Genomic DNA, 56504 nt, shown 5'->3' on the forward strand with positions numbered 1-56504 from the left:
CCGCCGGCGGCGAGGATCGGCCCGGCCAGCGCGGCCGCCGCGGCGCCCGCGTAGTTCATGCCGGCGTCGGTGGCCCCCTGCAGCGGCACCCGTACGTGGTCCGGCGCTGCCCCGGTGAGCAGCGCCGACCCGGAGATCATCGACGCCGACCAGCCCATGCCGAGGACGGTCAGCGCGAGCGCGGTGAGTGCGCTGCCCTCGGGGGCCGACGCGGCCACGAAGCCGAGAACGACGGCCGCCACGAGCATCAGCATTCCCGCGCACGCGGTCCGGACCGCGCCGAGCCGGTCGGCCAGCCATCCGAAGACCGGGCTGAAGGCGTACATGCCGAGCACGTGCAGGCTGATCACGACGCCGACCAGCCGCAGCGACATGCCGTGATGCTGCATGTGGAGCGGCGTCATCACCATGACCATGACCATGGTCGCGTGCGCGACCGCGACGAGCACGACCGCGAACCGCGCCACGGGATGGGCCGCCGCCCACCGCAGCGCCGTCGCCGCCCCCGCCGTGCGGGAGCTGTCGGTGGCCGGGCCGGTGGCCGGCGCGGACGGCCGTACGGCGGGCCGGAGGAACAGCGCGACCACCGCGCCCGCCAGGGCGAAGGACACGACCGAGACCAGGTAGGGCCCGGCGAGGCCGGGCAGTCCGAGCCGTCTGCCGAGCCGGTCGGCCACCTCGCTGAGGTTGGGGCCGGCCACGGACCCGATCGTGGTGGCCCAGATGACGATCGACATCGTCCTGGCCCGGGCGCCGGGGGCCGCGCCGTCCGCGGCGGCGTACCGGGACTGCAGGTTCACCGCCTGGCCGACGCCGAACATGGCCAGCCCGGCCAGCAGTACGACGAGCTGGGAGACGACGGCGGCCGTGACGATCAGCATGCCGCCGAGCACGGCGATCGCGTACCCCAGGGTGAGCGAGCGGCGCCGCCCGTGCCGGGCCGCGACGCCGGCCAGCGGCACCGCGGCGACCGCCGCGCCGAGCACGCCCGCGGCCTGGCCCAGACCCGCGACTGCCGTGCCGCCGATCCGCTCCACGAGCAGCCCCCCGACCGCGAAGCCGGAGGCGACCGCGACCCCGCCGAGCAGGTTGCCGGTGACGAGGATCCCGATGCCGCGCGGGCCGGACTTTTGCCCGCCGGAGTGGTCGCGGCTCATCGTCCGGACCCGCCGGATGTCCTCGCCTGTCTCCCGGCGCACTCGCCGCCGTCTACGCCCACCACCCGGAACCACCTTTCCGCCGCGCCCTGTCCGGATGGCTCCGGAAAGCGGCATCTGATGATAAGTCCGGCGTGTGGTGATGCTCATCGGTTTATTCGCCCACTGGTGACCCAGGGGAAGTCACCGAACGAAGTGGTATCCGGAAAGGGCACCGCCCTCCTCGCCGTGACGGACGAGGAGGGCGGGCTTCGAGCGGTTTTTCGCCGTAACCACACCGGGCGGCTTTTCTGGCGATGAGCCGCGGGGTTGCGCCTGACATGGCAGGCGCTTGCCACGAAGCCTTTCATACCGAGGTCAAACGCTCGATGCGGCCCGGTGCAACAAACCGCCCTGATCACACAAAGGCCGCATGCGTCACCGCCGGACTCCCGTTCCGGTGAAACGCGTTTGGGCAAATTCTTCTTGAGGCTCCGCGTGAATGCGAATGACCTCGCGTACGCCGCCCTACGGTTGGGGCCATGCAGCGACAGCCCTACGTGAAACGGCGGCGGTCACGCCTCTCCTACCAGCTGACCTACGCTCTACGTCACCCCGGCAAGGTCTGGCCGCACCTGCGGCGGATGACCCGCGACGCGCGGCTGAGGGCGACGACCGCCGACCACGTGTCCTACTACCGCGAGGTCATGCGCGCCGACATCGCGGAGATGAGCGCCGACGGTGCGATCGGCAGCCACGGCAGGGAGAGCTGGCTGCGGATCGGCAAGATGCAGTTCGACTACCTGCGCGCACACGGCCTCGCGCCGCGCGACCGCGTCCTCGACATCGGCTGCGGCAACCTGCGCCTCGGCTGGCGGCTGATCGAGTATCTGGAACCGGGCCACTACTACGGCGTCGACATCTCGCCCGAGATCCTGCTCGCCGCCGCGGACACGGTCGCCCGGCGCGGGCTGCAGTCACGGCTGCCGCACCTGACCGTGGTGGACGACCTCACCTTCGCCTTCCTCCCCGACGAGCACTTCACCGTGATCCACGCGCACAGCGTGTTCTCCCACAGCCCGATCGAGGTGATCGACGAGTGCCTCCGGCACGTCGGCCGCATCCTGCACCCGGACGGGTTCTTCGACTTCACCTTCGACCGCACGGAGAAGGCCGAGCACCACGTGCTGCGTGAGGACTTCTACTACCGGACGGAGACGCTCGTGAACCTCGCCGAGCGGTACGGCCTCACGGCGAGGTTCATGGACGACTGGGAGCGGACCCGGCACAAGCAGTCCAAACTACGCGTCACACGCTGAGACCGGTGGCTACAGCGTCGAGCAGACCGTGCCGTTCAGGCGGAAGACCGTGGGGGAGGGGTAGGCCCCCTCGTTGGCGCCGACGAATCCGAGGGTGACGGATCCGCCCGCCGGAATCGTCCTGGTCTGCTCGTTGGGCACGACCCGCACGTCCTGACCCTCTGATGTCCACGTGCCGCCCTGCCCGCTGCTGACGCGTTCCCCGGCGGCCGGGAAGCGGAACGCCAGCGTCCAGTCGGACACGTCGTCCGCGCCGCGGTTGGTGACGGTGACCGTGGCGGTGAAGCCCCGTCCCCATCCCTGCGTCACCCGGTAGCGGACCGCGCAGGCGCTGTCCTGCGGCGTGGGTGCGGTGAAGGTCACCGGCGCGGACGGCCGCGACAGCCGTCCGGCCCGGTCCCTGGCCAGCACGTTGAGCGTGTAGGAGGCGCCGGGCTCCAGGCCGCGCAGCGTCAGCGAGGTGCCCCGGGTCGTGCCCAGCGGGACGCTGTCCGTGCCCGTCTGCCGGTACACCTCGTACCTGTCCGCGGCGGGACCGGCCGGAGGCCAGCTCACCGTGACGCCGCCGGGAACGGCGCGCGCCGTCGGCGTTCCCGGGGCCGGCGCGGGCTTGGGGCCCTTCGCCGCCCGCACCGTCATCGTCGTGATCGAGTACGGCGGAAGCGTCCGGGTGTACGCGTCGCCCTGCTCGGCCCGGACGAGCGCGGTGGCCCCCCGGGTAAAGGTGTGCGTCACCGGGCTCCGGCCGGAGGGGGTGAACCCGGTGTAGCGGAGCCGTACGGGATAGGCGGTGCCCGGATCCTTGTTGATCATCACGACGGCCAGGTCGCCGTCGGCCTGCCGTACGGCGTGCACGGCCACCTTCGGCCGGCTGGAGCCGGCCCTGACCAGGCTGTCTCCCGGTTCGGCGGCCGTCTGGAGGATCTCGATGCCGTGGTAGGCGGGGAACGGCGTGTTGAGCGGCGGCTCGCAGACGCCGTCGGCGCACTGGCCGAGCGACAGGAAGCCGATGTCCTGGTAGTCGGTCTCGCCGTCGATCGTGCTGACCTTCTCCAGTGTGTTGTGGGTGTCGAACCAGTCCACGGTGAAGACGCCGTTCTCCAGCGCGGTCAGGTAGGTGTCGGCGGCGAACAGCCCGGCCGCGTGGGTGTTGCGCCCGATGTTGGAGGCGACCTCGGTCAGCGCGAGCGGGACGTCGCGCCCGCCCAGGGCGGCGACGTCGGCCCGCACCTGGGCCAGCATCTCGGCGAGCCCCGGCGGAGAGGCCAGCAGCTTGACGACGTCGCCGGTGGTGTCCGGGATGCTCGTGCCCGGATACCAGTGGACGGTGAAGAAGTCGACCTCGGGTGCCACCACGGGGATGACCGTGTGGTTCCAGTTCGCCGAGTCGCCGGCGGCGACCACGCCGTCCGGCCAGCTCCCGGGGATCGTGAGCACCGCCCCGATCTTGATCGTGGGATCGACGGCCTTCATCGCGCGGACGAACTCCAGGGTGTTGCGGGCGTACGCCGCGGGGCTCTTGTCCGCGTGGTCGTCGGCCTCCCAGGTGGCGCCGTAGTGGCCGTTGCCGTAGAGCTCGTTGCCGATCTCCCAGTACTTCACGCCGTACTTCTTGGTGACGTTGGCGTACCGGACCCACCCGGCCGCCTCCTCCGGGGTGCCGGTGCCGTAGTTGGCGATCACGATGGCCTGCGCGCCGGCCTTCCTGACCGTGCCCATGAACGCGTCGAATTCCGTGTTCGGCGCCACGGTCCCGCCCGGCACCGTGTGGGTCTCCCAGTGGTAGAGGTCGCCGTACGACCCGCCGGGGTACCGCACCGCGGCGATGCGCGCCCGTTTGTACAGCCGCGCCACCTCCGGGTCGTTCATGTGGGAGTCCCAGACGGCGGCGTTCGCGCCGTACGCCGCCTCGTGGACGGTGCCGAGCCCGGCGTGCGCGTCGACCGAGACCTCGACGACGTCTCCCGGCGAGGGCGGCGGACTCTGGGCGGGGTCCGCCGCCGCGAGCAGGGAGGCGGCCAGGACCGCGGCGAGCGGGACGGCCAGTGCTCTTCGCATCGATCGCTCCGGGGTCGAAGGGGGACCGGTTCGTGAAGTCAGGTCCCGACGATCACCCGTGACGATCTCCCGGGTCAAGTGCGCGGCGCATCACCCCTGATCAGCGCGCATGGTTCTTTCATCGGCGGTCTCCCGTCGTGCCCTCGGTCAGTGTGTCGGCGAGATAGGCGCCGAGGTCGGGACGGCCGGGGGCGAGCACGTGCCGCACCCACGCGTCGCGTTCGTGCAGGATCGGCGGCAGCTCCCAGACACAGCCGATGAGCGGGCGGTCCGGCCGGATGAAGTGGGTGGGATCCCGATCGGGGCAGCCGAGCGCGGGCTGACCGGCCACCGCGTTGCCGTAGTGCAGGGCGTTGTCCCACGCCCAGGTGTAGGCGTTGATGTAGGCCCCGTCGTCCCCACCCCTGTGGAGGACGACGAAGGCGGCCGGGGGCGTGCCGTCCGGTTCGGGCAGCAGCTCGGGCAGGACGGCGTACGCCGCCTTCTCGACCTCGGGGGCGATGCCGGCCGGGTCGGCGGTGACGTGGTAGCGCTTGACGTGGTAGCCGCTCACCTGAATCGGGGGCGGCACGAACAGCAGTTTCTCCGCGAAAGCCATGCGGGGACGGTAGGGCCGCTTCACTGACACCTTGCGTCAGTGGAATCGTGGCGCCGTGCGCGCGTCCCGGTTGCTGTCGATCCTCCTGTTGCTGCAGTCGCGCGGCCGGCTGACTGCCCGGCAGCTCGCCGCCGAGCTGGAGGTCAGCGTCCGCACGATCTACCGGGACGTCGAGTCGCTGCACGCCGCCGGCATCCCCCTGTACGGCGAGGCCGGGCACGAGGGCGGCTATCGCCTGATGGACGGCTTCCGCACCCGGCTCACCGGCCTGACCGAGGGGGAGGCGGGCGCGCTGTTCCTGGCCGGGCTCCGGGGACCGGCCGCGGATCTCGGCCTCGGCGCTCTGCTGGCCGCGGCCGAGCTGAAGATCGAGGCCGCGCTCCCGGCCGGTCTGCGGGAGGAGACACGGCGCGTGCGGGAGCACTTCCACCTCGACGCGCCCGGCTGGTACTACGACGGCGACCGGCCGCCCCACCTGCCGGAGGTCGCCGAGGCCGTCTGGAACGCCCGGGTCGTCCGCGTCCGCTACCGCCGCTGGACGGAGCCCCGCGAGGTCGAGCGGAGGCTGGAGCCGTACGGGCTGGTCCTGAAGGCGGGGAAGTGGTATCTCGTGGCGCGGTGCGACGGCGCGTTGCGCACCTACCGCGTCGGCCAGATCCTCGCGCTCACGGTGACCGGCGAGACGTTCGAGCGCCCGGAGGGCTTCGACCTGGCGGGACACTGGCGCGAGCACCTGACCGGCTTCCGGTCGCGGCTGGTCCGCGGACACGCGGTGATCCGGCTGTCCGCGCGGGGCCGGGAGCGGCTCGGGGAGGTCATGAGCTCGGCCGTCGCCGGCGCCGTGGCCGAGACGGCGGGCCCGCCGGACGAGCGGGGCTGGATCACCGCCACCGTGCCCATCGAGTCGGTGACGCACGCGCGGACGGAGTTCCTCAAGCTCGGGGCCGAGGTGGAGGTCCTGGAACCGGTCGAGCTGCGGCGCGAGATGACGGCGACCGCACACGCGCTCGCGGGCCTCTATCTGCCGCCTTCGCGGCTTTGATGGTGAAAAGCGCACTTAAATCGAGGTGGGCCCCGATAAAAGCTGATACCAACTCGGCGAGCGCCCTGACAGGGGTGGGTTCGAGTTCTATCCTTGACGGCGTCACTGACAGACTTCTCGCGGATTGCGGGAGAAAAAGTGCCCAGAACCACGCGTACGCCGCGAAGGGAGAAAGCGCGAAGCGAGGGCGCGCGAGTGGACGGGCTTCGTGATCCGGATGTCGAGACCTTCGTCGGCGTGATGGGGACGCGCATCCGCGCGGACGCCGAGACGGTCGGAGTCGACCTCCGGACCCTGGAGATCCAGGTAAGACTGCACCTGCCCCGGTTGAGCAGGCCGGCCATCGCCGGCTGGTCTCCGGACAAGGTGTACGAGGAGATACGGCTGCAGGCCGTCGTCCGGGCGGCCCAGGTGCGCCAGTCCGCGGAGGACGCGGCGTACCAGGCGCATGCCTCCGTCCTCCTCAACGTGGACAAGGCGCACCGGGACCTGAGCCTGTCGTTCACCGACGGCTACCGCACCTGCCTGCGCTTCGCCGACGTCAGGCCCAGCGTGGGCCATCTCGTGCAGTCGAGGCTGCACTACCTGCACAGTGAGAGGGCCGACACCGTCGCGCAGTCCGGGCTCTTCCTGCCGGGCGCGACGATGCCGCTCACGTACGTCGCCTTCTCGCGCTGCGACCGCCAGTACGTCCTGGACGCGCTCACCGGGCACGGGCTGGAGGTGAACCCGGACCGGATAACGGTGCTGACGCGAATGCACGGGCTGGCGGGAATTCCGGCGAACCTGATGAGCCTGACGATCGCCCGCGCGGTCCGGCAGATCAGGGCGGAAAACGCCGGGGATTATGTCATCACCGCATACAACCCCATGCTCGGATTCGACGGAACCGCGTTCCTCGCGTCGGGATTCACGCCGATCGCTTTGTCACCCGTGGCTTATCGCTACGACGACAAAGGTCTTTTCCAGACGCGCCGGATATCTGGTGATTCGGTGCCGCAACTCCTGGACACCCCGGACAACGTGCTCATGGTCCTCGGCATCACCGCGGCGGCGAAGCGGTCCGTCGCCGGGATCGGGGACCTGATCAGGGTGTCGCACCGGACTCACTCCGGCGGCGACCACGTGAGACCCGTCAAGGCGGACTTCACCGCGCCGGAGTGGACGGACCGCCTGCTCGGATACCGCCGCATGCTGGAGCCCTGCTGGTCGGAGCGCACGGCCCATCCGCGGTATCAGGAGCCGCCGGGCACGGCGGGCGACCCCCGGGGGCAGTGCGGCGTCACCTCCGTCTGGCTCGCCCGCAGGCTCCGCGCCGACCTGCTGCTCGAACCGGTGTACTGCTACGGGCGGCTGCGGGTCGGCCGCGACGACGCCGAGGACGTGAGCCACCACTGCTGGGTCGAGATCGGGCCGCCGGACGACCCGCGGCGGTTCGTCATCGACCTCACCGGCGACCAGTCGGAGGGCGTCCGCGAGCCGATCGTCCTGGGTGAGCACCGGGTGCTCGCGGACCGGGGGCTGCGCTACGAGACCGCGGCGCGCCTGCGCCTCGACGAGCTGCCGAAGGACCGGGTGTGGCCGCGTTTCCTCGCGATGGAGGACCGCCTGCGGGAGGTGCCGCGATGAGGGCACGGGCAGCGGAGACGGCGCCCGACATGACCGGGGTCAGGCCCTCGGTGCTGCTGCTGTCGTCCGACAGCAGGAGGAGGTACGCGGAGGACGTCCTGACGGCGCTGGCCCTGCCCAGAGGGGCGATCATACAGTTCCGGTACGAGACCGACTACGTGGCGGGCGTGCTGCAACAGGCGATCGCGGACGGCTCGGCCGTCGGGCGGCGCTGCCTCGTGGCCTTCCTGACGGACCGGGAGTCGTCCGAAGCGAAGCCCTTCGTCGTGCCCGTACGCTTCGCCACGGTCGTGACGACCGCCTGCGTCGCCGACATGGCCGTGTTCCGGCTCAGGGTGGACGACTACGCGAACCTGGAGGAGTTCCCGCTGGCCGAGGCGGAGATCAGGGCCAAGGGCGGCTGGTTCGTGGACAGGCTCGCGGAGGCCAACGGCGGGCGCTGGTATCCGGCCACCACCCGATTCCCCGACCTCCACCTGCACGAGCGGCCGGGCGGCGACCCCGTCGCGTGGCTCGGGGTGGCCCGGCGGCTCGCGCGGCATCCCACCTTCCGCTCCTCCTACTTCGTCCGTACGGAGGAACCGCTGCTGAGCAGGGACAGGACGGGCGCGCTCGACGCCGAGGGCCGGCTGCGCCTGAGCGACGGCGACACGGTGAAGATGCGGGTCAGCTTCTACTCCGAGGGCTACACGCCGGCCGCCAAGCGCCTCGTCTGCGCGACCGACGGCACCTTCCTGAAGATCGCGTCCGACGACTCCTACGACGTGGCGTCGCGCTACGACACGGTGGAGTTCTGGCTGCGGCCCGAGACACTGGGCTTCGACGCGCTCGCGCGGGTGGGGATCAGCCTGGCCGTCGACACCCGGGCGGGCCCGGCTCCGGCGGGCGACTCACTGACGACGAGCGCCGGGTTTCCGGTGGTCGTGCGCCGCTCGCGGTCGCGCCTCCTCACGCGGGTGTCGGCCAGCGCCGCCGGGGCCTTCCTCGTCGCCCTGCCCGCCATACTCGGGCCGGGCGCCGGCCTGCCCTGGAGGGTGCTGTACGCCGTCTGCGGAGCGGCCCTGCTCGCCGTCGCGAACATCGTCATCTCCCACGGCAGGTGAGACCCCACCGGAGAACAGGTGCGGGCGCCGCGCGAACTCCCGGCACAGCTCGTCGAACAACGGCAGCAGTGCCGGGCAGCTCATGCGTATCTTCCGCCTGGCCGTGATCTCGGTGCGCTTGTACGCGGCCCAGGTCGGGCGCAGCGGGTGATGGTCGGCCAGCAGCACGTTGACGTGGGGGAGGAGCTTGTCCAGCGCGTAGACGAACCTGCTCTCCGGGTCGCGCTGCGCCTTGTAGCCGTACAGGTCCTCGACGAGCCAGGGAAACGTCCGGCCGAAGTCGCGGGTGATGATCTCCCGTGCCTCCTCCTCGCGGACGGCCTTCTTCTCCCGTTCCGCCGGGCCCGCGTAGACGGAGACGTCGCCCGCGTGGACCTCCGGCAGGTCGTGGACCAGCGCGTACCTGGCGATCCGCCCCGGATCCAGGGTCTCGTCGATCAGCGGGGCGAGGCAGACCGCGGCCAGGCCCAGGGCGAATGAGTGCTCCGCGTCGTTCTCGCGCCGGGTGACGTCCTGCGGCACGACCGAGGAGCGTTCGATCACGCACGGCGGGAAGACCAGTTCGCGCATGAGTGCCATCAACGTGCTCGCGCCGACCCGGGAGCCGGTGTTTTCCGCGTCGTCCCTCGCCATCGGGCCGCCTCGCATTGTTCGCCCGTACGCGGCCACGGCGTTTCGCGCACGGCCTTCTCGCCAGAGTAGCCGAGCATTCATCGACGGAGCGGAGAGTATTCCCTAATGAATAGTCACGGAAAGCCGAATGCGTGTTCGGTAATCGGCATTTCCGCATTTCAGGCCGCGTAATCCCGGAGCGTTATCGAGGTGGCCGCCTTGGTGCTCATCTTGTCGAGCACCCGCGCCAGCGGCCCGGCGGTGAGCATCCGGTAGGACAGATTGCGCCGCCGGATCGCGCCGCGTGTCGGCGGGGCGAGGAAGGAGCCGGCGTTGCCCGCGACCCGCTGGCACGCCTTGGCGAATCCTCTGATCAGCCGCTCGTACTCGGGGAACGCGGCGCGGTGGTCGCCGCGGGCGGCGGCGAGCTCGCCCGCCAGCACGTACGCCGCCACGACGGCCATGCCCGCACCCATGCCGCCGCAGGTGGCGCCGTAGCCCGCGTCGCCGAGCAGCGCGACCCGCCCGCGGGTGTAGTGGTCCATGTGGACGAGGCTGATCGAGTCGAAGTAGAAGTCGGACGCGTCGGGCACGGCCTGAAGCAGGCGGTCGGTCTCCCAGCCCCCTCCCGCGAACGCGTCCACGAGGATCTTCTTCTGCTGCGCCACGTCGCGGTGGTCGAACTCCAGCCCGTCGGCGCGGAAGACGCACATCACCCCGGCCGTGCCGGCGTCACGGGTGCTCGCGGCCGATATGCCCCGGCCGGGCTCGTTGAAGAGCAACGTCTCGTGGACGAGACCGAGGTGGTCCGGCGCGCTGTAGATCGCGACGTGGTAGCCGGACGGCCGCACGAACCGCGACTCGGGGCCGAAGGCCAGCCGCCGCACGTTCGAGTGCAGGCCGTCCGCGCCGATCACGAGGTCGAACGTCCGGGGCGCCCCGCGCTCGAAAGTGACCTCCACCCCGTCCGGGGTCTCGGTCATGGACTCGATCGAGTCGCCGAAGACGTACTCCACGTCGTCCCTGGTCCGGTCGTACAGCACGCGGGCGAGGTCGCCGCGCAGGATCTCCACCTCGCCGCCGGTGAACTCGGCGGGCAGCGCGACGACCTGCTCGCCGCGCCAGTCGACCACCCGCAGCGGGCCGGGATCGGTGCGCAGGCGGCGGATCTCGTCCAGGACGCCCATCCGCCGCAGCACGTTCATGTGGACCGCCCCCCGGAAGTCGACCGCCTGGCCGCCCTCGCGCAGGGCGGGGGCCCGCTCGACCACGGTGGGGGCGAAGCCGTGCCGGCGCAGCCAGTAGGCGACGGCGGGCCCGGCGATGCTCGCGCCGGAGATCAGAACCGATGGGGTCGTCATGTCGCGCTCCTGCTATCCGGGGCCGCGCGGTGTCGCGGCCATGGGAGGAGCGTCGCCCCCGGCGCTGACGGACCGCCCACCGGAGGCTGACCGGCCGCCACCGGCGCTGACCGGCTCACATGTTGATCATGTGTCCGGCCAGGCCGTGGATCGCCTCCTTCACCGCCTCGCCCAGGGTCGGGTGGGCGTGGACGTTGCGCGCCACCTCGTGCACGGTGAGGTCCCACTGCTGCGCCAGGGTCAGCTCCGGCAGCAGCTCGGTCACTTCGGGCCCGATGAGGTGGGCCCCGAGGATCTCGCCGTACTTCGCGTCGCTGAGGACCTTGACGAACCCGGTCGGGTCGCCCAGGCCGTGCGCCTTGCCGTTGGCCGTGAACGGGAACTTGACCACCTTCACGTCGAAGCCCTGCTCGCGCGCCTGGGCCTCGGTGTAGCCGAAGCTCGCGATCTGCGGCTGACAGTAGGTGGCCCGGGGGATCATGACGTAGTCGAGCTCCATCGTCTCCGCGCCCGCGATCGTCTCGGCGGCGATGACGCCCATCGACTCGGCGGCGTGGGCCAGCATGAGCTTCGCGGTGACGTCCCCGATGGCGAAGATGTGCGGCACGCTGGTGCGGCAGCGGCCGTCCACGGCGATGGCGCCCCGCTCGGTCAGCCGCACGCCGGTGTTCTCCAGGCCGTATCCCTCGACGCGCGGCTGGAAGCCGATGGCCTGCAGCACCTTGCCGGCCTCCAGCACGGAGGTCTCGCCGTTCCTGGAGACCGTGACCCGCACCTTGTCGCCGCTGTCGTCGATCGACTCCACCCGGGTGGAGGTCAGCACCTCGATTCCGAGCCGCCGGTAGCGCCGCGCCAGCTCCGCCGAGACCTCCTGGTCCTCCAGCGGGACCATCCGGTCGAGGAACTCGACGATCGTGACCTTCACGCCGTAGTTGTGCAGCACGTACGCGAACTCGACGCCGATGGCCCCGGCCCCCGCGATGATCACACTGTCCGGCAGGGCCTCGCTGAGGATCTGCTCCTCGTACGTCACCACGCGCTCGGACAGGGACGTGCCCGGCAGCAGGCGGGTCGTCGCCCCGGCCGCGATGATGCAGTGGTCGAACGTCACCGTGCGCACCGAGCCGTCCGCGCCGCGCACCTCCATGCTGTCCGGACCGGTGAAAGTGCCCCGGCCGTCGTACTCGGTGATGCCGTTCTTCTTCATCAGGTAGTGGACGCCCTTGACCCGCCCGTCCGCGACCTGCCGGCTGCGGCGGAAGGCCGCGCCGTAGTCGAGCGTGATCGGGCCGTCCGCCTGGATGCCGAACGTCTTGGTCTCGTTCGTCAGGATGTGGGCGAGTTCGGCGTTGCGCAGCAGCGCCTTGGAGGGGATGCAGCCCACGTTGAGGCAGACGCCGCCCCAGTAGCGCTCCTCGACGACCGCCGTGCTGAGCCCGAGCTGGGCCGAGCGGACCGCGGCGGTGTACCCGCCGGGCCCGGCGCCGAGGACCACGACATCGTAATGATCGGTCATGCACCGGACCCTACGCCGCCGCCACGGCCCGGCCCGCGCGGGGTCCGTTCTCCCCCCGCCGCCGGATGGAGCGGGCCGTCGCGGGTAGGGGCGATGTACGCCGACCAGAGGGAGGAGTGACGGATATGAGCGAGTTCGAGCGTTCGCGCAGGATGCCCGCGTCGGCCGACCAGGTGTTCAGCCAGGCGTCCGACGTCGGCAAACTCGATCTCTGGATGCCCCGCGACCTGCACGTACGCGCGGAGGAGCCGCCCGCGGTCACCGTCCACGAGGACGAGACGGGGCAGGACGAGCGCGCGCTGCTGCGGGCCGAGCGGGAGCAATTGCGGATGGAGTGGGGCACGCGTGACGTGGACCGGTACGCCGGATGGCTGCAGGTGGCCGGCATCGACGACGGCAGCAGCGACGTGACCGTCCACCTGTCCTTCTTCGACGAGGGGCACACGCCCCCGGCCGAGGCGGTGGAGCACGCGCTGGACGAGAGCCTCGAACGGCTGGCCCGGCAGGTGAGCCAGGCGGCGTGACCACCGGGCGATGCCTCGCCCTGCCCGGCGGCCCTGCCACCCGGCGCTCTACTCGCCCTGCCCCGCGGCGTCCGGGCCGTCGGTCTCCTCCTGGGATCCCCGTCCGGCGTCCGGGGCCGGAGGCGGAGGCGGGGCGAACGCCGAAGCCCGGGCGCCGGCCAGGCCGAGCACCTGGCGTATCCACGTCTCCAGGCCCGTCGGGTCGGGCGGCGCGAGAGGGTCCTGCCGGCCGTCCTTCCCGTGCCCCCGCCCGGGAGCCGCCGCGGTCACGTCGTCATCCCAGGAGGGCGGGGGCCAGCAGCCGCAGATGCTCGATCTGGACGTCGACCGAGTCCGCTAGCGGCTGGACGCACACGTGGTCCGCCCCCGCGTCGTGGTGGGCGCGTACCCGCTCGGCGATCGCCTCCGGCTCGCCCCGGACCACGATCGCGTCGACGAGCCGGTCGCTTCCCCCGTCCGCGAAGTCGTCGTCGGAGAAGCCCAGCTCGCGGAGGTTGTTCACGTAGTTGGGCAAGGCCAGATAGCCGGCGACGTGCTCGCGGGCGATCTCCCGTGCGCGGCCGGCGTCGGTCTCGAGCACCACCGCCTGTTCGGGTGCCAGCACCGGGGCGGGGCCCAGGATCTCGCGCGCCTTCGCGGTGTGCTCGGGCGGCGCGAAGTAGGGGAGCGCTCCCTGCGCGCGCTCGGCCGCCAGTTCGAGCATCCCGCGCCGCAGCGCCGCCAGCAGCCGGGGCGGCGTCTCGGCGAGCGGCGCCCCGAAGGACGTCCGGTCCATCGCGTCGAGGTAGTCCCGCATGTACGAGAGCGGCGCGGAGTAGTCGTGCCCGCGACCGGTCACCAGAGGCTTGTGACTGACGCCCAGCCCGAGCACGAACCGCCGGTCCCACGCCTCCGCGAGGGTCGCGGCGCCGTTGGCGGCGGCGACGGCGTCGCGGCCCCAGATGTTGGCGATGCCCGTGGCGACCCGCAGCCGCTCGGTCGCCGACAGCAACAGCGCGGCGTGCGTGAACGCCTCCCGTCCGGCGGGGGTCTCGCCGACCCACAGGGCCAGGTATCCGAGCTCCTCGATCTCCGCGGCGGCCTTCCTGACCCGGGCCGCCGGGGTCACCGCCAGAGAGGACAGCCAGACTCCCGTACGACCGAGGCGGCGCCTCAGCTCGGCCACGTCGACGATGGGCGGTTGCGTGTGCTCGGTCATCCGGACGGCTCCTTGTCTGTCGTGCGAACGGGGTTGTCGTGAGATCGGGCGGGGGCGGTTCGCCGGGGACGTTTCCACGCACCGGACGGCTTCGCCGGCGGGCGTCGCAGCCTCAGCATCGCACCGCACGCGCCGGGGATCTCGGCACCTCCCTCGCGATCGGTTCACGTGTCGGCACGCACCGCCGCAGCCGTACGGCTTACTCCGATTTCCCCGAGACCGGCGGTTCATCCGCAAAGCGTCGCGGGTGTGCCGTGCGGGAGTGGCGAGGTCGGTGAGGCGGAATTCACGAAACGGCAAAGCCCTGTCCCGGATCTTGGCGTCCGGCGGCGGGGCCGGCGTCACCGCGTGTCTCCTGGGAGCCGCATTGCTCACTTCCCAGGAGGCCGAACATGAGGAAACTGCTGTATGCCGGCGCGGTCGCGATCAGCCTGCTGGCCGCCGGATGCGGCGGTGCCGGCGACGAGGGCGCCAGCCGCGTCGCCAACGACCAGCTCAACGAGTCGCAGACGCCCGAGCCCTCCGAGAGCCCCTCGGGGACGACGCCGTCCGCCGGCGTCCCGGCGTCGCCGACCTCCCCCGTCCAGGCGTCCCCCACGGGGCCCGCGCGCATCGACGCGGCGCCCACGTCGCTCGGCAGCGTGCTGGTCGGCGTGGACGGCCGCACGGTGTACCTGTTCACCAAGGACAAGGGCGGCGCCACCACCTGCACCCAGGCCTGCGCCGCCGCGTGGCCGCCCGTGCTCACCGCGGGCGCGCCCCAGGCCGGCACGGGCGCGCGCGCCAACCTGCTCGGCACGATCCGGCGGGAGGACGGCAGCACGCAGGTGACCTACAACAAGCACCCGCTCTACTACTACGCCAAGGACCAGAAGGCCGGGGACGTGCTCGGCCAGGACCTGCACGACTTCGGCGGCGAGTGGTACGCCGTCACGCCCGAGGGCAAGAAGGCCAAGCGCTGACGCCTCGGGCGTCCCGGACCGCGGCCGCGCCGCGACCAGTACGAGGCCGGCGCCTTCCGGGGCCAATGACCTCACCTCCACTTCCTCTCGAACCGATCCGCCCTCCCGTACGGCTCCCCACCCGCCGTACGGGAGGGCGGATTCGTCTGCTCTTCAAATCGAGGAGCGCGTCAAAACCGCCCGGAGCCCACTAGGCTTAGCACCACTCCGCCCTGTGTCCGCGGCCGCTTCATCATTTGAAAGTGGGCTCGCGATGGCATTGGACGCGTCGTCCGTTCTCGAGAACGTCCTCACCGGCATGGCCGGTCTGTTCGGGGTCGACGGCGCCGCGCTGATGCTGCTCGACGGTCAGGACCGCCTCCGCGCGGTCGGGGCGACCGACGGCGACGGCGTACTGCTGGAGTCCGCCCAGGAGTCCGTGGGCGACGGTCCCGCCATCGAGAGCGCCGCCAGCGGCGGCCTCGTCGCGATCCACGACCTGCACGCCGCGAGCCCCATGGGGTTCCCGCACGTGGCCGTCCACGCCCCGCCGGTCCGGGCCGTCCTCTCCGTACCGCTCATCGAGGATCGCGAACTCATCGGCGTCCTGGACTTCTACGCCCGCGACGGGCGGGTCTGGGACCGCGCGGAGGCGCAGGCCGGTTCCCGTCTCGGCGAGCTGATGGTCATCGTTCTCCAGGTCCTGGCAGAGATCAGGACTGATCGAGCCCCCTTCGGGCAGTTGTGATGGCCGAATCGGCACCTCTCCCACAGGCCACGGCGGTGCGAGGTGAGGTTCACGAGAGGATACGGAATGACCCATATCGATCCTGAGGCTCTAGTCGCCAGCCTGAGACGTCTGCAGAAGGACAGGGCGGCGACCGGGATCGTGCACCACCTTGAGCGCATCGTCCAAGTGGTCGACCGGCTTTTCGGATACTCCGGGGCCGGGCTGATGTTCGCCGAGGAGGACCGCACACTCCGCTATCTCTTCGCCACTGACGAGCGTGGCCGCAGCCTCGAGCGCGCTCAGGCGGTGACGGCCCAGGGCCCGTGCGTGGCGGCGTACGTGGGTGACACCGCGGTGACGACCGTCGACGTGCGTGCCGACCGGCGATGGCCGGCCCTGCGTGAGCTGCTGCACCCCGAGGTGCGCGGGGTGGCGGGAGTGCCGATCCGGCTCGGCGGCGTGCCCGTGGGCACCCTGAACGTCTACCAGGACGCGCCGCATGAGTGGCAGGAGAGCGACACCCAGGCCCTCCACGCGTACGCCCACGTGATCGAGCAGGTCCTCGTGGCGTCGATGGAGGCGGACGAGAAGGCGGTGCTCGCCGACCAGCTCCAGTACGCGCTGGACTACCGCGTCGTGATCGAGCGTGCCGTCGGCTATCTCATGGGCAAGCACGACCTGACGGCCTCGCAGGCGTTCACCGGGCTGCGCAAGCAGGCCAGGGACAGCAGACGGAAGGTATCCGAGCTCGCGGCGGAGCTGCTGGGCGAGCAGAACCCGAGGAATGTTGCGAATCCAGACCACGTCGTCTGAAACCGGCATCCACCTGTCCGCGAGCGGCGACCTCGACGTGTCGGGGGTGCCGGAGTTCCGTGCCTGCCTGCGGCAGACGCTGGGGACGTACCGGCCCGGGCATGTCGAGGTCGACCTGGCCGGGGTCGGCTTCCTCGACTGCGCGGGCGCGCGGAGCCTCCTGTGGGCCGACGCGTGCGTGCGGGAGTGGGGCGGCGATGTGACCTTCGTCCGCCCCACCGGGCTCGTGCTGCGGCTGCTGCGGCTGCTGGGCTTCGACGCGATGCTGTCCGTCCGTACGGCGTCACACGTGCCGCTGCCCCAGCCCACGGCCGAGGCCCGGCCCCGGCACAACTGACCGGACGTACGGCCGGGGGCCCGGCGCGCCGAGGTGCGCCGTGACCGGGCGATAGTCTTGCCGTGATGTATCGACTCGTGTTCACGCAGGTCCTGAGCCGCCTCGACGCCGAGGCCGTCCACCACGTCACGATCAGGCTGCTCCGCCTGCTCGGGATGTTCCCGCCCCTCGTGCGGCTGCTGCACCGGCTGCTCGCGCCGAGGGCGGAGTCGCTGCGCGTGCAGGCGTTCGGCGTCCACTTCGCCTCGCCGTTCGGGCTCGCCGCCGGGTTCGACAAGGACGCCGGATGTGCCGAGCCGCTCTCGGCGCTCGGCTTCGGATACGTCGAGGTCGGCACGATCACCGCGCACGCCCAGCCCGGCAACCCGCGGCCGCGGCTGTTCCGCCTGCCGGAGAGCCGGGCGATCATCAACCGGATGGGCTTCAACAACGCCGGGGCGGCGGCCGCGGCCAAGCGCCTGCGCAGGGTGCGGCACATCCCGGCCGTGGTCGGCGTCAACATCGGCAAGACCAAGGTCGTGCCCGAGTCCGAGGCCGCGCGTGACTACGTGGACAGCGCCCGCAGGCTGGCGCCGCTCGCCGACTACCTCGTGGTCAACGTGAGCTCGCCCAACACCCCGGGCCTGCGCGACCTGCAGGCCGTGGACCGCCTGCGGCCGCTGCTCGCGGCGGTCAAGGAGGCGGCCGGGCGCACCCCGCTGCTCGTGAAGATCGCGCCGGACCTGGCGGACGAGGACGTGGACGCCGTGGCCGAGCTCGCCACCGAGCTCGGGCTGGCGGGCGTCATCGCGACCAACACCACGATCAGCCGCGAGGGCGTCGCGAGCACCGAGGCGGGCGGCCTGTCCGGACGGCCGCTCAAGGCCCGCTCTCTGGACGTGCTGCGCCGCCTGCGCCAGAAGGCCGGCGACCGGCTCACGCTGGTCTCCGTCGGCGGCGTGGAGGACGTCGACGACGTCTGGGAGCGGCTGCTGGCCGGCGCCACCCTCGTGCAGGGATACACCGGTCTGATCTACGAGGGCCCCCTGTGGCCGTCCCGGATCAACCGGCAGCTCGCCCGCCGGCTGCGGCGGCACGGTTACGGCTCGGTCCGCGAGATCGTCGGCCGGACCGCATGAGTTCCCCCACCCCGGATATGGAGATCGTCATGAGCGTGAAGACCTACACCGTGCGGGGCATGACCTGCGGCCACTGCGTGAGCTCGGTCAAGGAGGAGGTCGGTGAGATCCCCGGGGTCACCGGCGTCGAGGTCGACCTGGACAGCGGCCGCCTCGACGTCTCCGGCGACGTCGCCGACGACGCGGTGCGCAAGGCCGTCGAGGAGGCCGGCTACACCCTCGCCTGAGCCCCGGCCCGGCTCTCGTCGTGATCGATAAGGTGTCCGGCATGGGCGTTCTGGTCGACTACTTCATCGCCGATTCCGAGCGATCCGCCCGGCGTGCCCTGTCCGGTGGGCCTGGGGCCGCCGGCCTGCCGTACGTCGACTGCAAGGGGTGGCTCGACGAGCTCGACACGCTGGTCGCCGAGCTCAGCGGACGCGACCTCAGCGAGTTCGGCGACACCGAGACGGTCGTGGTGGACGAGGAAGAAGGGCCGGCCCTGGAACGCATGGCGGCCGGCACCGTCGAGGCGTTCGCCGCCGTCGACGACGCGCGGCTGCGCGAGTACGCCGATGAGGAGCTGCTCGACGAGTTCGAGGTCGAGCGGGTCACGGAGCTGCGCGACCTGGCCCGCACCGCCGTACGGCTCAACCAGGAGATGTACTGCTGGATGTGCCCCTGAGCGCCTCGAACAGCTCCTGGCGGAGGGCGGGCGGCAGCCTGCGGCCCATGTGCAGTGGGCTCACCACCGCGTGGTCGTCGTTGTCCTCCACGGCGCTGCGGGCGAGGAACTCCAGCTTGAGGCGGGCCTCCTCCCGGAGCCTGCCGTCCGGCCAGGTCTCCACGAGCGGCAGCACCGCCCGCACCCGTGCGCTCACGCGGTCGAGGAGCGCGTAGCCGGGCGGGCCGGGCCAGCGCTGCGCGTGCAGGTCGATGTGCTTGAAGGCCACGTAGTCCAGCTCGGCGGTGGTGAAGTCGTTGCCGGTGAACGCGTTGCGCTCCCTGCCCAGCGCGGCCTGGTCACCCGTGGGGCGGCCCCAGAAGTTGATCTCGCGGAGCCGCCCGGAGAACACGCAGTCGACGAACTCGGCCTCCATCGTGGACGTCTGCCGCCTCAGCCGGGACCGGTCGAACACGCATCTCTCGAACCGGACGTTGCCGAAGAACGTGAGCGGCGCGAAGCGCGTACGCCGGAACACGCAGTCGCGGAACACCGACTGCGGCCACCTTTCGCCTCTCCACGTCCGCCGGAGGCCGATGCCCATCGACAGCTGCTCGAACGCCGCGCCGGAGAAGTCGCATCCCTCGAACCGGGCGGCATGAGAGCCGAAGCCGGCGAACCGGATGCCGGAGAAGTCCACGTCGATCAGTCGTGCGCCGTCGAAGGTCGCGCTCGACACTCCGGCCGGCAGCTCGAACCGCTGGTCGCGCAGCTCGCCGCGGGCGATCCAGTCCTGCCGCCACTCTTCCGCGCTCGGGCGGAGGCTGAACCGGTCGGACATCCTCATGTCCGCCGCCCGTGACGGCCCGGGCCCGGAGGACACGCCGCGATCATGTCCTCGGAAAGTACGAGATCATGCATGGGCGGGAGTATCACAGCCCGCCCCGACAAACTGCCAAGCGAGCGGCCCCCCACGCATGAGCGCCATCTACGACCAGGCCGACGGCGAGCGGATCGCCGTGGCGGACAGCGGTGACTCGGTGAGCATCGTCAACCGCTCCGCGAGGATCGTCGTCGCCAAGAAGGACGCCCGCAGGCTCGCCGAGCGGATCCTCGCCGCGGCGGGCCGGATGGCCGTCGTCCTGTTCCCGCCCGCCCTGCGGAAGGACACCCTGTCGGTCTCCGGCACGTCCGGCCGGTGGCGGGTCCGCGTCTCGCCCAATAACGGCGCACGCGTCCTCGTGGAGACCGACCCCCAAGGTCTCGGCCCGGACGAGGCCTACGAGCTCGCGGCCGCCGTCGCGGTGGCCGCCCGCCACATCGGCGACGCCGCGCACGCCGACCAGCTCCTCACGACGAGGATTCGCGAGGTCATCGACGCCCACGAGGGCCTGGACGCGGAGAAGATCGCCGCCGCCATCGTTGCCGAGGTCCTCGACGGAACCTGACCCCCCGCCCCGCCGCGTCCCCGCCGCGCGCCGGAGCGCCTGCGCCGGCCGGCGCCGGGCAGAGGGTCACACCGGGGAAAGCCGGTTGCCCTGCGCGACGGAGCCCGCGGAGGATGTCGCCCATGGGGAACGGGCACGTGCGCGGACTGGAGCTGTCGCGGCGGTTCTACCTGGAAGCAGCGGCGCCGCTGCTGGCGCGGCGCTTTGGCTGCCTCATCCACACGGCGGCCCTCCTCGGCCCGGGCTCCGAGGTGCTCGGGTATGACAGCGATCGGTCCACCGACCACGACTGGGGCCCTCGGCTGCAGCTGTTCCTGAGCGGTGAGGACGCCGCCGCCCACGGCGAGGCGGTGGACGCCGCGCTCGCCGAGAACCTGCCGCCGCGGTTCCTCGGCTACCCCACGAACTTCGGCCCGATCGGGGCCGACGGCACCCGCCGGATGGAGACGACGGACGGACCGCTCCGGCACGGAGTGGTGGTGGCCGATCTGACCGCGTGGCTCACCGGGCACCTCGGGTTCGATCCGATCGCGGGCGTCGGCCTGTCCGACTGGCTGGCGACACCCACCCAGACGCTCGCGGAGATCACGGCGGGAGAGGTCTTCCACGACGGCCTGGGCCTGCTCCTGCCGGTCCGGCGGCGTCTCGCCTGGTATCCCGGCGACGTCTGGCGCTACGTCCTGGCCTGCCAGTGGCGGCGGATCGCCCAGGAGGAGGCGTTCGTGGGCCGCGCCGGCGAGGCCGGCGACGAACTGGGCTCCGCCGTCATCTGCGCCCGTCTGGTGCGGGATCTCATCCGGCTCGCCCTGCTCATGCACCGCCGCTACCCGCCGTACGGCAAGTGGCTGGGCAGCGCCTTCGCCGCCCTGCCGTGCGGCCCCGCTCTGGCGCCCGTGCTCAGGGCGGCCGTGTCGGCCACCGACCGGCGGGAGCGCGAGCGCCACCTCGCCACCGCCTACGAGGCACTCGCGGCCCTGCACAACGCCCTCGGTCTCACTGCGCCCGTCGATCCGCGCACCAGGCCCTACCACGAGCGGCCCTACCGGGTGCTGCGCGCCGAGCGCTTCACCGAGGCGCTGCTGGAGACCATCACCGATCCGGAGGTGCGGCGGCTGCCTCTCACGGGCGCGGTGGACCAGTACGTCGACAGCACCGACATGCTGTGCGACCGGCCCCGTGTGCGGCGGGTCGCCGAGGCGGCGCGGCATTGACGGCGCCGCGGCGTTGGAAGGCGGCGCGGTGTTGGAAGGCGGCGCGGTGTTGGAAGGCGGCGCGGTGTTGGAAGCGGCGCGGCATCACATGCTGGGCCGGGTGGAGTCGGCCGACAGGCTGAGCTCGTGCAGGTGGCGCATCACGTCGTGCACAGTGACGGCGCCCGGGCGGTGGCGGCGCCATCCGGTGCCGCCCCGCTGCCAGGGCCGGGGGCCGGAGAGCGGGCGGTATTCCACGCCGAACGCGTCAAGCCGCGCGAGGTGGGCGTCGAGGCGGCGGAAGAAGTCCTCGGTCCCGGCCGGGCCGCCGGTCCAGGCGATCTCGGCCGCCGCGCAGCCCCGGGGCCAGGCGCGGTAGTCGAGCGTCCGCCCGTCCGGGATGCGCTCGCTCCACAGCTGGAACTGGACGCCGATCACCCGGGCCCGGTCCTCCTCCGGCCACGCCGGCGGCACGGGGGCGAAGCCCGCCACGTCGGCCACGGTGATCGCGTCGCCCAGCCCGGCCGGTTCCTCGGGCGAGGCCGCCTCGGCGTAGTCGAAGTACATCGGGAAGACCGGCGTCGCCACCACGTCGTGCCCCGCCGCCGCGGCCCGGCGCCCGACGTGCTCGCCGCGCCACGGCATGACGATCGTGTCCGGCCGCAGCCTGCCGCTGACGAACGCCTCGTCCCACACCACCGTGCGGCTGCCGCGCTCGGCCAGCGCGTCGGCGAGCCGCCGCAGGAACCACGCGTGCAGGTCGCCCACGCTCTCCAGGCCGAGCGACGCCTGGTAGGCCGAGATCTCGGCCGACGCCGCCCAGTCGTCCAGCACGCACTCGTCGCCGCCGATGTGGAAGTACGGCACGTCGCCCAGCGCGCCGGCGATCTCGGCGAACACTGTGGTCAGGAAGTCGACGGTCGCCGGGAGCGGGGACAGGATCGCCGACGAGATGCCCCACCGGTCCAGCACCTCGTAGCGCTCCCGCGGCCGGGAGGCCAGCGTGGGGTAGGCGGCCAGCACGGCGGAGGCGTGCCCCGGCACGTCGATCTCCGGCACGACGGTGACCGCCCGTGCCCGGGCGTATGCCGCGATCTCCGCGAGGTCGGCCAGCGTGTAGTGGCCGCCGTGGGGGACGCCGTCGAAGGCGGGTTCCTCCCCCCTGTGGCTGGTGATCGTCCGCGGGCGGTGCGAACCCACCTCGTGCAGCAGCGGGAACGCCCTGCTCTCCACCCTCCAGCCCTGGTCGTCGGCCAGGTGGAGGTGCAGCCGGTTGAGCTTGTGCAGCGCCATCAGGTCGATCATGCGCAGCACCTCCCGCTTGGGCAGGAAGCTGCGCGCCACGTCGAGGTGGGCGCCGCGCCAGGAGAAGCCCGGCGCGTCCTCCACCCGTCCACAGGGGACCGTCCAGGACGTCCCGGGGGCGAGGGCCGACCGGAACGCCTCGGCCGGCAGGAGCTGCCGCAGCGTCTGCCCGGCGTAGAAGGCCCCCGCGTGGTCCCCGGCCGTGATGCGCACGCCGTCGCCCGCGATCGTCAACGCGTACGCCTCCGGCCCGAGCCGGGGGTCCTCAGCCACCCGTACGGCCGCCGTGGCGGCGTCGCCGGGCCTCAGGTCGAGCACGGGGAGCGCGAGCCGTACGGCGTCGGCGAGCGGGGCCGGGCCCGACACGGCGGAACCGGGTGCGATCTCGGCAGACCCGGAGCCGGTCTCGGTCAGCCTCGGCCGGGGAAGCAGGTGGTCCATGCCGCCGATGATGCCAAATCTCACGACAGCACCGGACAGCACCGTCACCCCGACCACAGCCCTCCTGGGATCCCCTGAGAGCCCTTCGGAAAGCCGCCGGCGCCCCATCGAAACCCGGCGCCACCCCCCCCGGGCGAGGGCGCGGTCAGCGGGCGGAGCTGAGGTACTTTTCCAGGCCCTGCGCCAGTGCCTCGGCCATCCGCTGGCGGAACTCCCGGTTCTTGAACTTGGCGGCGTCGGCCGCGTTCCGCATGTTGCCGCACTCGATGAAGATCTTCGGCACCTTCGACAGGTTCAGTCCGCCGAGGTCGCTGCGGTAGTTCAGCGCGTCCTTGCCGATGTAGTTCGAGTACGGCAGGCCGGTGCCGTCATGGAAGGCGTCTCGCACGTCCTTGCCGAGCCGCGCCGAGTCCTTCACGACCGCGTCGACCGGCCCGCCGATCTCCTTCGGCATGATGATGTGGAACCCGCGAAGGTTCGCCGCCGCGCCGTCGCCGTGGATGGAGATCGCCGCGTCCGCGTCGTTCTCGTTGCCGATGGCGGCCCGCTGGTCGATGCAGGGCCCCCATGGGGTCTTGCTCGACCGGGTGAGCGTGACCGTGGCCCCCCGGGCCTTCAGGAGCTTCGCGAGCTTGTTGGACACGTCCCAGGTGAAGGCCGCCTCGGTGTAGCCGTCGTTGGTCGACGTGCCGGTCGTGTCGCAGGCCTTCTTCTGGTTGGAGATGTCGACGAGCTTGTTGATCTCGCGGACGTGACGGAAGTTCCCGCCGTTGTGACCGGGATCGATCACCACGCGCTTTCCGGCCAGCGGCTTGGCGGCGGTCTCGGAGGCGGCGGCCGTACGGGTGTCGGGGACGGTCGTGATGTCCGTCTCGGACCCGGCGGGCTGGGACGCTCCCTGCCCCGCCGGGTCGGCCGCCCGGTTCTGGGTCGCGGCCGGCTGCCCGACCTGCGGCGTGACGGCGACGGGGGCGGAGGCCCTCGTGTCGGAGACCTCAGCGCCGCCGCAGGCGACGGCTCCGACCCCGCACAGGGCCAGTGCTGCGGCGGCGAGTGGTCGTCTGATCACGGTCGAAATCCCTTCCCGGAGGTGCAGTCTCCCCAACCTAACCGGAACAGAGTCGTGATCAGACCGTTATGCCGGAAACCTGCCCGCCCACGCCGGCTCGGGGACCTCCTGCCGGTGCAGGAGAGCGGCCAGCTCACGAGCGTCCTCGGCGTCGAGACCCAGCACCACGCGGGGCCGTCCCCAGGGGTGGTCGATCGAGTGGGCGACGTAGCTCGCCACCGACTCGGCGACGTCCTCGCTGCCGAGCCCCCGGCTCTCCCTCCAGTAGGCCCAGGCCCGCTCCAGCTCACCGGCGGCCCGCTGCGCGCACGAGACCAACTCAGGATCACGCATGTATCCCCCCGATTTCCGGTCGCCGGCCCGCGGGCAGCCCTTCCGCGACCCGCCGGGGGGCCGGCGCCACGGCTGAAGTCAACACCCGCCGCGAGGGGACACGTCGGTGATTGACCTAGCTTTGGTCACCGCTTGGGGCCGGCCCGGTGCTGCGCCGTACGACGAGCTGCGGGCTCACCTGCCGCAGCCGCGCGGTCTTGCCCGGCTCGGTGATGCGGTCGCTCAGCAACGCCGCCGCCGAGCGGCCCATGGCCCGCCGGGGCTGGTCCACGCTGGTCAGTGAGATGTGGGTGACGGACGCGAGGTGCGTGTTGTCGTACCCGACGACCGACAGGTCCTCGGGCACCCGCAGTCCCAGCTCGCTCGCCGCGGTCAGCACGCCCATGGCCACGATGTCGTTCGCCGCGAAGATCGCCGTCGGCCGGGGCTCGCGCTTCAGCAGCGCCAGCGCCGCGCGCCGGCCGCCCTCCTCGCTGAAGTCGCCGTGCTCCACCATGATGTACGGCGCGAGCGCGTGGCGGCGCATGGCCACCAGGTAGCCCTCGCAGCGGCACCGGGCGGCCGACGACGGCGCGCCCTCGATGTGGGCGATGCGCCGGTGCCCCAGCTCCACGAGGTGGTCGACGGCGAAGCGGGCGCCGAGCTGGTCGTCGTCGACGACGATGTCCACGCCCTCGAGTTCGACGTCGCGCTCGCCCACAACCACGGTCGGCGTGTAGGCGGACGCCTCGGCCAGCGTGTCGCTGGACGGCGCGACCCCGAGCAGGACCAGTCCGTCCACCCGCAGTTCCAGGAAGGCCTCGACGGCCTCGTCCTCGAACGCCGGGTCCCAGCGGCCGCTGCCGATGAGCAGCCGCAGCCCGTCGCCGTGCAGGCTCTCCTGCAGGCCGTCGAGGAACTCCGCGTAGAAGGGGTTGTGCAGGTCGGCCACGAGCGCGCCCACCAGGTGGGTCCGCCCCTCGACCAGACTGCGGGCGACCGCGTTGGGGCGGTAGCCGAGCTCCCGGGCGGCCTGGAGGACGGCCTCCCTGCGGTGCTCGCTCACATGCGGGGAGCCCCGCAGCACGAGAGACACGAGCGATTTGGAAACTCCTGCGCGCTCGGCCACGTTGCGGATGGTTGGGCGGGGCCGTGGGCTGAACCCATCGGACAGTCCGCCGGCAGGGATATCGACCCCGACGTCTTTCCGGGCAGTGGTCTGCATGGACGGTCCTGACATGGTTCTCCCCACGATGCGTGGACGTGCACCTGACACACCAAACGATCGAGTTGCCCAGAGGGTACGGGTTGATCGCGCTAAGACACGATCCTTCCTCTAATCGGGCGTTGGGAAGGTTAGCCGGACGGTGGGTAGGGAGGCGGAGCCGGGAGGGGGTTCGCGGGGAAACCCTTGATTCGGCCGGTCCCCCTCATTGAGGGACGATTCGCTAGGGTGCGGAGTGTGGGTGCCACTCGCCAAGCGGAAGACGGTGCACGGCCGGCGCGCCGCAGGCTCAGCGTCGACCGGCGGCGGGAAGAGCTCATCGCCGCCGCGCTCGAGCTGTTCAGCAGGCACGACGCCGAGGACGTCTCGATCGACGACGTGGCGGCTTCCGCGGGCGCGTCGCGGGCGCTCGTCTACCACTACTTCGGCGGCAAGCAGGAGCTCTACGTGGCGGCCCTGCGCAGCGCGGCGGCCGAACTGCGGGCACGGTTACAGCCGCAGGGCGAGGGCGGGCCGCTGGAGCAGCTCAGCTCGGGGCTGACGCGCTACTTCGACTTCGTCGAGGAGCACGCGGCCGGCTTCGCCGCGTTGCTCAGGGGAGGCCCGGCCAACCGGGCCGGAGAGATCGGCGAGATCGTCGACGGGGTGCGCCAGCGCATGCTGCGCATGATCGTTCATCAGATGGGGGTCGACGCGCCCGGTCCGGCGCTGCGCGTCACGCTGAGGTCGTGGGTCGCCTCCGTGGAGACGGCCGGCCTCGACTGGCTGGAGCACCGTGACATGAAGCGGGCCGAGCTGGAGCGTCTGCTCGTGGACCAGATGGTCGCGCTCCTGCGGACGGCGAGCGGGCACGATCCCGGGGTGCGGGCGCTGCTGGAGACCCTGCTCCCCGCCACGAACCGTGAGGCCGTTCCCTGAACCGTAAGGAAAGCCCCGGGGACGTCCGGAGAGCGCCCCGGCGTACGGCGTAAGGACGTACGCATGGGGAAAGGGGGGAACCGCCGGGAGAGGCGGAAGGACCGGGCGTTCACGCGGGGAGGCGCCGGGCGGGCGGCGCCGACCCCAGATTCCTCCCATGACGGGGTAGCGGTCATGGGAGCGTGACACCTCCGTCCCCGAGGGACGGCTTGCCGCCTCCGGCTGAGGCAGCCGGAAGCAGACGAGGACGACCGGGCCCTGACCCGCGCCCCCTGCGGGGCAGGTGCGGACAGTGCGTGCCGGTTGCGGCCGGCGGTCCCCTCGTTGTGTCCGATGGTGGACGCGCTCACATCCCCGACGCGAGCGCGCCGTTGTTCCCCCCTGGCGTGACGGTCACGTCCTACTCGGACCGCTGCTGCGGAATCCCCGCGAGCAGCGCCCGGACCTCGGTCTCCCGGTAGCGCCGGTGACCGCCGAGGGTGCGGATGGACGTCAACTTGCCCGCCTTCGCCCACCGCGTCACGGTCTTGGGGTCGACGCGGAACATCGTGGCGACCTCCGCCGGGGTGAGCAGTGGCTCGGCCTCGGGTGTACGAGCTGACATTTGTGCGGCCTCTCCTCCGTGTGGACCGCCGGCAGCGATCCTGCGACTTGTCTGGCGCAAGTGCCCCAGCCGGCAATCTCTGCCCGTCGCGTCGCTCAGAGCGGCGTCCGACGGCGGTGAGGCGGGCTCGTAGCTCTCCGCTACGGGCTCCTCCTCCGCCGCTGTGCGGTGCACCTCTCTGGACCGCTCCGATCGGGTAAATCTTGTCGGTCGTGGCACTGTCACGGATGTCCTTCAATGATCCAAAACGTGCGGTTTCTAGGACCATTTACGGCATCACCCGATGTGACCATACAGCCACGTAGCGCGATTGGCGAGCCCTTAGGGCACAACGTCTCGACCACGGGTTGATGTCACGCTGGGTGATTCTAGCGACACGTTTCGTGGTATCGCAGTGAAAACGGCAAACTACTCAGTTCGTAGATGTGAGATCGACTATGTCATGACCAGAATCGGCAGGTCGGGCCGTGTTCATGACCGTCAGTTTGCCGACTCGAGAGCCCGGATCGACCTCCAGCGGAGAATCACCCGCTGATACATCGCGAAGGCAAGTTCTTCCTGACCGTTGTCCAAACCCGCGAGGGCCGTCGCCACCTCGGCGACGGACTGGTCGCCCTGCAGGGTCCTGTCGTCCATCAGGTGGACGAGGCCGCCGTAGTCGAGTTCCACCAGCGAGTGGGGATGGAACTCCTCCAGCCAGCGGCCCACCTCCTCGACCTCGGTGAGGGCCGCCACCTGCCCGACGTGCCTGCGGATCACCACCAGCGCCCGGGCCACCCGGCGGCGGGCCTGCGCCATCGAGGTGACGTACAGCATGTTCCTGGGCGGGGCGGCGGTGGTCTGCGCGCCCGGCTCGGCCGGCTGCTCGGAGCCCAGCACGAGCCACCGCTCGGCCGAGTCGAACGGCACGAACCACGAGATCGGCACATGCCAGGCGCCCGTGCGGATGTGGGTGCGCAGGGACCGCTCTCCGCGTTTGAACCGGTCGAAGTCGTCGGCGGTCTGCTCCGCGATGGCCTGGGGGACGAACCGGGAGGCCAGCTTCACCGGCACGCTCCCGCGAAACGACGCGAACGCCAGCCACGACCGCAGCCTGCTCTGCCAGGGGCAGACGTACAGCGTCTCCTCGACCCGGCGCAGGTACGCGTTGGGGCTCTCCCGCTCGGGCGCCGGCAGGGGCGGGACCGACAGCAGGCGGCGGACCGCCTCGCCGTGTTCGACCTCGAGCGCCCCCGCCCGGCGCGGCCGGTCGCGTGATTCGGCGTACCGGGCCCACCGAGCTTGATCCTGAGGGGCGAAAGCGGTCAGCGGCTCGTACACACGGAGATAGGCGGCGTAGGGGAGCACACCAGAATCGTGCCACGTCGGCGGACGCATGTGCAGCACCATCCCGGCTTTTCATGATCGTTTCGCGGGTGTATCGGATAAGCTGAAGTCCGATCGCCGCAACGAGGCGGCGTACACGATCAGGAGTCACCACCGTGACCGACGTTTTCGGGCTGTCCCACAAGGACTCCGGCTCGGGCGACGACGCGAACCCCGTCCAGCCGGTGCGACACGAGCAGGTCGTCTTCTGCTCCGACGAGCGAAGCGGCCTCTACGCCATTATCGCGATCTACAGCACCGCCCTCGGACCGGGGCTCGGCGGCACCCGGTTCTATCCCTACGAGAGCGAGCAGGCCGCGCTCGCCGACGTTCTCAACCTCTCGCGGGCCATGGCCTACAAGAACGCGCTGGCCGGCCTCGACCACGGGGGCGCCAAGGCCGTCATCATCGGCGACCCCGCCACCGACAAGAGCGAGGCCCTGCTGCGGGCCTACGGCAGGTTCGTCCAGTCGCTGGGCGGGCGCTACTACACCGCCTGCGACGTGGGCACCTACAGCGAGGACATGGACGTGGTGGCGCGCGAGTGCTCCTACGTCACCGGCCGCACGCAGGCCCACGGCGGCGCCGGCGACTCCTCCATCCTCACCGCGTTCGGCGTGTTCCAGGGCATGCGGGCCGCCGCCGACCACGTGTACGGCGCCTCCTCCCTGAGCGGCAGGCGGGTCGGGGTCGAGGGGGTCGGCAAGGTCGGCCACCGCCTGGTCGACCACCTGATCGAGGACGGGGCCGAGGTCGTGATCTGCGACGTCGACGAGCAGGCCGTCGAGCGGGTGCGCCGGCGCCACCCCGCGGTCGAGGCCGTGCCCGACGCCGCCACGCTCGCGGCGTCCGACATCGACGTGTACGCGCCCTGCGCCCTCGGCGGCGCGCTGGACGACGAGACCGTCCCCCGGCTCAAGGCGAGGATCGTCTGCGGCGGAGCCAACAACCAGCTCGCCCATCCCGGCGTCGAGAAGCAGCTCGCCGAGCGGGGCATCCTGTACGCGCCGGACTACGTCGTGAACTCGGGCGGGGTCATCCAGGTGGCCGACGAGATCGAGGGCTTCGACATGGATCGGGCCCGCGCCCGGGCCGCGAGGATCTTCGACACGACCTTGAAGATCTTCCGCTCGGCCGAGGAGGAAGGCGTTCCTCCCGCGGTCGCAGCGGATAGGCTGGCAGAGCGGAGAATGTCAGAAATCGGTCGGCTAAGGGGTATTTGGCTCCGGCGCTGACCGCCGCCGCTCGTACGACGTACCGAGCGGCGCACAAACCAGGTACGGTAATAGGCGAACGAGAGACTGACGCCTGAAGTCAGGTGGCGTCGGTGCGCGGTGCGTTAGTGACGAGGGGTCGGGCACGACCCCGCATGAGGGGGTCGAGCCAATGGGGCGCGGCCGAGCCAAGGCCAAGCAGGTCAAGGTCGCCCGTCAGCTGAAGTACAACAGCGGCGGGACGGATCTTGAGCGCCTGCGCGCGGAGCTCGGAGTCGTGGACGCCGACGATTCCGGCCACAGTGACGAGCATGACCCTTACGAAGAGTTGGCTGATCGCTACGCCGATTACGGGGTCGTCGACGACGATGACGGCGAGGACGACCGCCGTGGGCGGCGTTGACCCGGTTCTGATCGCCAGGTGAGTGACCCGGCGGGGACGTTCCCGCCGGGTTGCTCTCTCATGTCCGGCGAGTAGTGCTCCCTCGAGCCTCACCGCTCGCATGGGAGTTTTCGTACGGTGCCACGGTCGCGGTCGTGCCGTGCCTTGTGGCGACGGGGTCGCGGTCGTCATGCCGTCGGCGTGTTTCCGCGTTCCCATGGGCGGCCGGTCCGTGCGACCACGTCCCCACGGGCCGATGACCCATGCACCAGGGGTGGACCTCCGGCGGGTCCGGCTCGCCGATCGACGCGCTTGCCGACTCGTCGTCGGGCTCCCGCCGTCGGTGCCCGCCGCCGTCGCGCCCTGCCCTGTCACGGCCGTGCGACGTCCGGCCGGCGAAGGCACAGCCGTCGTGGTTCCCAGTGGGCCGTTCTCCCGATGACGTGACCGAACGGCCGCCGCTGCCTGGCGACAGGCGACGGCCGTCACGCGCCGAGAGCCGGATGGGGCCGGGGAACCCCAGATCTCACCGGCGGAAACGGGCTTGCCCCTCCCCGGGGACGACCTCGCCCAGCACCCAGGCGGGCAGACCGCGCCCGGTCAGCAGCGCGAGTGCCTTGTCGGCCTCCGCCGCCGGGACGATCGCGCACATGCCCACGCCGAGGTTGAACGTCTTGTCCATCTCCTCCTGGGGCACGCCGCCGCGTCCGGCCAGCACCTCGAAGATCGCGGGCGGCGTCCAGGCGCCGCGGTCGAGCAGGGCGTCCACCGTGCCGGGCAGGGACCTGGCGAGGTTGGCCGCCAGCCCGCCGCCGGTGATGTGCGCCAGGGCGTGCACCTCGGTCTCGCGGATGAGCGCAAGGCAGTCGAGCGAGTAGATGCGGGTGGGCTCGAGCAGTTCCTCGCCGAGCGTACGGCCCAGCTCGGGCAGCTCCTGCTCCAGGCCCAGCCCGGCCGTCTTGATCACGTGCCTGACCAGCGAGTATCCGTTGGAGTGGACGCCGCTGGAGGCCAGCCCGAGCACCACGTCCCCCGGCGCGACCCGGTCGGGACCGAGCAGCTCGTCGGCCTCCACGACCCCGGTGCCCGCGCCCGCGAGGTCGTACTCGTCGGGGCCCATCGCGCCGGGGTGCTCGGCGGTCTCCCCCCCGACGAGCGCACAGCCCGCGAGCCGGCAGCCCTCGGCCACGCCGCCCACGATGTCGGCGATCCGCTCGGGCACGACCTTGCCGCACGCGATGTAGTCGGTCATGAACAGCGGCTCGGCCCCGCAGACCACGAGGTCGTCGACGACCATGCCGACGAGGTCGATGCCGATCGTGTCGTGCTTGCCGAGCTGCTGGGCCAGCATGACCTTGGTGCCCACGCCGTCGGTGGACGTGGCCAGCAGCGGCCGGCGGTAGCGCAGGAACGCCGAGGCGTCGAAGAGCCCGGCGAAGCCGCTGGCGTCGTCCACGACCTCCGGCCGCCGGGAGCGTGCCACCCGCGACTTCATCAGCTCGACCGCGCGGTCGCCGGCCTCGATGTCGACGCCGGCGGCGGCGTAACTGGTCATCGCTGGGCCTCCAGCACGAACTTGCCCACCCTGTCGTCCTCGATCGCGATGGGGTACTCACCGGTGAAGCACGCGCGGCAGAGCCGGTCGGCCGGCAGCGTCGTCGCCCGGGTGAGCCCGTCGAGGGAGATGTACCCCAGGGAGTCGGCGCCGAGCGAGGCGCGGATCTCCTCGACCGACAGCGACCCGGCGATCAGCTCCGCGCGGGTGGCGAAGTCGATGCCGTAGAAGCACGGCCAGGCGACCGGGGGTGAGGAGATCCGGACGTGGACCTCGGTCGCCCCGGCCTCGCGCAGCATCTTCACGATGGCCCGCTGGGTGTTGCCGCGGACGATCGAGTCGTCCACGACCACCAGGCGCTTGCCCTCGATGACCTCGCGCAGCGGGTTGAGCTTGAGGCGGATGCCGAGCTGCCGGATCGTCTGCGACGGCTGGATGAACGTCCGGCCGACGTAGGAGTTCTTCACCAGGCCCTGGCCGTACGGGATGCCGCTCTGCTCGGCGTAGCCGATGGCGGCGGGCGTGCCGGACTCGGGCGTGGGGATGACGAGGTCGGCTTCCACCGGGTGCTCGCGGGCCAGCACGCGGCCGACCTCGACCCGGGTGGACTGCACGCCGCGCCCGGCGATCGTGGTGTCGGGCCGGGCGAGGTAGACGTACTCGAACAGGCAGCCCTTGGGCTCGGCCGGTGCGAAGCGGCGCGAACGGACGCCGCGCTCGTCGATGGTGAGCAGTTCGCCGGGCTCGATCTCGCGGATGAACGACGCGCCGACGATGTCGAGGGCCGCGGTCTCGGAGGCGACCACCCAGCCGCGCTCCAGCCGGCCCAGCACCAGCGGGCGGATGCCCTGCGGGTCGCGGGCGGCGAACAGCGTCGTCTCGTTCATCCAGACGAGCGAGTAGGCGCCCTTGATTTCGGGAAGCAGCTCGGCCGCCACGTCCTCGACCGGACGCGAGGCATCCTGCGCCAGCAGCGCGGTGAGCACCTCGGTGTCGGTCGTCGCGCGCGTGGAGCCCGGCGCGAGCCGTTCGGCGAGGTGGGCGGTATTGATCAGGTTGCCGTTGTGGGCGAGCGCGAGCCCGCCGCCGTCGGTCGAGCTCAGCGTGGGCTGCGCGTTCTCCCAGACACTCGATCCGGTCGTGGAGTAACGGCAGTGCCCGATGGACAGGTGCCCGCGCAGGGTGCCGAGGATCGACTCGTCGAAGACCTGGGCCACCAGGCCCATGTCCTTGTAGACGAGGATGCGGCTGCCCTCGCTGACCGCGATGCCCGCGGACTCCTGTCCACGGTGCTGCAACGCGTAGAGGCCGTAGTAGGTGAGTTTGGAGACGTCCTCCCCGGGCGCCCATACGCCGAAGACGCCACAGGCGTCCTTCGGAGCGCGGTCCTGGGGGTCGAGGTCATGGCCCAGCCGGCCGTCGCCCTTCAACACGTACTTGAGTCTATTTGGGCATTGGCGCTGCTCAAACCGGGGCATGCCGGTGAGGCGCCGGAAGCATCACCCGCTCTTTGCCGTGTCGTCCCTGCTCACACGCGGATTTCGGGGGAGTCTGAGCGTTCGGGCAGGCCCCAGAATCGGTACGGGAGGGATCATCGTGGCGACACCCCACGACCCCGGGCAGCCGCGGGAGCCGTACGGTTCGGGACCTCCCCCCGGACAACCGCCTCACGGGCAGCCGCCGTACGGGGGGCCGCTGCCGCCGCCTCCGGCGCCGGGCGGACCTCCCGGTGCGCCCTGGGGGGCCCAGCCGGGCGGCGGGCTCGGGACCGCCGCGCTGGTGCTCGGGATCTGCTCGCTCGTCCTGCTGCTGGTCTGCGGCGTCGGCACGCTCGTGGCGGTCGTCGGACTCGTCCTCGGCATCGTGGCGATCGCGCGGAACTCCAACAGGCGCAGGGCGGTCGGCGGGCTGGTGCTGAGCGCGCTGACCCTGCTGCTCGCCCTGGTCATCGTCGTGATCTTCTACACCTGGTTCCAGACCAGGCATGTCGGCGAGTGTTTCGACCGCCGGCTCTATCCCACGCAGGAGGACGCGCAGCGCTGCGTGGAGGACAGGCTCACCGGCCCACGGTAGCCCGGGGCGGAGGTCACCAGAGAGGCAGCAGCGCGGACAGGTCGGCACGGGAGCCGCTGGCCGAGATCTTCCCGGCGTCGGTGGCGCCGGCCCAGGACAGCCGGCCCGTGGCCAGTTCGAGCCAGGTGCGGGGGTCGGTCTCGATGACGTTGGGCGGAGTGCCCCGGGTGTGCCGGGGCCCTTCCACGCACTGCACCGCGGCGTACGGCGGGACCCGCACCTCCACCGAGCGTCCCGGCGCCCGCGCGGCCAGCTCGTCCAGCAGGTGCCGTACGGCGGCGCGTGCCGCGGTCCTGACCGGCGTGCGCCCGGTCTCGTAGGCGTCGAGCACGGCCAGCACGCACGCGTTCCCCGCGGCGCTCTCGGGGCCGTCGAACGGCGGCCGTCCGAGATCGGCGAGCTGGGCGTCGAGCGCCTCTCTGATCTTTCCCGGGTCGAGTCTGCGTACCGGCACCGGCCCATTGTCCCGGATCCCGCCCCCGCTCGATCTGGCGGGAAATGATGGGCGGTCTCCGTACATGAAAGGAGTGTCCGTAGGAACACCCGACAAGGGGACGATCATGGGAACCGCCCGTGGATGACGAACCGGCGGCCAGGTTCGAGGCCGTCTATCGGGAGACGTACGGCCGGCTCACTGCGTACGCCGCGCGCCGCTGCGACTCGCCGCAGGACGCGGCCGACGTGGTGGCCGAGGTCTACACCGTCGCCTGGCGGCGGCTGGACGACTTACCCGAGGGAGACGAGGCCGTCCTGTGGCTGTACGGCGTGGCCCGCAACGTGGTGGCCAACCACCGCAGGGGGGAGGTCCGCCGCCAGGCGCGTAGCGCCGAGTTGGACGCCGACCTGGCCGACCTGTACGGCGACTCCCCCGAGAGCGGGATCGAGCTGGCCGCGATCGGCGAGGCGTTCCTGAGCCTGTCCGACGACGACCGCGAGTTGCTGGCGCTGGTCGCGTGGGAGGGACTGGGGCGCGAGGAGATCGCCATGGCGCTCGGCCTGTCGCGCAACGCCGTACGCATCCGGCTCCACCGTGCCCGGAGGCGCTTTTCCCGTGCGCTCGCCGAGGCGGGCGTCCATCTCACGTCAGGCAGCCGGCTGGCGCCGGTGGGGAGGTCGCTGTGAAGGACATCGAAGCGGTGATCGGGCCGCTGGCCCGGGTCGAACCCGGTGCCCCGGGCGGCCATCCGTCCGGGGCGGGGGCGCGGGCGTTGCTGGCCTCGATCACGGCCGAGCCGCCCGGCGGCGCGGCCGTACCCGGGCGTGCGAAGCGTCGCGGCCCACGCCGGCTGGTTCTGGGCCTGGCGGCCGCCGCCGTGGCCGCCGCGGGTGTCGTCGTCGGCCCGAGCCTGCTGCACGACGGGGCCCTCACCACACCCTCCTACGCCGTCACCAAGGACTCCCACGGAGTCGTGTGGGTCAGGGTCCGCGACTTCCGCGACGTCGCGGGGTTGGCGAAGCAGCTGCGTGACCTGGGCGTCCCCGCCGTCGTCGACTACGTGCCCGCCGGGAAGAAGTGCCGGGAGCCGAGGGCCACCCGTGTGGAGGACATACCCCGGGGCATCTACGATCCGCCCACCAATTTGCCGGGGGCGAAGTACGGCTGGCAGATGCGGATCGACACCCGGCTGTTCAAGCCCGGCCAGACCTTCGTCTGGACCCTCACGGCCCTGCCCGGCGGGATGAGCAGCACCAGCACGATCCTCATGGAGGACCCGGTGAAGCCGTGCGTGCTCGTGCCCGACGACACCGAGAAGATGAGGAGAACGCCGGAGATCCTCGCCTATCGTCTGGCGACCACGAAAGGCCGCTCGCTCGCCGGATATCGGGTGGACGGGAAGACGGTGGGCGAGGTCGTGCCGGAGATCGAGAAGCGCGGGTTGAAGGTCACGTATCTGGTCATGGATCCCAACCCCCGGAACCTCGGTGGCTACGCCACTGATCCGCATAAACAGGACATTCCCGTCGGAAAGGACTGGACCGTCTGGGAGGCGGAGGAGTCCACCCGGAAGCCCGGATTGATCCGCCTGCTCGTCACCAAGGAGCACCTGGGCTGGAACCCGGTCTACGACGGCGGTTCGCGCGACAACGTGATCAAGGAATAGAACCTCCCGTACGGCTCCGCGGGGTGCGGAGCCGTACGGGGATTCAGGCGACCGGCTCGGCCACGGCGGGCTCGGCGCGCTCGGCGGGCCCGGTGACGTCGGCCGAGGCCCGGTTGCGGCGCAGGGAGTACACGCTGACCGGGACGCCGACCAGCACGATCGCCGCCGCGATCAGCAGCGTGAACCGGTAGGCCTCCAGGAAGGCGTGCAGCGGGGCGCCGCCGACCGCGCTCTGCCTGGCGCTCAGGATCGCGCCCAGGATCGTGATGCCGAGCAGGCCGAAGACCTCGCGGGAGACGTTGAGCACGCCCGAGGCCACGCCGGCCCGCGCGGGGGGCATCGCGTTCAGCACCACGTTGGTAAGCGGGACGAGCAGACCGGCGCCCGCGCCGTACAGCAGGAACCAGGGGAGCAGGTCGCCGTAGTGGGAGCCCTCGCCCGCGCTCGACAGCCCGCCGATGGCCACCGCCATCAGGCCGAGGCCGACGGCCACCGTGCCCGCGCTGCCGAAGCGCTCGGCGATCCTCGGTGAGACGCTCGCGATCACCGCCATGAGCAGGGCCATCGGCACGAAACCCGCGCCCGCCTCGGTCGGCGAGAACCCGAGCGCGCTCTGCAGGTAGAGCGCGGTGAAGAAGTAGATGCCGAAGACGCCGAACGACCACAGGCCCATCGACAGCAGGCCGCCGCTGAAGACCCGCTCACGGAACAGGCTGAGGTCGATCATCGGCTGCGCCGTACGGGACTCGACGACCAGGAACGCGACGGCGGACACCGCGAAGGCCGCGAAAGCCCCGAGGATCGGCGCCGAGGTCCACCCACGCGACTCGCCCTCGATGAGCGCGTAGGTGAGGGCGAACAGTGCCACGGCGGAGGTGGCCAGGCCGGGCAGGTCGAGGGACATCCGCCCGGACGCGGCCCGCTCGACCCTGATCGAACGCAGAGCGATCGCCGCCGCGATCACGCCGATCGGCAGGTTGATCAGGAAGATCCAGCCCCAGTCGGCGTTCTCGCTGAGGAACCCGCCGGTGAGCGGGCCGATCGCGAGGGCCAGAGCGCCGACCGCGCTCCAGATGCCGACGGCCGTCGCCCGCTCGCGCGGATCGGGGAAGATCCGCGGCAGCAGGGCCAGCGTCGACGGCGTCACCAGCGCGGCGCCGAGCCCCTGCACCGCCCGCGCCGCGATCAGCGTCTCCTGGCTCCCGGCGAGGCCCGCCGCCACCGACGCGAGCGTGAAGACCGTCAGGCCCGTGAAGAACGCGGTCCTGGGGCCGAAGACGTCCGCCAGGCGTCCGCCCGCGAGTAGCAGGCCCGCGAACACCAGGATGTACGCGCTCACGATCCACTCCAGTCCGGAGATCGTCAGCGCCAGATCCCGCTGGATCGTCGGCAGGGCCACGTTGACCACGTTGTTGTCCAGGTAGGTCATGAAAGTCGCGAGCGACACCGCGACCAGCGCCCACCACCGTCCGGACATCCGTCCTCCTCTTGTACGAGGTACATGTACGGCGTACATGTACGGTGCATAGGAGACCTTGTACGGCGTATAGTTGTCAAGTGCCGATGAGGTAGGGAGGCTGCGGGCCATGGCGAACGCGGAGCGGCTGAGCCGCCGGAGTCTGGTCGAGAAGGCCGTCGAGCTGGCCGACGCCGAGAGCCTGGAGTCGGTCACGGTGCGGCGGCTCGCCCAGGAGCTCGGGGTCACCCCGATGGCCCTGTACTGGCACGTCAAGAACAAGGACCAGTTGTTCGTCTGCCTCGCCGACCATCTGCTCGCCGAGGTCACTCCCGAGTTCGACCCGGCCGCGCCGTGGAACCTGCGGCTGCGGGCGATGGTCGAGGCGCTGGTCGGGGTGATGCGGCGGCACCGGTACATGCCGGGGCTGTTCGCGATGGTCGAGAAGCAGGAACTGCCCAATTTCAGCCGGGCGACCGACACCGCGCTCGACCTGCTGTCCCAGGCGGGGTTCACGCTGAGCGAGGGCTACGCCGTCTCCACCTACCTGCTGCACGGCGCGATGGCGCTGGTGGACAACGAGCCCGGTTGCCCCGGGGCGTTCAGTGCCGCGGAGGCGGCCGAGTGGCGCCGGCAGAGGCGGCTGCGCCTGGAACAGTTCCCCGCCGGCGAGTTCCCCCGGATCGTCGAATACGCCAAGACGATGGAGGAGGAGCCCGACCTCGACGCCTACTACGCGTTCGGCCTGGATCTCCTGATGTCCGGGGTCGAGGCCATGGCCGCGAAGAGGACGCCGAGCAGCGCGACGCAGAACAACACCAGATAGGTGGTGTGGAACCCCGCCATGAGCTGTCGCAGCGCGTCGGGGGACACCCGTGACAGCGTCCCGGCGTAGACCTGGTTCCGCAGCGCCGGCGCGACCGAGGCGGTCAGCACGGTCAGCGTCGTCGCGACGCTGAGCACTACGCCGACGTTCATGACCATCAGCCGGAAGCCGTTCACCACCCCCCGGCTCGCCTCGGGCAGCGCGCCCATGACCTGCGTCGTGTTGCCGGTGAGGAAGGCGCCGCTGCCGCACCCGCACACGAAGAGCCCGGCGCCGATCACCCAGTACGGCGTGGCCGGGCCCGCCGCGAGCGTGAGGACGAGCAGCCCCGACGCCGAGAGCGCGCACCCTCCCACCGACAGCGCGTACGGGCTCACCCTGCGGCCCAGCGCGCCCGCCAGCGGAGAGGCGAGGGTCATGCCCACGGGGACCGGCAGCACGGCGACGCCGGCGGCCAGCGCGTCGGCCCCGCGCGCGGCCTGGAAGTAGAGCCCGGCGAGCAGGATCAGCGACGAGCGCGCCAGCGCGTTGGCGAACGACGCCAGGTTGGCGCACAGCAGCATGCGCCCGCCGAACAACGTGAGGTTGAGCACCGGGTTGCGTGCCCTGCGCTCCACCGCGAACAGCGCGGGGACGAGCGCGGCGGCGGCCACGCCGGGCAACGGCTCGCCCTGGCTGATCGCGACCAGTACGGCCGACAGGGCGGCGAACACGATCAGGTTGCCCAGCGCGTCCACGGACTGGCGGGGGCCGGCCGGGACCCTCCGCAGCACGGCCGCGCCCCAGGCGAGCGCGACCACCCCCGCCGGGACGTTGATCCAGAAGATCCACCGCCAGCCGAGCGTGTCCGCGATCAGACCGCCGAGGGTCGGCCCGGCGAGCTGGGCCACCGAGAGCGTGGCCATGTAGACGCCCATCCCCTGGCTGAGCCTGTCGGGCGGGAAGGCGGCGGTGACGATCACCGTGCCGTTGGCGAGGATCATGGCCGCACCGAGTCCCTGGACCGCCCGCAGGACGATGAGGACGCCGACGTCGGGCGCGATCCCGGCGAGCAGCGACGCGCCGGTGAAGAGGGCGAAGCCGACGAGATAGACCTCCCGCCTGCCGAGCAGGTCCGCGACGCGGCCGAAGAACACCAGCGTCGCGGTGCTGATCAGCAGGTGCGCGAGCAGGATCCAGCTCGACGCCAGCGGCCCGGCCTCGAAATGCCGTACGACCGAGGGGAGAGCGACGTTCAGTGTGCTGGAACTGAGCCCGATGAGCACGAGGCCGAGCCCGGTGACGGAGCAGACCCTCCAGGCGTATCGGAGGGCGTTCGCATGCTCGGCGGAGCCGGGTTCCGGGGGGTTGTCGGCCATGCCGTCGATTCTGGCGTACGCCGTACGTCTCAATTGTCCCCGCAACCACTCGCCGGACAGATGTGCCGCCGATGGCTGCGCTCCCCGTAGAAGGGAGCTTTTGACCATCCGTGCTTACTGATAGCGGAGATGCATATACGTGATGTTTAACGTGACAACCCCCATATGCAATAGCGCGTGTATCACATGCATCACTTCTGTTCTTCCGCGCACTTGGTGCGCTCCAGAAAGGGAAGTTTCGTGGCTATCAAGTTGCCGGGCGGACGCACCATCGGCCTGATGACGGCTGGTGCTCTGGCGGGGTCGGTCCTGGTTTTAGGTGGCGCCGCCACCGCTTCGTCGGCGAGTGACGCCGTGTTCTACGCGTGTGTGAACAAGAGCACGCGGTACATGCGCCTGGTGAACGCGACCACCACGTGCAAGACGACCGAGACCAAGGTGTCGTGGAACAAGACCGGTCCGCAGGGTCCGGTGGGTATCGGCGGCACCGGTCCGCAGGGCCCGGCGGGTCCGCAGGGTCTGCGTGGTCCCCAGGGCATGCGCGGTCCGCAGGGTGCGAAGGGAGCCACCGGCCCGCAGGGTCCCGCGGGTCCGCAGGGTCCCCAGGGTGCGAAGGGCGACACGGGCGCGAAGGGTGAGACCGGCCCGCAGGGCCCCGCCGGTCCGCAGGGCCCGAAGGGCGACTCGGGCGTGGGCGGCATCACCGTCAAGCAGGCCGACTTCAACTTCGGTATCACCGGTGGCACGACGAAGCTGAACTGCGACGGCGGCTACGCGACGGGCGGCGGCTACACCGGCACGAAGGTCATCGGGGAGATCACCACCAACGGTCCGATCGTCTCCGGAAACAAGCCCACCGGCTGGCAGGTCGGCGGCACCTCGACCAAGGGCACCGCGTACGTGATCTGCGCCACCGTCGGCGGTGGCGGCAACGCCGCCGCGCGCAGCGCCGGTGGCGATGACGAGAAGGCCGAGGACAAGACGCCGGCTCTCCAGACGAGGACTCCCAGCCCCACCGGCGGCAACTGAGGCGACGAGAGGTGGTGGAGTCCGTGGGGGCTCCACCATGCTCGCGCCCCGGCGCGATTTCCTGACCGCCCGGACTCACTGGTAGCGAAGATGCGCATACGTGATGTTTGGCATGACAACCGGCATAACACGTGGCGCGTGTACCACATGCATAACATGCGTGCTCTGCGCACTTGGTGCGCTTCAGAAAGGGAAGTTCCGTGGCTATCAAGTTGCCGGGCGGACGCACCATCGGCCTGATGACGGCTGGTGCTCTGGCGGGGTCGGTCCTGGTTTTAGGTGGCGCCGCCACCGCTTCGTCGGCGAGTGACGCCGTGTTCTACGCGTGTGTGAACAAGAGCACGCGGTACATGCGCCTGGTGAACGCGACCACCACGTGCAAGACGACCGAGACCAAGGTGTCGTGGAACAAGACCGGTCCGCAGGGTCCGGTGGGCATCGGTGGCACCGGTCCGCAGGGCCCGGCGGGTCCGCAGGGTCTGCGTGGTCCCCAGGGCATGCGCGGCCCGCAGGGCCCGAAGGGCGACACGGGCGCGAAGGGCGACAAGGGCGAGACCGGCCCGCAAGGCCCCGCCGGTCCGGCGGGTGCACGCGGACCGGAGGGACCCAAGGGCGACACCGGCGCTACCGGCCCCAAGGGGGACAAGGGCGACACCGGTCCCAAGGGCGCCGAGGGCGATCGCGGTCCCGCCGGTCCCAAGGGCGCCGAGGGCGATCGTGGCCCCGCGGGTCCGGCCGGTCCCGCGGGTGCCAAGGGTGACACCGGTCCTCGCGGCCTGCCCGGCGAGGACGGCAAGAGCGCCTGCGAGATCTGGAAGAAGGGCACCTGCGGTGCCAAGGACGAGGCCGACTTCCTGAAGTGGCTCAAGGGCCAGGGCGGTTCCGGCGGTGACGCCCCCACCCTGAGCTCGCGGATGGCGAGCCAGTTCATCTCGGGGAACGGCGGGTCCGTCTCCTGCGCGGCGGGTGAGACGGTCACCGGCGGCGGCTACAAGGTCGGCTCGAGCAAGACCGTCACGGGCAGCTACATGAGCGGCAACGGCTGGAGGGTCGAGCTGACGGGCAACGGTGGCGGTGGCGGCGAAAACGGCATCGTGTACGCCATCTGCACCAAGATCTCCTAAGGGCGTGCCGGCGGAGTCCGTGGGGCTCCGCCGCCGCGCCGCCCATGCTTGCCGTACGCGACGAGGCGTTGGTGTACGGCGACTGCGAAGGCCCTTCCGGAGGGGTTACCGGGAGGGCCTTCGTCGTTCTCCGGGACCTTCCTCCCAGTGCCACCACGTAGGAACGCATCTCCGCCAGTTGAGCCCGCGCAACTCGGCCCGTAGTTGCTCGCGGCCGGCCTCCCGGGCGGCGGTTCGTTCCGGCGAGTCCCAGTCAGCTTTCGGTATCGATGAGAAGGGGAGAGGGGCGGTAGCGGCCGGAGAGGCGGGCGAGTTTGAGGCTGAGATGCAGGCTCAGCCGTTCTCCGCCGTCCCTGAGGTCGGTCTCCGCCAGTTCCTCCACCCGCCGCAGCCGGTAGTAGAGCGACGTGCGGTGCAGGCGGAGCCTGCGGGAGACGGCCTGGGCGTTGCCGGCGAGGTCGAGGTAGATCTCCAGAGTCTCCAGCAGCGGCCGGTGCTGGGCCTCGTCCAGCAGCCGTGCCAGCCCCGGGTGGAGGTTGCCGTGCGGCATGCCGGCCAGCATGCGGTAGACGCCGAGACGGCCCCACTCGGCCGAGCGCCCGAACTCCGGCACCTTCGCGGCGATCTCGGCGGCGTGCAGGGCCTCCTCGTACGACTCGGCCGCGAGGGAGAGCGAGGGGCGGGGCGAGCCGATCCCGACCAGGACGGGCGTCCCGAGGGCGGCGTGCATCTCCTCGGGGAAGGCGCCGGTGCCCGCGGTGAGCAGGACGGCGTGGTCGTAGCGCACCAGGTGGAGGGGATGGTGCCTGACCAGGCGCCGCCGCAGGGCCAGCAGCCCGCGCTCCAGCGTCAGCCGCAGGGTCTCGTCGGCCTCGCCGCCGGCGGGCCGGGCGACCGCCACGGTCACGGGCATGCCGTGCGGGAACGCGCCCGCCTCGATCAGTGTCCTGTCGGCGTCGGGCTCGCGGAGCAGCAGGCCGGTGACGGCCTCCAGTTCGCGGCGCGAGGCGAGTTCGGAGGCCAGGCTCTCGTGGAACAGGGTCATGGCCAGGGTGGGCGCCGTCTCCGCCGCGACCGCGATCTCCGGCTCGGTCATGGCCGGGGCCGCGTCGATGAACCAGAGGAAGCCGAGCGGCAGGCCGTCGTGCCGTACGGGAACGCAGACGCGCGGCAGCAGGCCCAGTTCCGGTGCGCCGGGGGTGCGCAGCGGTTCGGTCGCCTCGTGGATGCCCGCCGAACGCAGGAAGTCGCGCACGTCGGGAGTGGTGTGGCGGCGCAGGATCGACTGGCGGCGGACGTCGTCCATCGGCCCGTCCTGCTCGCTGTAGGCGACGACACGCTGGCGGCCGTCCTCGAGCAGCAGGGGTCTTTCCAGGCGAAGGGCGAGCTCGTCCACGATTCGCTGCAGATCCATCACTCGGCCTCCACCTGGACGCTTCGACATCTGTAGGGGAAGCGCCCGCTGGTCTTCCCTACAAGTGACCGATGATCTGCGTCAATAGTCGCGTTAGCGTCATAATTCGTGAAACTCTCAAAAACGCTGTTCCCGGGCATAGTGGCGGCCATCGCGCTCGCCCCGCTCGCGCTGACGGCGGCCCCCGCGTCCGCGGCCCCCGGCGAGGACCCCGACCTTCCCTGGCGTCGTGATCACTGGCCCCAGACCCAGCCCTGGCAGCGCGACCAGCCGGACGAGGCGCAGAACCTGCGCGGCCGCCCGTCCCGGGTCGTGGCGCCGATCGACCCGCAGAACTGGAAGAACCCCGACCACATGACGTGGGCGGACTACCGGAAGATCCCGGGCACCGACTGGGCGAACCCGGCGGTCAAGGGCTCCGCGCGCACCTTCAAGGGCGCACTCGTGCTGGTGGACTATCCCAACCAGCCGTTCGTGGTCACCCAGCCGCGGAACTCGACGGTCTTCGGCAACCCCAGCGCCGAGGCCCACGACATCCCCCGCGACCGGGTCGCCAAGTTCTACCAGGACTTCCTCAACACCCCCAACGAGCTGAACAAGGGCCACACGCTGCACGAGTACTGGATGGAGGACTCCGGCGGCCGTTACGGCGTCGATCTCACCGCGTTCGGCCCTTACACGATGCCGGGCAAGTCGCACGAGTACGGCATGGAGTATCAGCGGGACGCCTGCCCGGCGGGGGACGACTGCACCAGGAACCTGCGTACGGACGGCAACACGGCCTGGCTGAACGACGTCGGCCAGGAGGTGGCGGGCCGGTTCGACTTCGTCTTCTACCTGAGCGCCGGCCAGGACGAGTCGTCGACCTGGCAGGAGTTCGGCATGATGAAGTTCCCCACCAAGGAGGACGTCACCGACGAGTTCGGCCCGCCGGACCCGAACCTGCCCAACTGGTCCAGGACCCGCTACGTGGACTGGACGTCGTGGGCCGCGGGCTCGACGTTCTGGCCGAACGCGCGTTTCGGCGTCGACTCGGTCCAGACCGAGAGCTCCGGCATGGGGACGTTCGCCCACGAGTTCAGCCACATCATGGGCATCGCGGACAACTACAACAACCCGTACGGCACGCCGATGCGCCGGGCGTACACCGGCATCTGGGAGATGCTCAGCCGCGGCAGCTTCAACGGCCCGGGGGGCCCGCACAGCCGCTGGCTGATCCCGCCCACGGCGGGCGCGTCCATGGGCGCCCAGCACATGCTGCGCAACAAGATCAAGCTGAACATGGTGGACGAGCGGCACGTCCTCCGCCTGTCGCGTGACGCCCTCGCGCAGTCGGGCCTCGTCGTCGCCGACGTCACGGCCCGCGCCGTCCAGCCGGGCGAGAACGGCCTGACGGGCCTGAACATCGCCTTCGGCACCGGCGACAGGTCCACGGGTTCGTGTAACACCGCGACCGACCCGCTGTGCGACGGCGGCGGCTACGACAACTACACGGTCGAGGTCGTCGACCGGATGGGCAGCGACTCGTTCACCCCCGACGCCGGGGTGCTGCTGGCCAAGACCAAGGACCAGGACAGGGCGCCGTTCGAGTGGGTGATCGACGCCAACCCGCAGGACATCGGCATGACCGACTACGTGCTGCCCGACGGCACCAAGGTCCCGATCACGATCGGCGACTACCGGCAGCTCGCCGACGCCCTCTTCCACGCCGGCACCGACTCCGGCAGCCGGTACGAGTACGTGGACCAGGCCAACCGCCTGCACTTCTACGTCATCGACCCGCATCGCGGCCGCGACGGGACGCTGTCGTACACGGTCGCGGTCCGCTCGCTCGACGGGTCGGGCCCGCAGAAGCGGGGCGTGAAGCTGCTTCCCGGCGCCGGGATCCCCGCGGCCGCCAAGGGCGTGTCGACCTGCCGCTTCCCGCTGTTCAACACCGGAAAGGCGGCGCCCGCGCAGGGGCAGCACCCCGAGGACGCCGGCGAGTACCTGAACAGCGACGTCTACCGCCTGCAGGCGAAGGTCGAAGGAAAGGGCTGGTCGGTGATCACGCCGAACGCCCTCACCGCGATCGGCTTCGGCGAGCACGACGACGTCGCCGTCCACGCGCAACGTGCCGACGGCGGCAGCCGCCTGGCCACCGTCACGCTCACGGCCACCTCGGAGAGCGACCCCGCCAGGACCGCGACGGCGAGGTGCCACGTCATCGGTCTGTAGACCGGCCGCATGACAGGCGAAGGGCCCTTCCGGACCGGCCGGAAGGGCCCTCGTTCACAAGAACTCAGCCGAAGAAGCGCGGGAGCGCGGACGCGTGGACCTCGCGAAGCTCCTCGACCGGGACGTCGAGGACGCCCTCGACCGTGAGCGCGGAGCCGCCGGTGAGGCCGAGCCCGGAGCAGGGCACCTCGTGGCGGGCGCACAGGTCGGCGAGAGCGTCGAACGCCTCGGGCCGCACGCACACCAGCGCCCGCGCGGCCGACTCGCTGAACAACTCGACGAAGGCGTCCTCGCCCGGCAGGGTCACCGTGCAGCCGACGCCCTGGGCCAGGCACGCCTCGGCCAGGCCGACGGCGAGACCGCCGTCGGACAGGTCGTGCGAGCCCTCGATCAGCCCGCGGGCCGCCGCCTCGGTCAGCACCGCCGCAAGGCCGCGCTCGGCCTCCAGGTCCGCCTGCGGCGGCAGCCCGCCCAGGTGGCCGTGGACGACGTGCGCCCACTCCGACCCGCCGAACTCCTCGCGGGTCTCGCCCAGCAGCAGGACGCGCAGGCCGGGGGCGGTGAAGCCGGACCTGACCCGCTGGGCCACGTCGTCGATCACGCCGAGTACGCCGACCACCGGCGTCGGGTTGATCGCGGTCGAGCCCGTCTGGTTGTAGAACGACACGTTGCCGCCGGTCACCGGGACGCCGAGGGTCCGGCAGGCGTCGGCGAGCCCGCGTACGGCCTCGGAGAACTGCCACATGACCTCGGGGTCCTCCGGCGAGCCGAAGTTGAGGCAGTTGGTGACGGCGAGCGGCTTCGCGCCGGTCACCGCCACGTTGCGGTACGCCTCCGCCAGCGCGAGCTGGGCTCCCGTGTACGGATCGAGCTTCGCGTAGCGGCCGTTGCCGTCGGTGGCGAGCGCGATGCCCCGGGTGGTCTCCTGGGCGCCGGGCATGACCTCGGAGATCCGCAGCATGCCGGCGTCGGCGGGCTGGGCGAGGACCGTGTTGCCCCGGACGTACCGGTCGTACTGGGAGGTCACCCATTCCTTGGACCCGAGGTTGGGCGAGCCGAGCAGGGTGAGCAACGTCTCCCGCAGGTCCTCGGGCCGGGGCAGGCGCTCGGGGCCGTCGGCGTTGAGCGCCGCCTGCCCGGCGGGCTCGTGGAACGGACGCTCGTAGACCGGGCCCTCGTCGGCGGCCGTGCCCGGCGGGATGTCGACGATCACTTCGCCGTCCCACGTCATGACGAGCCTGCCGGTGTCGGTGACCTCACCGATCACGGTCGCCGGCACGTCCCACTTGTCGCAGATCGCCATGAAGGCGGGGATGTCGTCGGGCGTGACGACCGCCATCATGCGCTCCTGCGACTCGCTCATGAGGATCTCCTCGGGCCGCAGCGTGGGATCGCGCAGCGGGACGAGGTTGAGGTCGACCTCCATGCCGCCGGTGCCCTTGGCGGCCAGCTCGGTCGTGGCGCAGGACACCCCGGCCGCGCCGAGGTCCTGGATGCCGACGACCACGTCCGCCTGGTACAGCTCCAGGCAGCACTCGATCAGCAGCTTCTCCATGAACGGGTCGCCCACCTGCACGGCGGGCCGCTTGGCCTGCGACTCGTCCTCGAAGGTGGCCGACGCCAGCACCGACGCGCCGCCGATGCCGTCCGCGCCGGTCCGCGCGCCGAACAGCACGACCTTGTTGCCCGGCCCGGGGGCGGTGGCGAGCTTGATCTGGTCCTTGCGCAGCAGGCCGACGCACAGGGCGTTGACCAGCGGGTTGCCGATGTAGCAGGGGTCGAAGGCGACCTCGCCGCCGATGTTGGGCAGGCCGAGGCAGTTGCCGTAGTGGCTGATCCCCTCGACGACCCCGGGCAGCACCCGGCGCGTGTCGGGCTGGTCGGCCCCGCCGAAGCGCAGCGCGTCCATGACCGCGACGGGCCGGGCGCCCATCGACATGATGTCGCGCACGATGCCGCCGACGCCGGTCGCCGCGCCCTGGTGCGGCTCGACGTACGACGGATGGTTGTGCGACTCGATCTTGAAGGTGGCGGCCCAGCCGTCGCCGATGTCGACCACGCCGGCGTTCTCACCCATGCCGACGAGGAGGGCCTCCGACTCGGGCGCCTTGGTCCCGAACTGCCGCAGGTGCACCTTCGACGACTTGTAGGAGCAGTGCTCGCTCCACATCACCGAGTAGATGGCCAGCTCGGAGCTGGTCGGGCGGCGCCCGAGGATCTCGCGTACGCGCTGGTACTCGTCGTCCTTCATGCCCAGCTCGGCGTACGGCTGGCGCTCGTCCGGCGTCTCCAGCGCGCGCCTCACGGAGTCGGTGTTCATGGGTCGCTCACCGCTTCTCGTTCGCTCCGCGGCGTCCCTCGTTCCTCGGCCCGACACTCCGCTCGCTGCGGCGGGTTCGCTCCCGGTCATGCGTTCACCAGTCTCTTCAGGATCGAAGTGAAGAAGTGGCGGCCGTCCACGCTGGGCGCGCCGGTCAGGTCCTCGACCGCGTGCTCCGGGTGGGGCATGAGGCCGACGATGTTCCCGGCCTCGTTGGTGATGCCCGCGATGTCGTTGAGCGAGCCGTTCGGGTTGCCGCCGGCGTAGCGGAAGACCACCCGGCCCTCGCTCTCCAGCGCCGAGAGCGTGTCGGTGTCGGCGACGTATCGGCCCTCGCCGTGCTTGATCGGCAGCACGATCTCCTGGCCGTCGGTGAAGTCCGCCGTCCATGCCGTACGCGTGCTCTCCACGCGGATGCGCTGGTCGCGGCAGATGTAGTGGAGGCCCTCGTTACGGGTGAGCGCGCCCGGCAGCAGGTGCGCCTCGCAGAGGATCTGGAAGCCGTTGCAGGTGCCGAGCACGGGCAGCCCGGCCTGGGCGGCCGGGATCAGCTCGGTCATGAGAGGGGAGAACCGGGAGATCGCTCCGCAGCGAAGATAGTCGCCGTAGGAGAACCCGCCGGGCAGGAAGACGGCGTCGACTCCCTTGAGGTCGTGGTCGGCGTGCCACAGCGGCACGGCCTCCGCTCCGGCCAGCCGTACGGCTCGCGCGGCGTCCTGGTCGTCGAGTGTTCCGGGAAAGGTGACGACGCCCACCCGGGCAGCGCTCATGACAGTATTCCCTCCAAGGCGCACGCCACCGTCTCATGTGCCGGACGGCGGTCAGTAGCGGTACACCTCAGGGTATCGGAGCCGCCAAATCGGCTCCCTCGCGGAGGCCATTCCCGATCACCCGTCACACCGGGGGTCCCGAGCGCCCGGCGCGGGGTGTCGCCCGGGATCCTCAGACCCCGGCGAGGTGCCGATCGAGGGTGAGGTGATGGGCGATGGCGTCCTCGTCCCAGTCGAGCTCCTTGCACAGGCGCACAGTGGTGCCGCGCCCGGGCGTGATGTCGAACGAGAGATCGTCCACGACGGCGCGCATGATCAGGATGCCCCGTCCGTTCTCGGTCTCCGCCGGCGGATATTGCCGGGGAATCATGTGCAGCCCCTCGCCTTCGTCGGCGACGCGCAACTCGCAGCGGCCGTTGCCAATGGTGGCCATGACCTCGTAACGGTTGGCAGGGCCACCGTGCCGTACCGCGTTGGCGCACGCCTCGGACGTCGCCAGGAGTATGTCGGACACGCACTCCTCGGTCACTCCGAGAGACCGGAGCGCGTCTCCCACCACCCGGCGGACCATCGGGATGCCGATCGCATCCCGTGGCATCGCCAGTGAGAACTCAATATCCACCGGACCCCTCCCCGGTGTCGAAGGTCACCAAGGTAGGTTTCCCCGATGAATCAGGGCTAACCGCAAAATCACGTCCCTGTTAATCAGGGCGTGCCGTATAGGTGGGTTCGAGAGGGACCGAAGCCCGATTAGGGGTTGATAAGCAGCGGGAATAGTGGTGTGAAATGCGCCACTTCACTGCGCGACGTGGATCGTGAAGTCCTCGATGACCGTGTTGGCGAGCAGGGTTTCGGCCATCTTTCGGACTTCCGAAAGTGCGGCCTCGTCGGCCGGGCCGTCCAGCTCCAGCTCGAACCGCTTGCCCTGCCGCACCCCGGCGACCCCGGAGAAGCCGAGTCGCGGCAGCGCCCGGGCGATCGCCTGGCCCTGCGGGTCGAGGATCTCCGGCTTGAGCATGACGTCGACGATGACGCGCGCCACGATGTTCCTCCAGTTCGAATAGGCCCGCCGGTTTCGGGGGTCCGCCTGGGTCAAGCCTAGTGCCGCCCCGCCGCCGCGCCCCCTGTGGCCCCGGCACCGGCGGGTGTGGCGTCTCACGGTCCGGGAATCGGAGAAGTGTGGACAGACGGGCGAGGTCTTGCGCTAAGGGGTGTGACTTCTGCCACGATGTCCACATATGCGCCCGGTCGCCCACCCCAGCGGCCGTACGCCAGACGACCCGGCCTTCCTGCGGGGGTGACCCCACCCGCGAGGGCCCGACACGCACAGGAGTGGCACGTGACAGCCGACGCCCCTCGCGGTGTAGACGCACCCCCGGAGCTCGTCCAACTGCTCACCCCGGAGGGGGAGCGGGTCGAGCATCCCGACTACGACATCGAGCTGACCGCGGAGGAGGTCCGCTCTCTCTACCGTGACCTGGTCCTCGTCCGCCGCGTCGACCTGGAGGCCGTCGCGCTCCAGCGGCAGGGAGAGCTCGGCATCTGGGCGTCCCTGCTCGGGCAGGAGGCCGCGCAGATCGGATCGGGCCGGGCGCTCACGGACGCCGACATGGCCTTTCCGACCTATCGCGAGCACGGTGTGGCCTGGTGCCGCGACGTCGATCCGGTCAAGCTGCTCGCCCTGTTCCGCGGCGTGAGCAACGGCGGATGGGACCCGGCCGAGCACAACTTCCACCTCTACACGATCGTCATCGGCTCCCAGGCCCTGCACGCGGTCGGGTACGCCATGGGCGTCCAGCGCGACGGCGCCGAGGCGGCCACGATCGTCTACTTCGGCGACGGCGCGACCTCGCAGGGCGACGTGAACGAGTCCTTCATCTGGGCCTCTGTGTTCAACGCCCCCGTCGTCTTCTTCTGCCAGAACAACCAGTGGGCCATCTCGGAGCCGCTGGAGAAGCAGTCGAAGATCCCGCTGTACAAGAGGGCGTCCGGCTTCGGCTTCCCGGGGATCCGCGTCGACGGCAACGACGTGTTCGCCTGCCTCGCCGTGACCCGCCGGGCGCTGCAGAACGCCCGCGAGGGGCAGGGGCCCACGCTGATCGAGGCGTTCACCTACCGGATGGGCGCGCACACCACCTCCGACGACCCCACCCGCTACCGCCTCGCTGACGAGCTGGAGGCGTGGAAGCTGAAGGACCCCATCGAGCGGGTCAAGGCGTACCTGTTCAAGAACCAGCTCGCCGACCAGGAGTTCTTCGAGAAGATCGACGCCGAGGCGGACGCGCTCGGCAAGGACGTGCGCAGCCGGTGCCTGGCGCTGCCCGACCCGCCGCCCGGGGCTATCTTTGATCACGTGTACGCCGGCGCCCACGCACTCCTCGACGAGGAACGCGAGCAGTACCTGACCTACCTGGCGGGGTTCGAGCGATGACCACTCTGACTCTCGCCAAGGCGTTGAACGAGGGCCTCCGCCGCTCCATGGAGGACGACCCCAAGGTGCTCGTGATGGGAGAGGACGTCGGCAAGCTCGGCGGCGTCTTCCGCGTCACCGACGGCCTGCAGAAGGACTTCGGCGAGGACCGCGTGATCGACACGCCGCTCGCCGAGTCGGGCATCATCGGCACGGCGATCGGCCTGGCCCTGCGCGGCTACCGGCCCGTGTGCGAGATCCAGTTCGACGGGTTCGTGTTCCCGGCCGCCGACCAGATCATCACCCAGCTCGCCAAGATGCCGCTGCGGTCGCTCGGCACGCTCAAGCTGCCCGTCGTCGTACGCATCCCCTGCGGCGGCGGCATCGGGGCGGTCGAGCACCACTCCGAGTCGCCCGAGGCGTACTTCACCCACACCGCGGGCCTGCGGGTGGTCGCGTGCTCGAACCCGGCGGACGCGTACACGATGATCCAGGACGCCGTCCGCTGCGACGACCCGATCATCTTCTTCGAGCCGAAGCGCCGCTACTGGGACAAGGCCGACATCGACCTCGCCGCCCCCGGCCTGCCGCTCGACCGCGCCCGCACCGTACGGCAGGGCCGCGACGTCACGCTGGTCGCGTACGGGCCGATGGTGAAGACCTGCCTGGAGGCCGCCGCGGCGGCGGAGGAGGACGGGCGGAGCGTCGAGGTCGTCGACCTGCGCTCGCTCAACCCCCTCGACGTGGACGTCCTGACCGAGTCCGTGACGCGGACCGGACGGTGCGTCGTCGTCCACGAGGCCCCGGTCTTCACCGGCTTCGGCGCCGAGATCGCGGCGCGTGTCACCGAGCGCTGCTTCTACAGCCTGGAGGCGCCGGTGCTGCGGGTGGGCGGGTTCTCCACGCCCTATCCGCCCTCCCGCCTGGAGGACCACTACCTGCCCGACCTGGACCGCGTGCTCGACGCCGTGGACCGCTTGTTCACGTACTGAGGGGGGATCTGCCATGCTGCGCGAGTTCAGACTCCCCGACGTGGGCGAGGGACTGACCGAGGCTGAGATCGTCAAGTGGCATGTCGCCCCGGGCGACTCGGTGAAGATCAACCAGACGATCGTGGAGATCGAGACGGCCAAGGCCGTCGTCGAGCTGCCGTGTCCGTACGAGGGCACCGTCTCCGCGCTGATGGCCGATGAGGGCCAGACCGTCGACGTCGGCGCCCCGATCATCTCGGTGGAGGACGGCGCGGGCGGCGACGGCGCCGGCCCGGGCCGGGAGGCGCTGGCCGACGACATGGTTCCGGACGTGCGGAAGGCCCAGGCTTCGGCCCACGCCCCTGCTCAGGATCCGGCCCAGGCGCCGGCCAAGGAGGAGCGCCAGCCGGTGCTGGTCGGGTACGGCGTCAAGACGAGCGCCACCCGCCGCCGCCCCCGCAAACCGGCGTCGCCCGCTCCGTCCGTGCCCGCTCCGTCCGCGCCCGCCGCTCCGGTGCTGCCCGCCTCTGCCCCGGTCGCGACCGTTGCGGCGACCGCGGCACCGGTGGGACCTGTGGCGCCCGTGGCCGCGGTGGCACAGGCGGCACAGGCGGCACAGGCGGCACAGGGCAACGGCGCCGGGGCCGGGGCCTCCGTACGGGCGCGCGTCCTGGCCAAACCGCCGGTCCGCAAGCTCGCCAAGGACCTCGGCGTGGACCTGACCACCCTGACGGGCACCGGCCCCCAGGGGTCGATCACCCGGGCCGACGTGGAGGCGGCGGTGGCGGCGCCCTCCCTCGCACCGGCCGGCGGGCGCGACACGACCGCGCGGGAGGAGCGCATCCCGGTCAGAGGGGTCAGGAAGGCGACCGCGCAGGCGATGGTGGCCAGCGCGTTCTCGGCCCCGCACGTGACCGAGTGGCTCCAGGTCGACGTGACCGAGACGATGGAGGCGGTCCGGCGGCTGCGTACGCTGCCCGAGTTCGCCGAGGTCAAGGTCTCCCCGCTGCTCCTGGTCGCGAAGGCCCTGATCACGGCGGTGAAGCGGCATCCGATGGCCAACGCGTCGTGGACCGGCGAGGAGATCGTGGTCAAGCACTACGTGAACCTCGGCATCGCCGCGGCCACCGATCGCGGGCTGATCGTGCCGAACATCAAGGACGCCGACGCGATGTCGCTGCCCGGCCTCGCCCGGGCGCTCGGTGAGCTCACCGAGCGGGCGCGGGCCGGGAAGTGCCAGCCGGCCGAGCTGAGCGGCGGCACGATCACGATCACCAACGTCGGCGTCTTCGGCGTCGACGCCGGCACGCCGCTCCTCAATCCGGGAGAGGTGGCGATCCTCGCCGTGGGCCAGATCAGGGACATGCCCTGGGTGGTCGACGGGCAGCTCGCGGTCCGCAAGGTGACCACCCTGGCGCTGTCGTTCGACCACCGCGTGGTCGACGGCGAGCTCGGCTCCTACGTCCTGCGTGACGTCGGCGCCATGCTGGAGGACCCCCTCCGAATGCTCGCCTGGAGCTGATCGCTCCGCTCAAGTCGGATGCAAGATCCGAACCAGTGAGGTTCAAGCGGCGATTCCTAGCGTTCTCGCCTGTGATCCTCATTTCGATCGACCGGCGGGACACCACCGTGTGCCGCGTCCTCCCGAAGATCGAGCGCCTGGGCGTCTCCGTGACCCGGTGGGACCACGGTGCGTGTCCCGCCGGGTCGCGGGTGACGGCCGTCGCCGCCGCGTCGCGGGTGACGGTGACCGTCACGGCCGGCTCGCGGTGACCGCCGTGCCCGCGACCGCGTTCGCCGTGGTCCTCGCCGAAGCCGTCGAACTGCTGCGTGACCTGCTCCGCCGCCGTACGGCCGTCCTCGCGGCCGTCTCCGCCCCGCCTGACGGTGACGTGCCCGTGTCGGCCGGGCATCCTGCCGCCGGATACCTGGTCACGGTGGACCGGGTGCGCCTGCGGGTCGCCGAGGCGCTCATGCTGGTGTGCCGGCCGCCGCACGGTGACCGCGCCGAGCGGTGCCTGCTCGAAGAGATCGTCGATCAGTGCCTGCTGATGAACGAGACGCTGGAGGACCGCGAGCCGCTCGACGAGAGCGACCTGCGAGCCGCCGCCAAGGATTTCCGCGCCGGCCACGGCCTGCGCGACCGCGCCGCCACGCTGGCCTGGCTGGTGGAGCTGCCGTTGTCCGGCGAGCAGTTCGAGGCGTTCATCGCCGGGATCGCGCGGCGGCGGCGCTTCCGGCGGCGCAAGGAGGCCGAGCTCGCGCGGGGTCATCTCGCGGCCAACCGCTGCGAATTCGACCGCGTACGCGCCCTGTGGGTGACGGGCCCGCAGCCGGTGAACGGGGAGTGGTTGCGTGGCCCGGCCGGCCTGGTGGGCTGTGGGGAGGCGGTGATGACCGTGGGCGAGCGGTGGGCCAGGGACCTGCCCGCGCCCCTGCGTCACGCCGCGCACGACACGCTGGTCGGCCCGACAGCGTACGGCGCCGGCTTTCTGACCGGGATCGTGCTGGAGCGCCGGGTGGCGCGGGACGACGACGCGGAGACACTGGCCGCGGCGGGCGCGGACGCGTTCCGCGAGTGGCTCGCCGCACGGCGCAGGCGGGCCTCCGTCGAGTGGCACTGGCTGTGAGCGGCACCGTACGAGGCGTCCGTCGTGGGCGCCGGCGTCACGCGGGGGCGGCGGTCCGCTCCGCGGGCGTGGGGGATGAGAAGATGAACGCCGTCAACGGTGCGGCCGCGGGGCCGCGTGAGCCTCGTCCCAGGGGGAGTGCATGTTCCGCCACGTCGTGCTGCTGAAGTGGACCGATGACGCCACCGAGGAGCAGCGCGCCGAGGTGGCCAGGCGGCTGGGCGGGCTGCCGGACGTCATCTCCGAGTTGCGTTCCTATCAGATCGGCCCGGACGCGGGCGTCAACCAGGGCAACTTCTCCTTCGCCGTGGTCGCCGACTTCGACTCCCCGGAGGACTACGTCGTCTACCGGGACCACCCGGCCCACCGGGCCGTGATCGACGAGTGCATCACGCCGATCCTCGCCGCCCGTGCGGCCGTGCAGTACGTCCTCTAGGGTCACCCCTGCGCGTGCAGTGATTCGACCGCTTCGACCAGAGGAGCGAGCCGGGGGTTCCGGGCCGCCTGGTCGAGGGCTTCCCGCAGGGCGGCGTCGTTCGTGGGCCGGGCCTCGGCGAGCAGCGCCAGGCCCGCGGGGCTGACGTCGGTGTAGATCCCACGGCGGTCGGTGGGGCACAGGTAGCGGGTGAGCAGCCCGCGCTCTTCGAGCCGGGTCACCAGGCGCGTCGTCGCGCTCTGGCTGAGCACCACGGCGTCGGCGACCTGCTTCATCTGCAGGTGGCCGCCGGGGCCGTCGTGCTGCCGGCTGAGCGTCTCCAGCAGGGAGTATTCCCGCACGCTCAGGCCGTGCTCGCTCTGCAGGGCGCGCTCGATGTGCGCCTCGATCTTCTCGTGCAGCAGGGAGAGGGCGCACCAGCCCTGCGCGAGAGCGGTGAGGGCGGGATCCGTGGCCGTCATCGACTCTCCCTCCGTTCGCGTGTGACCCAGACGAGGATACTCCACCCATGCAATAGCCCGCGCTTGCAAGTATTAGGCGTGTGCAACTATTGTCTGCGCGTGCTACTGGCTCTTGCAATCGTTGGGGGACCTCCATGCCTCTCGCACTCGTAGCCCTCGCCATCGGGGCCTTCGGGATCGGGACCACCGAGTTCGTGATCACGGGGTTGCTTCCGCAGGTGGCGTCCGACCTCGGCGTCTCCATCCCGACCGTCGGCCTGCTCGTCACGGGCTACGCCCTGGGCGTGGTGGTCGGCGCCCCGCCGATGACCGTGCTGGGGACGATCACGTCCCGCAAGCGCGTGCTGATGCTGCTGATGGCGCTGTTCATCGCCGGCAACCTGCTCTCGGCCCTCGCGCCGGGCTTCGGGGTGATGCTGGCCGGCCGGGTGATCGCCTCGCTCGCGCACGGCGCGTTCTTCGGCATCGGGTCCGTGGTCGCGGCCGAACTGGTCGCCCCCCACCGGAGAGCCGGGGCGATCGCGCTGATGTTCACCGGTCTGACCGTGGCCAACGTCGTCGGCGTACCCCTGGGCACCCTGGTCGGACAGGTCGCCGGCTGGCGGACGACCTTCGCCGGCGTCGCCGGGCTCGGCGTCCTCGGCCTGATCGGCATCGCCGTGCTCGTGCCCGAGATGCCGCGCCCCGAGGGCGTACGCCTGCGTCACGAGGTGGCCGCTCTCCGCGACGTCCAGGTGTTGCTGGCGATGGGCATGACCGTGCTCGGGTTCGGCGGCGTCTTCGCGGCAATCACGTACATCGCGCCGATGATGGTCCGGGTCGCGGGCTACCCCGAAGGGGCGGTGACCTGGCTGCTGGTCCTCTTCGGTCTCGGCATGGTCGCCGGCAACCTCGTCGGGGGAAGGTTCGCCGATCGCGCGCTGATGCCGATGCTGTACGTCTCGCTGGGCGCCCTCGCGGTCGTCCTCGCCGCCTTCACGCTCACCGCGCACAGCAGGATCCTCGCCGCGGTGACCATCGCCCTGGTCGGGGCGCTGGGCTTCGCCACCGTGCCGCCGCTGCAGAAGCGCGTGCTCGACCTGGCCCACGGCGCACCGACGCTGGCCTCGGCGGTCAACATCGGCGCCTTCAACCTCGGCAACGCCCTGAGCTCCTGGCTCGGCGGCCTCGTCATCGCGGCGGGCCTGGGCTACACCGCGCC

The 56504-nt window shown here is 71.3% G+C and carries 56 protein-coding genes (2 of these 56 running past the window's edge); 30 read left to right on the top strand and 26 right to left on the bottom strand.

The window, feature by feature from the left end; genetic code table 11:
* A protein-coding gene (locus tag ACWEQG_RS28980; protein ID WP_452289503.1) for an MFS transporter crosses the window boundary here: on the bottom strand, nt 1–1199 show its 5' portion. Its footprint begins 172 nt before the window's first position; 1199 of the gene's 1371 nt are visible here — the first part of the coding sequence; its start codon is at nt 1197–1199; the stop codon falls past the left edge of the window.
* Between the two features lie 479 nt (nt 1200–1678).
* On the opposite strand from ACWEQG_RS28980, the gene ACWEQG_RS28985 reads away from it, so the two are divergent.
* Nucleotides 1679–2455, top strand: a complete 777-nt coding sequence (locus ACWEQG_RS28985; RefSeq protein ID WP_452289505.1) for a class I SAM-dependent methyltransferase — start codon at nt 1679–1681, stop codon at nt 2453–2455.
* A 9-nt stretch (nt 2456–2464) separates the two neighbouring features.
* On the opposite strand, the gene ACWEQG_RS28990 is transcribed toward ACWEQG_RS28985, so the two are convergent.
* A complete protein-coding gene (locus ACWEQG_RS28990; RefSeq protein ID WP_452289507.1) occupies nt 2465–4513 on the bottom strand; it encodes a cellulose binding domain-containing protein in 2049 nt (682 codons plus the stop codon).
* A gap of 118 nt (nt 4514–4631) precedes the next feature.
* Nucleotides 4632–5111 (bottom strand): hypothetical protein, encoded by a 480-nt coding sequence (locus ACWEQG_RS28995; RefSeq protein ID WP_452289509.1) that lies wholly within the window; start codon nt 5109–5111, stop codon nt 4632–4634.
* Between the two features lie 55 nt (nt 5112–5166).
* On the opposite strand from ACWEQG_RS28995, the gene ACWEQG_RS29000 reads away from it, so the two are divergent.
* Complete coding sequence (locus tag ACWEQG_RS29000; protein ID WP_452289510.1) at nt 5167–6153, top strand: helix-turn-helix transcriptional regulator; 987 nt, start codon at nt 5167–5169, stop codon at nt 6151–6153.
* Nucleotides 6154–6348: 195 nt separating this feature from the next.
* The gene (locus ACWEQG_RS29005) at nt 6349–7782 is read left to right on the top strand and encodes a hypothetical protein (RefSeq protein WP_452289512.1); all 1434 of its coding nucleotides are present in this window, start codon (nt 6349–6351) and stop codon (nt 7780–7782) included.
* Nucleotides 7783–8672: 890 nt separating this feature from the next.
* Here the strand turns inward: ACWEQG_RS29005 and ACWEQG_RS29010 are convergent.
* The 3 genes from ACWEQG_RS29010 to lpdA form a co-directional block, all read right to left on the bottom strand.
* On the bottom strand, nt 8673–9518 hold the full coding sequence (locus ACWEQG_RS29010; RefSeq protein WP_452289513.1) for an HD domain-containing protein: 846 nt from the start codon (nt 9516–9518) through the stop codon (nt 8673–8675).
* Between the two features lie 158 nt (nt 9519–9676).
* Nucleotides 9677–10858 carry an FAD-dependent monooxygenase gene (locus ACWEQG_RS29015; RefSeq protein ID WP_452289515.1) on the bottom strand — a complete coding sequence of 394 codons (1182 nt, stop codon included), beginning with the start codon at nt 10856–10858 and terminating at the stop codon, nt 9677–9679.
* A 115-nt stretch (nt 10859–10973) separates the two neighbouring features.
* Complete coding sequence (gene lpdA, locus ACWEQG_RS29020; RefSeq protein ID WP_452289517.1) at nt 10974–12374, bottom strand: dihydrolipoyl dehydrogenase; 1401 nt, start codon at nt 12372–12374, stop codon at nt 10974–10976.
* 125 nt (nt 12375–12499) lie between these two features.
* Here lpdA and ACWEQG_RS29025 point away from each other — a divergent pair, with 125 nt between their 5' ends.
* On the top strand, nt 12500–12898 hold the full coding sequence (locus ACWEQG_RS29025) for an SRPBCC family protein (RefSeq protein ID WP_363462497.1): 399 nt from the start codon (nt 12500–12502) through the stop codon (nt 12896–12898).
* Nucleotides 12899–12946: 48 nt separating this feature from the next.
* On the opposite strand, the gene ACWEQG_RS29030 is transcribed toward ACWEQG_RS29025, so the two are convergent.
* On the bottom strand, nt 12947–13168 hold the full coding sequence (locus ACWEQG_RS29030; protein WP_452289519.1) for a hypothetical protein: 222 nt from the start codon (nt 13166–13168) through the stop codon (nt 12947–12949).
* Between the two features lie 4 nt (nt 13169–13172).
* Nucleotides 13173–14096 (bottom strand): TIGR03620 family F420-dependent LLM class oxidoreductase, encoded by a 924-nt coding sequence (locus ACWEQG_RS29035; protein ID WP_452289521.1) that lies wholly within the window; start codon nt 14094–14096, stop codon nt 13173–13175.
* A 392-nt stretch (nt 14097–14488) separates the two neighbouring features.
* On the opposite strand from ACWEQG_RS29035, the gene ACWEQG_RS29040 reads away from it, so the two are divergent.
* The 7 genes from ACWEQG_RS29040 to ACWEQG_RS29070 all read left to right on the top strand — a co-directional run bounded on the left by ACWEQG_RS29040 (nt 14489) and on the right by ACWEQG_RS29070 (nt 18699).
* Entirely contained in the window at nt 14489–15058 is a 570-nt protein-coding gene (locus ACWEQG_RS29040) for a COG4315 family predicted lipoprotein (protein ID WP_452289523.1), read from the top strand.
* Nucleotides 15059–15311: 253 nt separating this feature from the next.
* On the top strand, nt 15312–15785 hold the full coding sequence (locus ACWEQG_RS29045; RefSeq protein WP_452289525.1) for a GAF domain-containing protein: 474 nt from the start codon (nt 15312–15314) through the stop codon (nt 15783–15785).
* A gap of 66 nt (nt 15786–15851) precedes the next feature.
* Entirely contained in the window at nt 15852–16580 is a 729-nt protein-coding gene (locus ACWEQG_RS29050) for a GAF and ANTAR domain-containing protein (protein WP_363462492.1), read from the top strand.
* Nucleotides 16552–16917, top strand: coding sequence for an STAS domain-containing protein (locus tag ACWEQG_RS29055; RefSeq protein ID WP_452289527.1), 366 nt, complete (start codon nt 16552–16554; stop codon nt 16915–16917). The genes ACWEQG_RS29050 and ACWEQG_RS29055 overlap by 29 nt, the downstream gene beginning before the upstream one ends.
* 65 nt (nt 16918–16982) lie before the next feature.
* Entirely contained in the window at nt 16983–18035 is a 1053-nt protein-coding gene (locus ACWEQG_RS29060) for a quinone-dependent dihydroorotate dehydrogenase (RefSeq protein WP_452289529.1), read from the top strand.
* A 29-nt stretch (nt 18036–18064) separates the two neighbouring features.
* A complete protein-coding gene (locus ACWEQG_RS29065) occupies nt 18065–18262 on the top strand; it encodes a heavy-metal-associated domain-containing protein (RefSeq protein ID WP_363462489.1) in 198 nt (65 codons plus the stop codon).
* A gap of 41 nt (nt 18263–18303) precedes the next feature.
* Nucleotides 18304–18699 carry a hypothetical protein gene (locus tag ACWEQG_RS29070; RefSeq protein ID WP_452289531.1) on the top strand — a complete coding sequence of 132 codons (396 nt, stop codon included), beginning with the start codon at nt 18304–18306 and terminating at the stop codon, nt 18697–18699.
* Here the strand turns inward: ACWEQG_RS29070 and ACWEQG_RS29075 are convergent.
* Nucleotides 18665–19525, bottom strand: coding sequence for a pentapeptide repeat-containing protein (locus ACWEQG_RS29075; protein WP_452289533.1), 861 nt, complete (start codon nt 19523–19525; stop codon nt 18665–18667). The two genes, ACWEQG_RS29070 and ACWEQG_RS29075, sit on opposite strands and share 35 nt — an antisense overlap.
* A 130-nt stretch (nt 19526–19655) precedes the next feature.
* Here ACWEQG_RS29075 and ACWEQG_RS29080 point away from each other — a divergent pair, with 130 nt between their 5' ends.
* Together ACWEQG_RS29080 and ACWEQG_RS29085 are read left to right on the top strand one after the other, a co-directional pair.
* Nucleotides 19656–20126, top strand: a complete 471-nt coding sequence (locus tag ACWEQG_RS29080) for a hypothetical protein (RefSeq protein WP_452289535.1) — start codon at nt 19656–19658, stop codon at nt 20124–20126.
* Nucleotides 20127–20248: 122 nt separating this feature from the next.
* Nucleotides 20249–21337: a DUF4037 domain-containing protein gene (locus tag ACWEQG_RS29085; protein ID WP_452289537.1), complete on the top strand. Its 1089-nt coding sequence runs from the start codon at nt 20249–20251 to the stop codon at nt 21335–21337.
* 84 nt (nt 21338–21421) lie between these two features.
* Here the strand turns inward: ACWEQG_RS29085 and ACWEQG_RS29090 are convergent, their stop codons facing one another.
* From ACWEQG_RS29090 to ACWEQG_RS29105, 4 genes are all read right to left on the bottom strand, one after another.
* Nucleotides 21422–23086, bottom strand: a complete 1665-nt coding sequence (locus ACWEQG_RS29090; protein ID WP_452289539.1) for a beta-N-acetylhexosaminidase — start codon at nt 23084–23086, stop codon at nt 21422–21424.
* Between the two features lie 121 nt (nt 23087–23207).
* On the bottom strand, nt 23208–24131 hold the full coding sequence (locus tag ACWEQG_RS29095; RefSeq protein ID WP_452289541.1) for an N-acetylmuramoyl-L-alanine amidase: 924 nt from the start codon (nt 24129–24131) through the stop codon (nt 23208–23210).
* Between the two features lie 66 nt (nt 24132–24197).
* Nucleotides 24198–24464 (bottom strand): hypothetical protein, encoded by a 267-nt coding sequence (locus ACWEQG_RS29100; RefSeq protein ID WP_182907664.1) that lies wholly within the window; start codon nt 24462–24464, stop codon nt 24198–24200.
* A 115-nt stretch (nt 24465–24579) separates the two neighbouring features.
* Nucleotides 24580–25683 (bottom strand): LacI family DNA-binding transcriptional regulator, encoded by a 1104-nt coding sequence (locus ACWEQG_RS29105; protein WP_169981813.1) that lies wholly within the window; start codon nt 25681–25683, stop codon nt 24580–24582.
* A gap of 222 nt (nt 25684–25905) precedes the next feature.
* On the opposite strand from ACWEQG_RS29105, the gene ACWEQG_RS29110 reads away from it, so the two are divergent.
* Nucleotides 25906–26586, top strand: coding sequence for a TetR/AcrR family transcriptional regulator (locus tag ACWEQG_RS29110; protein ID WP_452289543.1), 681 nt, complete (start codon nt 25906–25908; stop codon nt 26584–26586).
* Nucleotides 26587–26986: 400 nt separating this feature from the next.
* Here the strand turns inward: ACWEQG_RS29110 and bldC are convergent, their stop codons facing one another.
* Together bldC and ACWEQG_RS29120 are read right to left on the bottom strand one after the other, a co-directional pair.
* Entirely contained in the window at nt 26987–27190 is a 204-nt protein-coding gene (gene bldC / locus ACWEQG_RS29115; protein ID WP_013133571.1) for a developmental transcriptional regulator BldC, read from the bottom strand.
* A gap of 480 nt (nt 27191–27670) precedes the next feature.
* On the bottom strand, nt 27671–28537 hold the full coding sequence (locus ACWEQG_RS29120) for a hypothetical protein (RefSeq protein ID WP_363462482.1): 867 nt from the start codon (nt 28535–28537) through the stop codon (nt 27671–27673).
* A 134-nt stretch (nt 28538–28671) separates the two neighbouring features.
* Between ACWEQG_RS29120 and ACWEQG_RS29125 the strand changes: the two genes are divergently transcribed.
* Together ACWEQG_RS29125 and ACWEQG_RS29130 are read left to right on the top strand one after the other, a co-directional pair.
* Nucleotides 28672–29790 carry a Leu/Phe/Val dehydrogenase gene (locus ACWEQG_RS29125; protein ID WP_452289545.1) on the top strand — a complete coding sequence of 373 codons (1119 nt, stop codon included), beginning with the start codon at nt 28672–28674 and terminating at the stop codon, nt 29788–29790.
* Between the two features lie 151 nt (nt 29791–29941).
* Entirely contained in the window at nt 29942–30172 is a 231-nt protein-coding gene (locus ACWEQG_RS29130) for a DUF3073 domain-containing protein (protein ID WP_169981816.1), read from the top strand.
* 505 nt (nt 30173–30677) lie between these two features.
* On the opposite strand, the gene purM is transcribed toward ACWEQG_RS29130, so the two are convergent.
* Nucleotides 30678–31706 (bottom strand): phosphoribosylformylglycinamidine cyclo-ligase, encoded by a 1029-nt coding sequence (gene purM / locus ACWEQG_RS29135; RefSeq protein WP_452289547.1) that lies wholly within the window; start codon nt 31704–31706, stop codon nt 30678–30680.
* Complete coding sequence (purF, locus tag ACWEQG_RS29140) at nt 31703–33139, bottom strand: amidophosphoribosyltransferase (RefSeq protein WP_363462479.1); 1437 nt, start codon at nt 33137–33139, stop codon at nt 31703–31705. The genes purM and purF overlap by 4 nt, the downstream gene beginning before the upstream one ends.
* Before the next feature lie 163 nt (nt 33140–33302).
* Here purF and ACWEQG_RS29145 point away from each other — a divergent pair, with 163 nt between their 5' ends.
* On the top strand, nt 33303–33779 hold the full coding sequence (locus ACWEQG_RS29145; RefSeq protein WP_452289549.1) for a hypothetical protein: 477 nt from the start codon (nt 33303–33305) through the stop codon (nt 33777–33779).
* 13 nt (nt 33780–33792) lie between these two features.
* Here ACWEQG_RS29145 and ACWEQG_RS29150 read toward each other — a convergent pair whose 3' ends face one another.
* Nucleotides 33793–34233: a sterol carrier family protein gene (locus tag ACWEQG_RS29150; RefSeq protein WP_452289551.1), complete on the bottom strand. Its 441-nt coding sequence runs from the start codon at nt 34231–34233 to the stop codon at nt 33793–33795.
* Nucleotides 34234–34352: 119 nt separating this feature from the next.
* Here ACWEQG_RS29150 and ACWEQG_RS29155 point away from each other — a divergent pair, with 119 nt between their 5' ends.
* On the top strand, nt 34353–34901 hold the full coding sequence (locus ACWEQG_RS29155; protein WP_452289553.1) for an RNA polymerase sigma factor: 549 nt from the start codon (nt 34353–34355) through the stop codon (nt 34899–34901).
* The gene (locus ACWEQG_RS29160; RefSeq protein ID WP_452289555.1) at nt 34898–35881 is read left to right on the top strand and encodes a hypothetical protein; all 984 of its coding nucleotides are present in this window, start codon (nt 34898–34900) and stop codon (nt 35879–35881) included. The genes ACWEQG_RS29155 and ACWEQG_RS29160 overlap by 4 nt, the downstream gene beginning before the upstream one ends.
* 43 nt (nt 35882–35924) lie before the next feature.
* Here ACWEQG_RS29160 and ACWEQG_RS29165 read toward each other — a convergent pair whose 3' ends face one another.
* A complete protein-coding gene (locus ACWEQG_RS29165; protein WP_452289557.1) occupies nt 35925–37358 on the bottom strand; it encodes an MFS transporter in 1434 nt (477 codons plus the stop codon).
* A 109-nt stretch (nt 37359–37467) separates the two neighbouring features.
* Here ACWEQG_RS29165 and ACWEQG_RS29170 point away from each other — a divergent pair, with 109 nt between their 5' ends.
* A complete protein-coding gene (locus ACWEQG_RS29170) occupies nt 37468–38163 on the top strand; it encodes a TetR family transcriptional regulator (protein ID WP_452289559.1) in 696 nt (231 codons plus the stop codon).
* On the opposite strand, the gene ACWEQG_RS29175 is transcribed toward ACWEQG_RS29170, so the two are convergent.
* Nucleotides 38070–39521 (bottom strand): MFS transporter, encoded by a 1452-nt coding sequence (locus tag ACWEQG_RS29175; RefSeq protein ID WP_363462472.1) that lies wholly within the window; start codon nt 39519–39521, stop codon nt 38070–38072. The genes ACWEQG_RS29170 and ACWEQG_RS29175 overlap by 94 nt on opposite strands.
* A 240-nt stretch (nt 39522–39761) precedes the next feature.
* Here ACWEQG_RS29175 and ACWEQG_RS29180 point away from each other — a divergent pair, with 240 nt between their 5' ends.
* Nucleotides 39762–40550, top strand: a complete 789-nt coding sequence (locus tag ACWEQG_RS29180) for a hypothetical protein (RefSeq protein WP_452289561.1) — start codon at nt 39762–39764, stop codon at nt 40548–40550.
* A gap of 200 nt (nt 40551–40750) precedes the next feature.
* Complete coding sequence (locus ACWEQG_RS29185) at nt 40751–41674, top strand: hypothetical protein (RefSeq protein WP_452289563.1); 924 nt, start codon at nt 40751–40753, stop codon at nt 41672–41674.
* A gap of 253 nt (nt 41675–41927) precedes the next feature.
* Here ACWEQG_RS29185 and ACWEQG_RS29190 read toward each other — a convergent pair whose 3' ends face one another.
* Nucleotides 41928–43088 carry a PucR family transcriptional regulator gene (locus ACWEQG_RS29190; protein ID WP_452289565.1) on the bottom strand — a complete coding sequence of 387 codons (1161 nt, stop codon included), beginning with the start codon at nt 43086–43088 and terminating at the stop codon, nt 41928–41930.
* 108 nt (nt 43089–43196) lie between these two features.
* Between ACWEQG_RS29190 and ACWEQG_RS29195 the strand changes: the two genes are divergently transcribed.
* Nucleotides 43197–45305, top strand: a complete 2109-nt coding sequence (locus ACWEQG_RS29195; RefSeq protein WP_452289567.1) for a M6 family metalloprotease domain-containing protein — start codon at nt 43197–43199, stop codon at nt 45303–45305.
* Nucleotides 45306–45369: 64 nt separating this feature from the next.
* On the opposite strand, the gene purL is transcribed toward ACWEQG_RS29195, so the two are convergent.
* The 4 genes from purL to purS all read right to left on the bottom strand — a co-directional run bounded on the left by purL (nt 45370) and on the right by purS (nt 49437).
* Nucleotides 45370–47625 (bottom strand): phosphoribosylformylglycinamidine synthase subunit PurL, encoded by a 2256-nt coding sequence (gene purL / locus ACWEQG_RS29200; protein ID WP_452289568.1) that lies wholly within the window; start codon nt 47623–47625, stop codon nt 45370–45372.
* A gap of 86 nt (nt 47626–47711) precedes the next feature.
* Nucleotides 47712–48395 (bottom strand): phosphoribosylformylglycinamidine synthase subunit PurQ, encoded by a 684-nt coding sequence (gene purQ / locus ACWEQG_RS29205; protein WP_452289570.1) that lies wholly within the window; start codon nt 48393–48395, stop codon nt 47712–47714.
* 172 nt (nt 48396–48567) lie between these two features.
* Nucleotides 48568–49017 (bottom strand): ATP-binding protein, encoded by a 450-nt coding sequence (locus tag ACWEQG_RS29210; RefSeq protein ID WP_169981829.1) that lies wholly within the window; start codon nt 49015–49017, stop codon nt 48568–48570.
* Nucleotides 49018–49191: 174 nt separating this feature from the next.
* Nucleotides 49192–49437 (bottom strand): phosphoribosylformylglycinamidine synthase subunit PurS, encoded by a 246-nt coding sequence (purS, locus tag ACWEQG_RS29215; RefSeq protein ID WP_452289572.1) that lies wholly within the window; start codon nt 49435–49437, stop codon nt 49192–49194.
* A 297-nt stretch (nt 49438–49734) separates the two neighbouring features.
* On the opposite strand from purS, the gene pdhA reads away from it, so the two are divergent.
* The 6 genes from pdhA (at nt 49735) to ACWEQG_RS29245 (ending at nt 54842) form a co-directional block, all read left to right on the top strand.
* Nucleotides 49735–50826: a pyruvate dehydrogenase (acetyl-transferring) E1 component subunit alpha gene (pdhA, locus tag ACWEQG_RS29220; RefSeq protein WP_363462462.1), complete on the top strand. Its 1092-nt coding sequence runs from the start codon at nt 49735–49737 to the stop codon at nt 50824–50826.
* A complete protein-coding gene (locus ACWEQG_RS29225) occupies nt 50823–51797 on the top strand; it encodes an alpha-ketoacid dehydrogenase subunit beta (protein WP_452289574.1) in 975 nt (324 codons plus the stop codon). The genes pdhA and ACWEQG_RS29225 overlap by 4 nt, the downstream gene beginning before the upstream one ends.
* 13 nt (nt 51798–51810) lie before the next feature.
* On the top strand, nt 51811–53298 hold the full coding sequence (locus ACWEQG_RS29230) for a dihydrolipoamide acetyltransferase family protein (protein WP_452289576.1): 1488 nt from the start codon (nt 51811–51813) through the stop codon (nt 53296–53298).
* 71 nt (nt 53299–53369) lie between these two features.
* A complete protein-coding gene (locus ACWEQG_RS29235; RefSeq protein ID WP_452289578.1) occupies nt 53370–53549 on the top strand; it encodes a hypothetical protein in 180 nt (59 codons plus the stop codon).
* A 5-nt stretch (nt 53550–53554) separates the two neighbouring features.
* Complete coding sequence (locus tag ACWEQG_RS29240; RefSeq protein WP_452289580.1) at nt 53555–54406, top strand: hypothetical protein; 852 nt, start codon at nt 53555–53557, stop codon at nt 54404–54406.
* Nucleotides 54407–54548: 142 nt separating this feature from the next.
* The gene (locus ACWEQG_RS29245) at nt 54549–54842 is read left to right on the top strand and encodes a Dabb family protein (RefSeq protein WP_452289582.1); all 294 of its coding nucleotides are present in this window, start codon (nt 54549–54551) and stop codon (nt 54840–54842) included.
* 2 nt (nt 54843–54844) lie between these two features.
* Here the strand turns inward: ACWEQG_RS29245 and ACWEQG_RS29250 are convergent, their stop codons facing one another.
* Entirely contained in the window at nt 54845–55303 is a 459-nt protein-coding gene (locus tag ACWEQG_RS29250) for a MarR family winged helix-turn-helix transcriptional regulator (protein WP_452289584.1), read from the bottom strand.
* A 134-nt stretch (nt 55304–55437) separates the two neighbouring features.
* On the opposite strand from ACWEQG_RS29250, the gene ACWEQG_RS29255 reads away from it, so the two are divergent.
* Nucleotides 55438–56504 carry the 5' portion of an MFS transporter gene (locus ACWEQG_RS29255; RefSeq protein ID WP_452289586.1) on the top strand. It continues 97 nt past the right edge of the window, so only the first 1067 of its 1164 coding nucleotides appear in the window; its start codon is at nt 55438–55440; the stop codon falls past the right edge of the window.

The organism is Microbispora sp. NPDC004025 (assembly GCF_053604425.1).

Bases quoted from the DNA above. Each gene is read 5' to 3' on its own strand.
- ACWEQG_RS28990 (WP_452289507.1), bottom strand. From the start codon at position 4,513: ATGCGAAGAGCACTGGCCGTCCCGCTCGCCGCGGTCCTGGCCGCCTCC.
- ACWEQG_RS29050 (WP_363462492.1), top strand. From the start codon at position 15,852: ATGACCCATATCGATCCTGAGGCTCTAGTCGCCAGCCTGAGACGTCTG.
- ACWEQG_RS29165 (WP_452289557.1), bottom strand. From the start codon at position 37,358: ATGTCCGGACGGTGGTGGGCGCTGGTCGCGGTGTCGCTCGCGACTTTC.
- ACWEQG_RS29250 (WP_452289584.1), bottom strand. From the start codon at position 55,303: ATGACGGCCACGGATCCCGCCCTCACCGCTCTCGCGCAGGGCTGGTGC.
- ACWEQG_RS29170 (WP_452289559.1), top strand. From the start codon at position 37,468: ATGGCGAACGCGGAGCGGCTGAGCCGCCGGAGTCTGGTCGAGAAGGCC.
- ACWEQG_RS29060 (WP_452289529.1), top strand. From the start codon at position 16,983: ATGTATCGACTCGTGTTCACGCAGGTCCTGAGCCGCCTCGACGCCGAG.
- ACWEQG_RS28995 (WP_452289509.1), bottom strand. From the start codon at position 5,111: ATGGCTTTCGCGGAGAAACTGCTGTTCGTGCCGCCCCCGATTCAGGTG.
- ACWEQG_RS29130 (WP_169981816.1), top strand. From the start codon at position 29,942: ATGGGGCGCGGCCGAGCCAAGGCCAAGCAGGTCAAGGTCGCCCGTCAG.
- purL (WP_452289568.1), bottom strand. From the start codon at position 47,625: ATGAACACCGACTCCGTGAGGCGCGCGCTGGAGACGCCGGACGAGCGC.
- ACWEQG_RS29100 (WP_182907664.1), bottom strand. From the start codon at position 24,464: ATGCGTGATCCTGAGTTGGTCTCGTGCGCGCAGCGGGCCGCCGGTGAG.
- purQ (WP_452289570.1), bottom strand. From the start codon at position 48,395: ATGAGCGCTGCCCGGGTGGGCGTCGTCACCTTTCCCGGAACACTCGAC.
- ACWEQG_RS29085 (WP_452289537.1), top strand. From the start codon at position 20,249: ATGGGGAACGGGCACGTGCGCGGACTGGAGCTGTCGCGGCGGTTCTAC.
- purM (WP_452289547.1), bottom strand. From the start codon at position 31,706: ATGACCAGTTACGCCGCCGCCGGCGTCGACATCGAGGCCGGCGACCGC.
- ACWEQG_RS29225 (WP_452289574.1), top strand. From the start codon at position 50,823: ATGACCACTCTGACTCTCGCCAAGGCGTTGAACGAGGGCCTCCGCCGC.
- ACWEQG_RS29075 (WP_452289533.1), bottom strand. From the start codon at position 19,525: ATGAGGATGTCCGACCGGTTCAGCCTCCGCCCGAGCGCGGAAGAGTGG.
- ACWEQG_RS29015 (WP_452289515.1), bottom strand. From the start codon at position 10,858: ATGACGACCCCATCGGTTCTGATCTCCGGCGCGAGCATCGCCGGGCCC.
- ACWEQG_RS29230 (WP_452289576.1), top strand. From the start codon at position 51,811: ATGCTGCGCGAGTTCAGACTCCCCGACGTGGGCGAGGGACTGACCGAG.
- ACWEQG_RS29035 (WP_452289521.1), bottom strand. From the start codon at position 14,096: ATGACCGAGCACACGCAACCGCCCATCGTCGACGTGGCCGAGCTGAGG.
- ACWEQG_RS29175 (WP_363462472.1), bottom strand. From the start codon at position 39,521: ATGGCCGACAACCCCCCGGAACCCGGCTCCGCCGAGCATGCGAACGCC.
- ACWEQG_RS29045 (WP_452289525.1), top strand. From the start codon at position 15,312: ATGGCATTGGACGCGTCGTCCGTTCTCGAGAACGTCCTCACCGGCATG.
- ACWEQG_RS29245 (WP_452289582.1), top strand. From the start codon at position 54,549: ATGTTCCGCCACGTCGTGCTGCTGAAGTGGACCGATGACGCCACCGAG.
- ACWEQG_RS29065 (WP_363462489.1), top strand. From the start codon at position 18,065: ATGAGCGTGAAGACCTACACCGTGCGGGGCATGACCTGCGGCCACTGC.
- bldC (WP_013133571.1), bottom strand. From the start codon at position 27,190: ATGTCAGCTCGTACACCCGAGGCCGAGCCACTGCTCACCCCGGCGGAG.
- ACWEQG_RS29025 (WP_363462497.1), top strand. From the start codon at position 12,500: ATGAGCGAGTTCGAGCGTTCGCGCAGGATGCCCGCGTCGGCCGACCAG.
- ACWEQG_RS29055 (WP_452289527.1), top strand. From the start codon at position 16,552: ATGTTGCGAATCCAGACCACGTCGTCTGAAACCGGCATCCACCTGTCC.
- ACWEQG_RS29080 (WP_452289535.1), top strand. From the start codon at position 19,656: ATGAGCGCCATCTACGACCAGGCCGACGGCGAGCGGATCGCCGTGGCG.
- ACWEQG_RS29190 (WP_452289565.1), bottom strand. From the start codon at position 43,088: ATGGATCTGCAGCGAATCGTGGACGAGCTCGCCCTTCGCCTGGAAAGA.
- ACWEQG_RS29070 (WP_452289531.1), top strand. From the start codon at position 18,304: ATGGGCGTTCTGGTCGACTACTTCATCGCCGATTCCGAGCGATCCGCC.
- ACWEQG_RS29040 (WP_452289523.1), top strand. From the start codon at position 14,489: ATGAGGAAACTGCTGTATGCCGGCGCGGTCGCGATCAGCCTGCTGGCC.
- lpdA (WP_452289517.1), bottom strand. From the start codon at position 12,374: ATGACCGATCATTACGATGTCGTGGTCCTCGGCGCCGGGCCCGGCGGG.
- ACWEQG_RS29010 (WP_452289513.1), bottom strand. From the start codon at position 9,518: ATGGCGAGGGACGACGCGGAAAACACCGGCTCCCGGGTCGGCGCGAGC.
- ACWEQG_RS28985 (WP_452289505.1), top strand. From the start codon at position 1,679: ATGCAGCGACAGCCCTACGTGAAACGGCGGCGGTCACGCCTCTCCTAC.
- ACWEQG_RS29105 (WP_169981813.1), bottom strand. From the start codon at position 25,683: ATGTCAGGACCGTCCATGCAGACCACTGCCCGGAAAGACGTCGGGGTC.